General features: G+C 62.8%; 52 protein-coding genes, 2 pseudogenes and 2 riboswitches (1 of these 56 running past the window's edge). Of the genes and pseudogenes, 15 read left to right on the plus strand and 39 right to left on the minus strand.

Features of this window, described 5'->3' with window-relative positions; all coding sequences use genetic code 11:
• A pseudogene (gene glmU, locus ACQ4MM_RS00005) lies at window positions 1-1,274 on the plus strand (bifunctional UDP-N-acetylglucosamine diphosphorylase/glucosamine-1-phosphate N-acetyltransferase GlmU); the annotation flags it as partial.
• Window positions 1,275-1,286: 12 nt separating this feature from the next.
• On the opposite strand, the gene ACQ4MM_RS00010 reads toward glmU, so the two are convergent.
• From ACQ4MM_RS00010 to ACQ4MM_RS00020, 3 genes and pseudogenes are all read right to left on the minus strand, one after another.
• The gene (locus ACQ4MM_RS00010; protein ID WP_431475430.1) at window positions 1,287-1,727 is read right to left on the minus strand and encodes an ACP phosphodiesterase; all 441 of its coding nucleotides are present in this window, start codon (window positions 1,725-1,727) and stop codon (window positions 1,287-1,289) included.
• Window positions 1,691-2,068 (minus strand): ACP phosphodiesterase, encoded by a 378-nt coding sequence (locus ACQ4MM_RS00015; RefSeq protein ID WP_431475431.1) that lies wholly within the window; start codon window positions 2,066-2,068, stop codon window positions 1,691-1,693. Before ACQ4MM_RS00015 ends, ACQ4MM_RS00010 begins: the two co-directional genes overlap by 37 nt.
• Before the next feature lie 207 nt (window positions 2,069-2,275).
• Window positions 2,276-2,733, minus strand: a pseudogene (locus ACQ4MM_RS00020) (Lrp/AsnC family transcriptional regulator).
• A 129-nt stretch (window positions 2,734-2,862) separates the two neighbouring features.
• Between ACQ4MM_RS00020 and glmS the strand changes: the two are divergent.
• The gene (glmS, locus tag ACQ4MM_RS00025) at window positions 2,863-4,692 is read left to right on the plus strand and encodes a glutamine--fructose-6-phosphate transaminase (isomerizing) (RefSeq protein ID WP_431475432.1); all 1,830 of its coding nucleotides are present in this window, start codon (window positions 2,863-2,865) and stop codon (window positions 4,690-4,692) included.
• Window positions 4,693-5,073: 381 nt separating this feature from the next.
• Here glmS and ACQ4MM_RS00030 read toward each other — a convergent pair whose 3' ends face one another.
• The 6 genes from ACQ4MM_RS00030 to ACQ4MM_RS00055 form a co-directional block, all read right to left on the minus strand.
• A complete protein-coding gene (locus ACQ4MM_RS00030) occupies window positions 5,074-5,472 on the minus strand; it encodes a hypothetical protein (protein ID WP_431475433.1) in 399 nt (132 codons plus the stop codon).
• A 50-nt stretch (window positions 5,473-5,522) separates the two neighbouring features.
• Entirely contained in the window at window positions 5,523-5,798 is a 276-nt protein-coding gene (locus ACQ4MM_RS00035) for a DUF6881 domain-containing protein (RefSeq protein WP_431475434.1), read from the minus strand.
• Between the two features lie 416 nt (window positions 5,799-6,214).
• Window positions 6,215-7,777 carry an IS66 family transposase gene (gene tnpC / locus ACQ4MM_RS00040; RefSeq protein WP_431475435.1) on the minus strand — a complete coding sequence of 521 codons (1,563 nt, stop codon included), beginning with the start codon at window positions 7,775-7,777 and terminating at the stop codon, window positions 6,215-6,217.
• A gap of 30 nt (window positions 7,778-7,807) precedes the next feature.
• Complete coding sequence (gene tnpB, locus ACQ4MM_RS00045; protein ID WP_055936366.1) at window positions 7,808-8,155, minus strand: IS66 family insertion sequence element accessory protein TnpB; 348 nt, start codon at window positions 8,153-8,155, stop codon at window positions 7,808-7,810.
• Window positions 8,152-8,535, minus strand: a complete 384-nt coding sequence (gene tnpA, locus ACQ4MM_RS00050; RefSeq protein WP_431475436.1) for an IS66-like element accessory protein TnpA — start codon at window positions 8,533-8,535, stop codon at window positions 8,152-8,154. The genes tnpB and tnpA overlap by 4 nt, the downstream gene beginning before the upstream one ends.
• Window positions 8,536-9,130: 595 nt before the next feature.
• Window positions 9,131-10,003, minus strand: a complete 873-nt coding sequence (locus tag ACQ4MM_RS00055) for a LysR family transcriptional regulator (RefSeq protein ID WP_431475437.1) — start codon at window positions 10,001-10,003, stop codon at window positions 9,131-9,133.
• A gap of 104 nt (window positions 10,004-10,107) precedes the next feature.
• Here ACQ4MM_RS00055 and ACQ4MM_RS00060 point away from each other — a divergent pair, with 104 nt between their 5' ends.
• Window positions 10,108-10,893 carry an SDR family NAD(P)-dependent oxidoreductase gene (locus tag ACQ4MM_RS00060; protein WP_431475438.1) on the plus strand — a complete coding sequence of 262 codons (786 nt, stop codon included), beginning with the start codon at window positions 10,108-10,110 and terminating at the stop codon, window positions 10,891-10,893.
• Here the strand turns inward: ACQ4MM_RS00060 and ACQ4MM_RS00065 are convergent.
• On the minus strand, window positions 10,890-11,555 hold the full coding sequence (locus ACQ4MM_RS00065; RefSeq protein WP_431475439.1) for an O-methyltransferase: 666 nt from the start codon (window positions 11,553-11,555) through the stop codon (window positions 10,890-10,892). The two genes, ACQ4MM_RS00060 and ACQ4MM_RS00065, sit on opposite strands and share 4 nt — an antisense overlap.
• An 81-nt stretch (window positions 11,556-11,636) precedes the next feature.
• Between ACQ4MM_RS00065 and ACQ4MM_RS00070 the strand changes: the two genes are divergently transcribed.
• Window positions 11,637-12,314 (plus strand): TetR family transcriptional regulator, encoded by a 678-nt coding sequence (locus tag ACQ4MM_RS00070; RefSeq protein WP_431475672.1) that lies wholly within the window; start codon window positions 11,637-11,639, stop codon window positions 12,312-12,314.
• Here ACQ4MM_RS00070 and ACQ4MM_RS00075 read toward each other — a convergent pair.
• From ACQ4MM_RS00075 to ACQ4MM_RS00150, 16 genes are all read right to left on the minus strand, one after another.
• Complete coding sequence (locus tag ACQ4MM_RS00075) at window positions 12,263-14,287, minus strand: TonB-dependent receptor (protein WP_431475673.1); 2,025 nt, start codon at window positions 14,285-14,287, stop codon at window positions 12,263-12,265. The genes ACQ4MM_RS00070 and ACQ4MM_RS00075 overlap by 52 nt on opposite strands.
• A 94-nt stretch (window positions 14,288-14,381) precedes the next feature.
• A riboswitch (cobalamin riboswitch) is annotated at window positions 14,382-14,608 on the minus strand.
• Between the two features lie 2 nt (window positions 14,609-14,610).
• Window positions 14,611-15,264, minus strand: a complete 654-nt coding sequence (bluB, locus tag ACQ4MM_RS00080) for a 5,6-dimethylbenzimidazole synthase (protein ID WP_431475440.1) — start codon at window positions 15,262-15,264, stop codon at window positions 14,611-14,613.
• Window positions 15,265-15,272: 8 nt separating this feature from the next.
• Window positions 15,273-15,605 carry a (2Fe-2S) ferredoxin domain-containing protein gene (locus tag ACQ4MM_RS00085; protein WP_431475441.1) on the minus strand — a complete coding sequence of 111 codons (333 nt, stop codon included), beginning with the start codon at window positions 15,603-15,605 and terminating at the stop codon, window positions 15,273-15,275.
• Window positions 15,602-16,603: a precorrin-3B C(17)-methyltransferase gene (cobJ, locus tag ACQ4MM_RS00090; protein ID WP_431475442.1), complete on the minus strand. Its 1,002-nt coding sequence runs from the start codon at window positions 16,601-16,603 to the stop codon at window positions 15,602-15,604. The genes ACQ4MM_RS00085 and cobJ overlap by 4 nt, the downstream gene beginning before the upstream one ends.
• On the minus strand, window positions 16,603-17,004 hold the full coding sequence (locus tag ACQ4MM_RS00095; RefSeq protein WP_431475443.1) for a cobalamin biosynthesis protein: 402 nt from the start codon (window positions 17,002-17,004) through the stop codon (window positions 16,603-16,605). Before ACQ4MM_RS00095 ends, cobJ begins: the two co-directional genes overlap by 1 nt.
• A complete protein-coding gene (locus tag ACQ4MM_RS00100) occupies window positions 17,001-17,765 on the minus strand; it encodes a cobalamin biosynthesis central domain-containing protein (RefSeq protein ID WP_431475444.1) in 765 nt (254 codons plus the stop codon). Before ACQ4MM_RS00100 ends, ACQ4MM_RS00095 begins: the two co-directional genes overlap by 4 nt.
• On the minus strand, window positions 17,762-18,553 hold the full coding sequence (cobI, locus tag ACQ4MM_RS00105) for a precorrin-2 C(20)-methyltransferase (protein ID WP_431475445.1): 792 nt from the start codon (window positions 18,551-18,553) through the stop codon (window positions 17,762-17,764). The genes ACQ4MM_RS00100 and cobI overlap by 4 nt, the downstream gene beginning before the upstream one ends.
• Window positions 18,550-19,866 (minus strand): precorrin-6y C5,15-methyltransferase (decarboxylating) subunit CbiE, encoded by a 1,317-nt coding sequence (gene cbiE, locus ACQ4MM_RS00110; RefSeq protein ID WP_431475446.1) that lies wholly within the window; start codon window positions 19,864-19,866, stop codon window positions 18,550-18,552. The genes cobI and cbiE overlap by 4 nt, the downstream gene beginning before the upstream one ends.
• 4 nt (window positions 19,867-19,870) lie before the next feature.
• Window positions 19,871-21,082, minus strand: coding sequence for a cobalt-precorrin-5B (C(1))-methyltransferase (locus ACQ4MM_RS00115; RefSeq protein ID WP_431475447.1), 1,212 nt, complete (start codon window positions 21,080-21,082; stop codon window positions 19,871-19,873).
• On the minus strand, window positions 21,079-21,759 hold the full coding sequence (locus tag ACQ4MM_RS00120; protein WP_431475448.1) for a precorrin-8X methylmutase: 681 nt from the start codon (window positions 21,757-21,759) through the stop codon (window positions 21,079-21,081). Before ACQ4MM_RS00120 ends, ACQ4MM_RS00115 begins: the two co-directional genes overlap by 4 nt.
• Window positions 21,756-22,670, minus strand: coding sequence for a sirohydrochlorin chelatase (locus ACQ4MM_RS00125; RefSeq protein WP_431475449.1), 915 nt, complete (start codon window positions 22,668-22,670; stop codon window positions 21,756-21,758). The genes ACQ4MM_RS00120 and ACQ4MM_RS00125 overlap by 4 nt, the downstream gene beginning before the upstream one ends.
• Window positions 22,667-23,458 (minus strand): precorrin-4 C(11)-methyltransferase, encoded by a 792-nt coding sequence (gene cobM, locus ACQ4MM_RS00130; protein ID WP_431475450.1) that lies wholly within the window; start codon window positions 23,456-23,458, stop codon window positions 22,667-22,669. Before cobM ends, ACQ4MM_RS00125 begins: the two co-directional genes overlap by 4 nt.
• On the minus strand, window positions 23,455-24,327 hold the full coding sequence (locus ACQ4MM_RS00135) for an energy-coupling factor ABC transporter ATP-binding protein (protein WP_431475451.1): 873 nt from the start codon (window positions 24,325-24,327) through the stop codon (window positions 23,455-23,457). Before ACQ4MM_RS00135 ends, cobM begins: the two co-directional genes overlap by 4 nt.
• On the minus strand, window positions 24,324-25,058 hold the full coding sequence (gene cbiQ, locus ACQ4MM_RS00140; protein WP_431475452.1) for a cobalt ECF transporter T component CbiQ: 735 nt from the start codon (window positions 25,056-25,058) through the stop codon (window positions 24,324-24,326). The genes ACQ4MM_RS00135 and cbiQ overlap by 4 nt, the downstream gene beginning before the upstream one ends.
• Window positions 25,048-25,395, minus strand: a complete 348-nt coding sequence (locus ACQ4MM_RS00145) for an energy-coupling factor ABC transporter substrate-binding protein (protein ID WP_431475453.1) — start codon at window positions 25,393-25,395, stop codon at window positions 25,048-25,050. Before ACQ4MM_RS00145 ends, cbiQ begins: the two co-directional genes overlap by 11 nt.
• Window positions 25,392-26,072 (minus strand): energy-coupling factor ABC transporter permease, encoded by a 681-nt coding sequence (locus tag ACQ4MM_RS00150; protein ID WP_431475454.1) that lies wholly within the window; start codon window positions 26,070-26,072, stop codon window positions 25,392-25,394. Before ACQ4MM_RS00150 ends, ACQ4MM_RS00145 begins: the two co-directional genes overlap by 4 nt.
• Window positions 26,073-26,196: 124 nt before the next feature.
• Window positions 26,197-26,403: riboswitch (cobalamin riboswitch) on the minus strand.
• Between the two features lie 185 nt (window positions 26,404-26,588).
• Here ACQ4MM_RS00150 and ACQ4MM_RS00155 point away from each other — a divergent pair.
• The 3 genes from ACQ4MM_RS00155 to ACQ4MM_RS00165 all read left to right on the plus strand — a co-directional run bounded on the left by ACQ4MM_RS00155 (window position 26,589) and on the right by ACQ4MM_RS00165 (window position 30,146).
• Window positions 26,589-28,226: a DUF1800 domain-containing protein gene (locus ACQ4MM_RS00155; protein WP_431475455.1), complete on the plus strand. Its 1,638-nt coding sequence runs from the start codon at window positions 26,589-26,591 to the stop codon at window positions 28,224-28,226.
• Between the two features lie 10 nt (window positions 28,227-28,236).
• The gene (locus tag ACQ4MM_RS00160) at window positions 28,237-29,619 is read left to right on the plus strand and encodes a DUF1501 domain-containing protein (protein ID WP_431475456.1); all 1,383 of its coding nucleotides are present in this window, start codon (window positions 28,237-28,239) and stop codon (window positions 29,617-29,619) included.
• Window positions 29,620-29,687: 68 nt separating this feature from the next.
• The gene (locus tag ACQ4MM_RS00165) at window positions 29,688-30,146 is read left to right on the plus strand and encodes a MarR family winged helix-turn-helix transcriptional regulator (RefSeq protein ID WP_431475457.1); all 459 of its coding nucleotides are present in this window, start codon (window positions 29,688-29,690) and stop codon (window positions 30,144-30,146) included.
• A 5-nt stretch (window positions 30,147-30,151) separates the two neighbouring features.
• Here ACQ4MM_RS00165 and ACQ4MM_RS00170 read toward each other — a convergent pair whose 3' ends face one another.
• The 3 genes from ACQ4MM_RS00170 to ACQ4MM_RS00180 form a co-directional block, all read right to left on the minus strand.
• Complete coding sequence (locus ACQ4MM_RS00170; protein ID WP_431475458.1) at window positions 30,152-31,237, minus strand: agmatine deiminase family protein; 1,086 nt, start codon at window positions 31,235-31,237, stop codon at window positions 30,152-30,154.
• Between the two features lie 50 nt (window positions 31,238-31,287).
• Window positions 31,288-32,427, minus strand: a complete 1,140-nt coding sequence (locus ACQ4MM_RS00175) for an agmatine deiminase family protein (protein WP_431475459.1) — start codon at window positions 32,425-32,427, stop codon at window positions 31,288-31,290.
• 79 nt (window positions 32,428-32,506) lie between these two features.
• Window positions 32,507-33,391: a LysR family transcriptional regulator gene (locus ACQ4MM_RS00180; protein WP_431475460.1), complete on the minus strand. Its 885-nt coding sequence runs from the start codon at window positions 33,389-33,391 to the stop codon at window positions 32,507-32,509.
• Window positions 33,392-33,577: 186 nt separating this feature from the next.
• On the opposite strand from ACQ4MM_RS00180, the gene ACQ4MM_RS00185 reads away from it, so the two are divergent.
• Window positions 33,578-34,033 carry an Ohr family peroxiredoxin gene (locus tag ACQ4MM_RS00185; RefSeq protein WP_431475461.1) on the plus strand — a complete coding sequence of 152 codons (456 nt, stop codon included), beginning with the start codon at window positions 33,578-33,580 and terminating at the stop codon, window positions 34,031-34,033.
• Window positions 34,034-34,115: 82 nt separating this feature from the next.
• Window positions 34,116-35,834 carry a vWA domain-containing protein gene (locus tag ACQ4MM_RS00190; RefSeq protein WP_431475462.1) on the plus strand — a complete coding sequence of 573 codons (1,719 nt, stop codon included), beginning with the start codon at window positions 34,116-34,118 and terminating at the stop codon, window positions 35,832-35,834.
• Between the two features lie 6 nt (window positions 35,835-35,840).
• Here the strand turns inward: ACQ4MM_RS00190 and ACQ4MM_RS00195 are convergent, their stop codons facing one another.
• The 7 genes from ACQ4MM_RS00195 to ACQ4MM_RS00225 all read right to left on the minus strand — a co-directional run bounded on the left by ACQ4MM_RS00195 (window position 35,841) and on the right by ACQ4MM_RS00225 (window position 44,746).
• A complete protein-coding gene (locus ACQ4MM_RS00195) occupies window positions 35,841-37,250 on the minus strand; it encodes a glycoside hydrolase family 19 protein (RefSeq protein ID WP_431475463.1) in 1,410 nt (469 codons plus the stop codon).
• A 14-nt stretch (window positions 37,251-37,264) separates the two neighbouring features.
• Window positions 37,265-39,856, minus strand: a complete 2,592-nt coding sequence (locus ACQ4MM_RS00200) for a chitinase C-terminal domain-containing protein (protein WP_431475464.1) — start codon at window positions 39,854-39,856, stop codon at window positions 37,265-37,267.
• 14 nt (window positions 39,857-39,870) lie between these two features.
• The gene (locus tag ACQ4MM_RS00205; protein WP_431475465.1) at window positions 39,871-40,887 is read right to left on the minus strand and encodes a cupin-like domain-containing protein; all 1,017 of its coding nucleotides are present in this window, start codon (window positions 40,885-40,887) and stop codon (window positions 39,871-39,873) included.
• 61 nt (window positions 40,888-40,948) lie between these two features.
• Window positions 40,949-42,841: a glycosyl hydrolase family 18 protein gene (locus ACQ4MM_RS00210; RefSeq protein WP_431475466.1), complete on the minus strand. Its 1,893-nt coding sequence runs from the start codon at window positions 42,839-42,841 to the stop codon at window positions 40,949-40,951.
• A 231-nt stretch (window positions 42,842-43,072) separates the two neighbouring features.
• Window positions 43,073-43,780 (minus strand): substrate-binding periplasmic protein, encoded by a 708-nt coding sequence (locus ACQ4MM_RS00215; RefSeq protein ID WP_431475467.1) that lies wholly within the window; start codon window positions 43,778-43,780, stop codon window positions 43,073-43,075.
• A 40-nt stretch (window positions 43,781-43,820) separates the two neighbouring features.
• Window positions 43,821-44,174 carry a carboxymuconolactone decarboxylase family protein gene (locus ACQ4MM_RS00220; protein WP_431475468.1) on the minus strand — a complete coding sequence of 118 codons (354 nt, stop codon included), beginning with the start codon at window positions 44,172-44,174 and terminating at the stop codon, window positions 43,821-43,823.
• Window positions 44,175-44,218: 44 nt separating this feature from the next.
• A complete protein-coding gene (locus ACQ4MM_RS00225) occupies window positions 44,219-44,746 on the minus strand; it encodes a PadR family transcriptional regulator (RefSeq protein WP_431475469.1) in 528 nt (175 codons plus the stop codon).
• Between the two features lie 138 nt (window positions 44,747-44,884).
• On the opposite strand from ACQ4MM_RS00225, the gene ACQ4MM_RS00230 reads away from it, so the two are divergent.
• Together ACQ4MM_RS00230 and ACQ4MM_RS00235 are read left to right on the plus strand one after the other, a co-directional pair.
• Window positions 44,885-46,906 carry an FAD-dependent oxidoreductase gene (locus tag ACQ4MM_RS00230; RefSeq protein ID WP_431475470.1) on the plus strand — a complete coding sequence of 674 codons (2,022 nt, stop codon included), beginning with the start codon at window positions 44,885-44,887 and terminating at the stop codon, window positions 46,904-46,906.
• 11 nt (window positions 46,907-46,917) lie between these two features.
• Entirely contained in the window at window positions 46,918-47,343 is a 426-nt protein-coding gene (locus ACQ4MM_RS00235; protein WP_431475471.1) for a nuclear transport factor 2 family protein, read from the plus strand.
• Here the strand turns inward: ACQ4MM_RS00235 and ACQ4MM_RS00240 are convergent.
• Window positions 47,327-47,770 (minus strand): MarR family winged helix-turn-helix transcriptional regulator, encoded by a 444-nt coding sequence (locus ACQ4MM_RS00240; protein WP_431475674.1) that lies wholly within the window; start codon window positions 47,768-47,770, stop codon window positions 47,327-47,329. The two genes, ACQ4MM_RS00235 and ACQ4MM_RS00240, sit on opposite strands and share 17 nt — an antisense overlap.
• 147 nt (window positions 47,771-47,917) lie before the next feature.
• On the opposite strand from ACQ4MM_RS00240, the gene ACQ4MM_RS00245 reads away from it, so the two are divergent.
• On the plus strand, window positions 47,918-48,781 hold the full coding sequence (locus ACQ4MM_RS00245) for an EamA family transporter (RefSeq protein ID WP_431475472.1): 864 nt from the start codon (window positions 47,918-47,920) through the stop codon (window positions 48,779-48,781).
• Window positions 48,781-49,398, plus strand: a complete 618-nt coding sequence (locus ACQ4MM_RS00250; protein WP_431475473.1) for a nitroreductase family protein — start codon at window positions 48,781-48,783, stop codon at window positions 49,396-49,398. Before ACQ4MM_RS00245 ends, ACQ4MM_RS00250 begins: the two co-directional genes overlap by 1 nt.
• Here ACQ4MM_RS00250 and ACQ4MM_RS00255 read toward each other — a convergent pair whose 3' ends face one another.
• Entirely contained in the window at window positions 49,399-50,271 is an 873-nt protein-coding gene (locus tag ACQ4MM_RS00255; protein ID WP_431475474.1) for a DMT family transporter, read from the minus strand. It abuts the gene before it with no gap.
• A gap of 90 nt (window positions 50,272-50,361) precedes the next feature.
• On the opposite strand from ACQ4MM_RS00255, the gene ACQ4MM_RS00260 reads away from it, so the two are divergent.
• A complete protein-coding gene (locus ACQ4MM_RS00260) occupies window positions 50,362-51,240 on the plus strand; it encodes a LysR family transcriptional regulator (RefSeq protein WP_431475475.1) in 879 nt (292 codons plus the stop codon).
• A complete protein-coding gene (locus ACQ4MM_RS00265) occupies window positions 51,237-51,824 on the plus strand; it encodes a YdeI/OmpD-associated family protein (RefSeq protein ID WP_431475476.1) in 588 nt (195 codons plus the stop codon). The genes ACQ4MM_RS00260 and ACQ4MM_RS00265 overlap by 4 nt, the downstream gene beginning before the upstream one ends.
• On the opposite strand, the gene ACQ4MM_RS00270 is transcribed toward ACQ4MM_RS00265, so the two are convergent.
• Window positions 51,821-54,782: the 3' portion of a response regulator gene (locus tag ACQ4MM_RS00270; RefSeq protein ID WP_431475477.1), read on the minus strand. 155 nt of this gene lie beyond the right edge of the window; only the last 2,962 of its 3,117 coding nucleotides appear in the window; the start codon falls outside the window, past its right edge — the gene reads right to left on this strand; its stop codon occupies window positions 51,821-51,823. The genes ACQ4MM_RS00265 and ACQ4MM_RS00270 overlap by 4 nt on opposite strands.

Here is a 54,782-nt window from a genome sequence, read left to right on the forward strand (position 1 = left end):
GTCGGCGCTGCCAAAAGTTTTGCATCCCGTAGCTGGCAAGTCCCTGTTGTCTCACGTTATTGACACCGCGCGCAGCATGTCTCCGGCTAAATTGTGCGTCATTTACGGTCACGGCGGCGCAGCGGTGCTGGCTTCGCTCGACAAGCACAAGGCCGTTCCCGGTACCCGAGATCCTCGGCCGCATTGCAGGAGCCGCAACTGGGCACCGGCCACGCCGTCCAGCAAGGCCTGGAGCACCTCGATGACGACCAGCCAACCCTGGTGCTGTACGGCGACGTGCCGCTGACTTCCGCCGCGTCGCTGAAACGCCTGGCCGATGCCGCTGGCAAGGACAAGCTGGCATCCTGACCGTGGTGCAGGACAACCCGTTTGGCCTGGGCCCGCATCGTCCGGGTGGGCGGCGCATTCAGCGCATCGTTGAAGAGAAGGATGCCACAGAAGCCGAGCGCATGATCAAGGAGATCAATTCCGGCATCATGGTGATCCCGACCGCCAAGCTGAAACAGTGGCTGGGCAAGCTAAAAAAACGAAAACGCCCAGGGCGAGTACTACCTGACCGATATCGTCGCCATGGCGGTGGAGAAGGCGTGCAAGTCGTATCGGCCCACCCTGCCGCACCGTGGGAAGTGCTGGGCGTGAACAGCAAAGCCCAACTGGCCGAACTGGAACGCATCTACCAGCGCAACGGTCGCCAACTGCCTGTTGGACAAAGGCGTCACCCTGGCCGACCCGGCGCGCATCGACGTGCGCGGCGAACTGACTTGCGGCCGCGACGTGACCATCGACGTGGCTGCGTCTTTGAAGGCAAGGTTGAAATCGTGTGAAGGCGCGACTATCGGTCCGAACTGCGATGCTGATTAATGCGCGTATCGGCGCCGGCGCCAACATCAAGGCATTCACCACATATTGAAGAAGCGGTGGTGGGCGACAAGAACCAGATCGGCCCATACGCCCGCCTGCGTCCGGGCACCGAACTCGGTGAAGACGTCCCATGTGGGTAACTTCGTCGAGATCAAGAATAGCCAGGTTGCCGCGCACTCGAAGGCTAACCACCTGGCCTATGTGGGCGATGCTACCGTCGGTTCCCGCGTCAACATCGGCGCCGGTACCATTACCTGCAACTACGATGGCGCGAACAAGTTCCGCACTGTGATCGAAGACGACGCCTTTATCGGCAGCGACAGCCAGCTGGTGGCCCCGGTGACCGTGGGCGCGGGGGAGCGACAATCGGCGCCGGCACGACGCTGACCAAGGATGCGCCAGCCGCAAGCTGACCATCTCGCGTCCTAAGCAGTTTGACCGTCGAGGGCTGGAAGCGCCCAGTGAAGGTACAGAAAACCTAAGCAATCGAAAACTGGCGGCGGCGCTGGTAAGTAAATTTCACCCAGTTCGGGGAAGAAGCGATCGAATCCATCCGCGATCGCTTCGTAGTGCTGCTGCACTTCCCCAATGCCCTCGCGCAGCAGGTGGCCATTGCGGCTTAACCTGTCCGACATGCGGGTCAGCGCCAGCTCGACCCCGCTGAACTCTCCATAAGCACCCAGCCAGTCCTGCTTGATCAGCTTGGGGCAGGATCTCGCGCAGCCGCTCCGGCAATTGCCCCTCGTGCGCCCGCCAGGGCGCCGTAAAAGCGTTTCAATCAGCTCTTGGCGCGGCTCTTCGCAGTACTCGTCCCAGCGCTGGCTCAGGATTATGGTCGTAAAACACGTCCAGCACGATACCGGCATAAACGCCGCCGGCCTTCGGTGAACAAGCTCTTGGCCTCGGTCACCACCGGGTGGCTATCTCGTGAACGAGTCGATGAATCGGTGCAGCGCGATCTCGTTCGCAATCTCCGGCGCATAGTGAATCCCCGCCGTTCATCTTGACGAAATCGCCCAGCATGGCCACCGACCATTGCTGCGTCGCTGTGGCGCGCCAGGTAGATATGTGCGAGGTAGTTCATGCCCCATTCTAGCGCTGTGGATAAAGATGTGTAAAAGCTGGTGCAATTCCGCCTGAAAACGCCGGGATAGCCTTTGGATAAGCGGCCAATTGGTATGCCCAAATTATCCACATCGCGCCTCATTGCGCCGGTTCTGTGGAAAAGCCTGGGGAATACCAGCTAACAACCCTGGATAACTCAAAACTGTGGATAAAGATGTGGGAAACCCTGCGGGACAACGCGAGATATGCGGTGCATATCGCTGGATAACTGTGCCGGGCTCGCACGCCATTGTGGAAAACGATGTGCATAAGCCCGTGCTTAACCTGGTATAAGCCGGGATAACCCCCCTCAGACCGGAATACTGGTTTCAAACTTGCTGCGGAAAGTGGAAAAATAGGCCTTCACATTGCGCACATTGGCCTGTCCAGCGAACAAACGGTGCGCCAGCGCATGATAGGCCGGCATATCCGTCACCTGCACAATCAGCACAAAATCCGGGCCGGGCGAGACACGGTAGCACTGCAGAACCGCAGGCTCCGGCGCCACCAGCGCCTCGAACTCAGTCATGCGTTCAGCGGCTTGGATATCTAAGGAGATTTCCACAACCGCCGTCAGATGCGAACCCACCTTATCGGCCGCCACCAGGGCGACTTCGCGCTCAATGACGCCGGAATCACGCAAATGCTTGACCCGACGCAGGCAGGTAGGCGCTGAAACGTGTACGGCGGCGGCCAATTCGGCGTTCGTTTGGAGGCATCCTTCTGCAAAGCGTTCAGGATACGGCGATCAATTTCATCAAAATCCATAATTTGAAATAATATTTCGTGTGAGATGCAATGCGAAATATTCTTTCACAGTATATGGAAATGAGAAAGCAAATTTCTTCATACCTGCTCTAGCATGCACTCATTAACTTTTAACGAACGAGGTCGCGTATGTGCGGTATTGTCGGCGCTGTAGCCCAGCGCAATATCACCCCAATTCTGGTTGAAGGCCTGAAGCGTCTGGAATACCGCGGCTACGACTCCTGCGGCGTCGCCCTGCACCTGGACGGCAAGTTGCAGCGCTCCCGCAGCACCTCCCGCGTGGCCGACCTCGAAAAGCAGATCAATGAAGGTGGCCTGAACGGCTTCACCGGCATCGCCCACACCCGCTGGGCCACCCACGGCGCCCCGGCCTCGCACAACGCCCATCCGCACTTCTCCCCAAGCGAAGCGGCCGCCCGTATCGCCCTGGTCCACAACGGCATCATCGAGAACCACGACGAACTGCGCGCTGAACTGACCGCCCTGGGTTATGTCTTCACCAGCCAGACCGACACCGAAGTGATCGCCCACCTGGTCGACCACATGTATAACGGCGACTTGTTCGACACCGTGCAGCATGCCGTCAAGCGCCTGCACGGCGCCTACGCCATCGCCGTGTTCTGCCGCGAAGAGCCGCATCGCGTGGTCGCCGCGCGCCAAGGCTCGCCACTGATCGTTGGCATCGGCCAAGGTGAGAATTTCGTGGCCTCCGACGCCATGGCGCTGGCCGGTACCACTGACCAGATCATCTACCTGGAAGAAGGCGACGTAGTCGACCTGCAACTGGGCCGCGTGTGGATCGTCGACGTCGACGGCAAACAAGTGAATCGTGAAGTGAAGACCGTGCACGCCCACACCGGCGCCGCGGAACTGGGCCCATACCGCCACTTCATGCAGAAGGAAATCTTCGAGCAGCCACGCGTGGTCGGCGATACGCTGGAAGGCGTGACCGGCGTCATGCCGGAGTTGTTCGGCGACGGCGCCTACAAAGTGTTCAAGGAAATCGACCGCGTGCTGATCCTGGCTTGCGGCACCAGCTACTACGCCGGTTTGACCGCAAAGTACTGGATCGAATCCATCGCCAAGGTACCGGTCAGCGTGGAAATCGCCTCCGAATACCGCTACCGCGACAGCGTGCCGAATCCTAAGACCCTGGTCGTGACCATTTCCCAGTCCGGCGAAACTGCCGACACCATCGCCGCGCTGAAGCACGCACGCAGCCTGGGCATGGAGCACACCCTTACCATCTGCAACGTGTCGACCAGCGCCATGGTGCGCGAGTGCAAACTGGCCTACATCACCCGCGCCGGCGTGGAAGTCGGCGTGGCCTCGACCAAAGCCTTCACCACCCAGCTCTCGGCCCTGTTCCTGCTGACCCTCAGCCTGGCGCAAGTGAACGGCCTGCTGACCGAAGAGCAGGAATCCGCGCACCTGAAAGCCATGCGGCACCTGCCATCCGCCATCGCCGCCGTGCTGGCGCTGGAACCGCAGATCATCGCCTGGGCCGAAGAATTCGCGCGCAAGGAGAACGCCCTGTTCCTGGGCCGCGGCATGCACTACCCGATCGCCCTGGAAGGCGCGCTGAAGCTGAAAGAGATTTCCTACATCCACGCGGAAGCCTATCCAGCCGGTGAACTGAAACACGGCCCGCTGGCGCTGGTGACCGACGAAATGCCGGTGGTGACCATTGCCCCGAACGACGCGTTGCTGGAAAAGCTGAAGTCGAACATGCAGGAAGTCCGCGCCCGCGGCGGCCAGCTCTACGTCTTCGCCGACGTCGACTCCCGCATCACCTCCGGCGACGGCCTGCACGTGATCCGCCTGCCGGAACACTACGGCCAGCTGTCCCCGATCCTGCACGTGGTCGCCCTGCAGCTGCTAGCCTACCACACCGCCCTGGCCCGCGGCACTGACGTCGACAAGCCTCGCAATTTGGCAAAATCAGTGACTGTCGAATAATTGTCACGGCTTATTCAGCTTGCTGTCGACAAATAATAGATTTTGACAAAGCGTAGCGGCGACCGCCCGCGAGGAATGTGGCGGCGCTGCTGCGATGGACTTAACGATTCCAAGTTGGCTGATTTCAGCGAAACAGGCCATTTCAGCATTTGCTGAAATGGCCTGTTTCGTTGAAATTTCGGCTCGCTGACGAGAGCAAATGAAGGTGGTCTGGCTCGTATGAAGTTTGTCGAGACAGTGTGGTCGAAAAAGGACTCGGCCTACGACCTTTCAATCATCTGTACTAACTCCGACGTAACCTGATAGGTTGCGTCGACCGGTTGAATCCGCACCCCTTTGCGGACTGTCGCGGTTCTACACAGCAGTCTTTCAGCGTATCGATTAACAAGCGCGCGTCAGCGCGTCCGCGTTGAATAAATTGTTAGGCAACCATTCACGCTTTCGAGCTTCCTTTCGCATTTGTCTGGGGTAGCCGGAGTAGTCAGCGAGGACGCTATCGGAAATCCGTTCCACCAGATAGTCGAGATCAATTTGACTTTTCCTTAATTCTCTTTCGCCGTTGAGTAGGTTAGCCCGAGCACGGCTGTGAAGTGCGCAAAATGTAGCCCATACGGCAAGCTGATGCCAGTTCGACCAAGTTGAGGCTAGTTCTTCGGCAATGTCCCAGCACCTCGACAGCTGTGGGAAATAGCCGCCCTCGTCCATGATTTTGCCGTCCGATATGTCGATGGATTCCGGCCAAAATCTTAGAGTTTCACGTATAGCTCGTTCAAATTTCATGTGGTAAGCGAATGTCAGTTTCTGGCAGGTAACGGCGCGCTACAGAGTGACTACTCTACAACGGCAGTCCATAGTGCATCGAAGTCGGCCTGAGATAGTTCCTTGCCCTCGAAGTCTTCGAAGCCGGCTATTTCACTAATCGACGGAACCGGAACAGTGCCTAGCTCGACGCCAAGTTGAGATGCGGTCGCACACGCAAAGCCTACACTGCCATCTTGGAAAAACTCCAGCTTCCGTATCTCATAGTTATCAGAATCGATTTCTGATACTAGGCGGATCGGGTATTCCGGGTCGTGGTGCCACCACATTACGTCGATGTATCGCATCGTTGACTTCCTTTGGATCGGCAGCTCTTGGCCGATTGTACGCGCTCACCTAGCCGAAGCATCCGCCCCATAGGAGACCTTGGAAATATCAACGCAGAGGCCAATGTTAAATTAATCTACGGCGCGCTTTTTGGGCCCACGATTCTGATGGCCGAGTTGTAGACCTTTCGTGGGCCCAATAGATAGTTCGACATTGTGTCCTTCAATCTTAAAATGGGCAGCCTCTGCAGGCAAGACGTAATCTCGATTACCGCTCTTGGAAATGATTGCAAAGCCACCTGCGGATTTTTCGACCCGTCCTCGATTAGCTCCGCCGCGAGTTTCGATTAGTTGAGAGGTAAGCGTCAAGGCAGCGCCGTCTTGAGCGCTGCGCTACTTTGATCGAAGATGTTCCCAACACCGCTGGGAAGCGGAGTTCAAGCGCTGGGGAGTTTGTCGGCGCAGTTCCAGGGCAGGAAGTCGTCCACCCGATTCACAGGATGGTCGGCGATATGGGCCAGCACGTAGCGCAACCAAGCCTCGGGGTCGACACCGTTAAGCTTGGCCGTTCCGATCAGCCCATACATGGCGGCAGCGCGTTCGCCGCCACTGTCCGCACCTGCAAACAGGAAGTTGCGACGACCCAGGGCCACGCCGCGCAAGGCTCGCTCGGCGGCGGAGTTGTCGATCTCGATGCGGCCGTCATCGCAGTAGCGTGTCAGCGCCGGCCAGAGTTTGAGCGAGTAAAGAATGGCGGCCGCCGTATCGGACTTGCGCGACAAAGTAGCGAGCGTGGCGTGGAGCCATCGTTCGAGGTCGTCGAGCAGTGGTCTGGCATATCGCTGGCGAGCAGTGCACCGCTCGTCTGGCGGTTTGCCGCGTATGCTGTCCTCGATGACATATAGCTCGCCGATCCGGCGTAGCGCTTCGGTCGTTACGGCCGATGGCCGCGCTGCGTGCAAGTCGTAGAATTTGCGGCGAGCATGAGCCCAGCATGCGGCTTCGCTCACTTTGCCGGTCTCGTAGATGGCATTGAAGCCGGCATACGCATCTGCCTGCAAGATGCCGCTGAAGTTGGCCAAGTGCGCTTGCGGGTGCTCGCCTTTGCGGTCGGGAGTATAGGCAAACCATACCGCTGGCGGCGTGCTGTCGCCGCTGGCGCGGTCGTCGCGCACATAGGTCCAAAGGCGCGCCGTGCGCGTCTTGCCATTGCCTGGCGCCAGTACCGGCAGCGGCGTGTCGTCGGCGTGCAGCTTGGTCGCCGCCAGCACATGCCGGCGCAACGCATCGACCAGTGGGCGCAGCAGCGCTCCGGCGGCGCCGACCCAGTTGGCAAGCAAGGCGCGCTCCAGTTCCACGCCTTCGCGCGCATACATAGTGCTTTGGCGGTACAAGGGAATGTGGTCGGCGAATTTGGCCACCAGCACATGCGCCAGCAGGCCGGGGCCGGCCAGACCGCGCTCAATTGGGCGGCTGGCGGCCGGGGCCTGTACGATGGCATCGCAGCAGGCGCAGGCCAGCTTCGGGCGCACATGGCGAATCACACGGAAGCTGGCCGGGACATATTCCAGCTGCTCCGACACGCTTTCGCCCAGTACCTTCAATTTTCCGCCGCAGTCCGGGCATGCTTCACTGGCTGGCATCTGCACTCGCTCCTCGCGTGGCAAGTGGGCTGGCAGAGGCTTGCGTTCGGCCTTCTTGCGAGGTGCCACTTCCACAGGTGCCAATGCTTCGGCCACCGCTGCTTCGGCTTCCAGGTCTTCCAGTTGCAGCTCCAGCTGCTCGATCTGCTGGTCCAGCTTTTCCGAGCGGCGGCCGAACTGCATGCGCTTCAGCTTCGCCAACACCAGCTTAAGATGTTCGATTTCGGCGGTGCGCGTAGATAGTTCGGCGCTCAGGTGTGCCACCTTCGCTTCGCTCGCCAACAACGCTGCATCGCGCGCCAGCAGCATGGCTTTAAGCGCTTCGATATCGTTGGGCAGATTGGCGGCGTTGAGCATGCGTCCAAGTTTACGCAAATCGTGCCATGTTTACAAGGCCGATTGCGGTCGCCAGGTGCGTTCTGGTCGGCGCCAGTCGATCCCTTCCAGCAGCATCGACAACTGTGCTTGTGTCAGCGCCACGCTGCCACTACTGGCCTGCGGCCAGATAAAGCGGCCACGCTCCAGGCGCTTGGCCAGCAAGCATAAGCCGTCGCCGGTCCACCACAGCAGCTTGATTAAGTCACCGCGCCGGCCACGGAATACAAACACGTGGCCACTGAACGGATCTTCTTCCAACGCGGTTTGCACTTTCGCTGCCAGGCCATTGAAACCGCTGCGCATGTCGGTGGTGCCTGCGGCCAGCCAGACTTTCGTACCTGCCGGCAGGCCGATCATCGCAGCACGCGATCCAACACTTGTGCCAACGTGGCGGCATTGGCCTGGCCTTCGATACGTAGCCGCACACGCCCAATTTCCAGCGTGATGATTCCGGCAGGGGCAGGTTCAGCCTCAGGCTGCTGTGCCGGCGTCGTCACCACCACTGGCAGCAACTCACTCCCCGGCGCCGCTGCGCCGCCTACAAGCTGCCCTGCCTCGTATAGCTTGCGCCAGCTAAACACCTGGTTTGCATTGACGCCGTGCTCGCGCGCGAGGCGCGCTACAGAAACTCCGGGCTGCATGGCCATTTCCACGAGCGTTCGCTTGAACTCCAGGGAATGCTGGCGGTACTTGCCACGCGGTCTGCGTTCAATGACTGGTTGAAAATTTGTGTCCATAATTGAATTTGTGGGCACAACTGCTGTGCCAAAATTCGATCATGGCTGGGGGCGGTTTCTCCGTCCAGACGGTGCTGGCTTTACGCTTACGTTGAGAGTCACAGTTGGGGCAAAGAAAGCGAAGATTTTTTGGCCTATTGTCGGTGTTGACTCCATTCCGATGCTCCAAAATTAGTTCTAGAGCGTTCCCATTCCAAAGTAATGGCTCGGAATGAAATCTGCATTCTGGATTGTCACAGCGCTTAGGTAGCGGAGGATCTTGCTCACTACGCCATATCTCATACTGCTTACGTACATTGCTCCCTCGGCGCTTGCCGTCGCGATATACAAGAGAATTAAATCGATCTTGTTTGCTCATGTTGGACCCCACACATAAAAAAGTCCGCTCGTGGCTGATTTCCGCCTGGGTTATGATATTCGTAGCTGCATCTTAGCGCTGGAAAAATACCGAATCTTTGCGTCCGCGATTTCAGCTGTCAGTTCTTGACGTAGCAAAATCCCGCCGTTATCTAATCTATCAACTTCCAATAGGTCCGAAAAATTTCGGACGACTTGGTCAAATTCAAGAACTTGCTCAGAAAATTGCGCGCGTCACTCACCAATGCCGGACAGCGTCCAACAACTGCTGCCGGCACAGTTCCACGCGCCCACCGTTTGCCGCGCCCTTGGCCTGGGCCAGATAAAGTGTGAATTGTGGGGCGCGTTTCGGCTGGGGTACCGCAATGAGCCGGCCAGCGGATAACGCGTGGCGGCACAGGCATTCCGGCAAAACCGCCAGCCCCGCACCGGCTTGGGCGGCTTCCAATGCGGCGTTGAAGTCTGGGGCAACGATGACTGGTTTGTCGGCGGCTTCGCCGTACACATCCCGCCAATAAGCCTGCAGTGGCGGCACTGGTCCTTGCAGGTCAATCAAAGGCTGTCCTTTAGGGGCGCTCGATTTCGGCAAGCGGTCGCGCCAGGACGGCGCGCAGACCAACAGGCGTGGGCCTTCGTAAAGCAGCGTGTATTCGATCCCGGCGTGCGGGATGCGTGCGAGGCTGATTGCCAGGTCAAGTTCCTTTTCGCTCAATGCGGCCAACAACGCAGGCGGCGTCAGCGAGCGCACGTCGAGGCGCAATCCACGTGCGGTCACTGGACTTAGGGCTGCCAGCACCAAGCTGGTGAAACCACTACTGGTCCCCACATGTACAACGCCGTCCAAGGTGCCGGGCAGAGGCGCGCTCGATCCCACCAAGGCCTCCAGCGCGTCGAGGTGCGGTGCGGCTTGTCGCTCGAGTTCGGCGGCAGCGGGTGTCGCTGACAGGCCTCGAGGCAAGCGCACGAATAGCGGCGTTTTCAGGTGCGTTTCGAGGATCTTGATGTGGTGCGAAACGGCGGGCTGGGTCAACTGTAGTTGAGTGGCCGCGCGCGAAATCGAGTTGTGCCGGAAGACTGCGAGAAAGGAGCGGAGGTGAGGTAAGTAGGACATATCAAGCCATCAAAAAATTTATAGGTAGGCCGAAAATTGATGATTTGAATATAGCCTGAAAGCGCTCTACGCTGCATGCAAGATTCATCACATGGAGAGCAAGCATGCCTACTGAAGTTTCCCTGATATCCAAATACTCCGACCTGGAAGGCAAAGTTGCCCTCGTCACGGGCGGCTCCCGCGGGATAGGTGCTGCCACTTGCATGGCGTTGGCGCGCAATGGCGCTAAGGTTGCCGTCAATGGGCGCGATGAGGCGGCAATCGATGCCGTTGTTGCCAGCATCAAGGCACAAGGCGGCACGGCGTTCGCCGCCCCGGCGGATTGCGCAGACCTGGCGGCAGTGCAGGCCATGCAGCGAAAAGTGGCGGATGCGTTGGGCGCACCAGAACTGCTGCTCCCATTTGCCGGTGGCGGCAGCAGCAAACCGATGCCCTTTTGCGACATCAGCGAACAGGATTGGCGCTCCAGCCTTGACCAGAACCTGACTTCGACTTTCTTCGTGCTGAAGACATTTTTGCCGGCTATGTTGGCGCGAGGCAGTGGCGCGATCGTGACCATGGCGTCGGCTGGCGGCCGCGTTGCGGCGGGAGCGCCGGCTGATTACGGTGCGGCAAAGGCCGGCATCATCATGCTCACCCGCCATCTGGCCGCTGAGACAGGGGCCAGCGGCATAAGGGTCAACTGCATCTCCCCTTCTGCGATTATGACGGAGCGGACTGCGGCCCGCATTCCGCCCGAACGGCAGCAGCAAATGCGGGCCGCGTTTCCTTTGGGCCGGCTGGGACAAGCGGAAGACGTGGCGGCTGCCGCGCTGTTCCTGCTGTCCTCTGCCTCCGCATGGATCACGGGGGCGACGCTGGATGTAGCCGGCGGCCGCGTAATGTCTTAGCTGCGCTTCATGCTCAGTTCAACATCGCCGGGCAGCGACAGGGACAGGTAGTCGCCTTCCGGGTCGCGCACTTTCGACATGTACTCAGGGCAGTAGTCGGCATTGTCGGCGATGATCAGGGCTCCGGGACGCAGGCGGTGCTCCACCAGGCGCAGGATGTCGAAGTACAGGCCTTTGGCGCCATCCAGAAGCAACAGGTCGATCTGTTCCGGCAAGCCGTGACGCAGGGTTTCCAGGGCATCGCCTTCGCGAATTTCCACCAGATCGAGCAAGCCGCCCGTTTCCAGGTTTTCGCGGGCGCGCTGCACTTTGGACGCTTCGAACTCCGTGGTGACCAGCAGGCCGCCGCCGTTGTCGCGCAGGGCCGCGGCAAGGTGCAGGGTCGAGATGCCGAACGAGGTTCCGAACTCGACGATCACGTTCGCCTTGGCGTTGCGAGCCAACATGTACAGCAGCAGCCCGATTTCGCGCGAAACCGGGATTGCGGCGTCTTTCAAGTCCGCGTAGATGTCGCGATAGCCGGTCTTGCTGCTCATGATGCGCACGCGCTCTTCCGCCGGCAGTGCACCGAAGGCGGCGATAGCCGGCACCCTCGTGTTTTCAGCTTCGTCAAACAGGCGGTTCAACAGGGGCGCGACGGGGGCGGATGTCAGGGTAATCATGGGGGTATTCCTTTCTTGTGTAAGAGCAGGAATAATATGAACAATCCTTCACGTTTCATATTCGCATTCCCGACGCCCGCCATGACCGATAACAAAAGCTCCCGTGTTTCCTCGAGAAGAAGGCCAAAACAGGCCCGCTCCAACGACCTTGTCGATGCGATCCTGCAGGCAGCTATTCAGGTTTTAGCGAAAGAAGGCGCGCGCCGCTTCACTACGACGCGGGTGGCGGAGCGTGCAGGCGTGAGTGTGGGGTCGATTTACCAGTACTTCCCCAACAAGGCCTCGATCCTGTTCCGCCTCCAAAGTGACGAGTGGCAGCAGACGTCGACGATGCTGACAGAAATCCTGCAGGATGCTTCGAAGCCGCCGCTGGAACGCTTGCGGGAATTGGTCCATGCCTTTGTGCGTTCGGAATGCGAAGAGGCGGCTGTGCGCACCGCCCTTAACGATGCGGCGCCGCTTTACCGCGACGCGCCGGAGGCAATTGAGACCAAAGCCGCCGGCGACCAGATGTTCCGGGTCTTCATCGACGAGGCGCTGCCCAACGCCAGCGACGCTGGGCGCACATTGGTCAGCGACCTGGTGATGGATACGCTTAGCGCCGTCGGCCAGCAGTTCTCACAAGAACCGCGTACCGACGAAGAAATTACGGCCTATGCAGGCGCCCTGGCCGATATGCTGTGCGCATACCTGGCCGGGCTGGCGGATCAGAACGCTGCGCGCAAGGTCAAACGCACCGTGCGCGGTTCGCCGGGGTGAAAGTGGATGTCGGATACACCCTCCGCCGGCTCGCCGGCAAGGCGTGAGGCGTAGTAGTAGTCCACATCGCTTGCCTTGCGGTCAAACAGGTTGAACACGTCGGCCGTCAACTGCCAGCGGCGGTCGAAGCGATAGGTGGTGCGCAGGTAGGCAAGCGCCGTGCTGGCTGAGCGAACGCTGTTGTCTTCCACCAGCGGACGCGGACCGAAATAGCGCAGCTGGAACGCACCCGACCACGGGCCAACGTCGTTCAGTGTCGCGCCAAATGACACCACCTTTTCCACCGCACCCGGCACGCGGTCGCCGGCCGGATCGAACTCCGTGTAGCGGGCACGCGAATAGGCCAGGTCGAAATCCAGCAGCAGATGCTTGGTGGCGGCATAGTGGTTGTTCCACTCGATGCCGGAACGTTTGCTGGCGCGGCTCGGCGCAGTGTCGCCGGCATCGCCGGAGAACACCAGCTCGGACCCCGAACGCAGGCGCCACAGCGCCATCGAGCTTTGCAGGCCCGAAATGATCTCGCTGCGTGCGCCGATCTCGGCGCCGCGCGTCTTCACCAGCGGGGTGACGGGATCGACAGGCTCGCGCTCGCGTGGCGACAGCCGCGCCGTAGTGCCGCGCGCGTCGTTGCTGTGGAAGCCTTCACCATAGTTCACGAAGAACTCCGTCTTGCTCCAAGGACCCAGGATCAGCGAGAGCTTCGGTGAAGCGATATGGTCGTTCACCTTCCCGGAGTTTGCCGAAATAGAGCTGGCGACATCAAAGTTGTAGCGGTCGTAGCGCACGCCGGTAATGGAGCGTAGCCAGGGCGTCCATTGCATCGTGTTCTGGAACCAGGCCGCCACGCTACCTTCCGTCACGCGCGACTCGGCGATCGGGTGCAGCACGCGCTGCTGCGTGGTGGCATACAGCCCGACTGGCGCGATGCGGTCGAAGCGGCCCTGCACGCCGATGCTGTTTTCCATCGACCGTTCACCGAATTGACCGAACCAGGTCTGGGTCAGGTCGAAGCCGGTCATCTTGCGGCGTTCGGTTTGCTGAACCTGGTCGCCGTTGACCGGGTCGTCGAGGAAGTAGGTGACGTCGTTGTACAGGGAAAGGTCGTTGCGAACCAGGTAGGCGTGGGCTTCCGTCAGCGAATCGCCAACACGCTTGCGCCATTCCCCGGAAAGACTGTAGCGCGCCGTGCGGCCGCCGTCGCTTGGGTCGGCCGCGCCGAACTCGTCGAGACGGCCATCCTGCACCGCGCGCAACGGGATCTGGCTGGTGGCGTGCCAGCCTGCCTTGTATGCCATGCCGGTAATGCTGAAACGCTCGGCGCTGGTGCCCGAGCTGTAACGCAGCACGCCAATCGACTTGTGGAATTTTTCCGGCATCTGCCATGGGCCGTCGTTGTGACCCAGATCCAGTGCGTACAGCAGGTTGCCGTTGCCAACTTCGGTGGAATTTGCCACCACGCCGCGGCGATAGGCATGCGCGCCTGCGGTCAACGATGCGAAGCCTTCGTCCAGCTTGTCGGCCAGGCCCATATGCGCCGCACCGGCCGAGGCGAAGTCGCCTTCGTCGGCGTAATAAGGGCCCTTGCGGTAGCGGATCTTGCTTACCAATTCCGGGATCAGGAAGTTGAGGTCCGTGTAGCCTTGGCCGTGGCCGTGCGTGCGCATATTGACCGGCATGCCGTCGACGAAGGTGGCGAAGTCGGTACCGTGGTCCAGGTTGAAGCCGCGCAGGTAGTACTGGTTCGCTTTGCCGTCGCCGCTGTGCTGGGTGACGATCATGCCTGGAACGAATTCCAGGATCTCTCCGGGCCGCAAGGCGGGACGGTTGGCGATCAGTGCTGCGGTGATGGTTCCTTCGCTGGCCGCGTCGGATGTGCGAATGCCGTTGTCGTAGTGGTGGCCAACAACGTACACCCGTGCTGGTGTCTCCTGCTCTTGTGCCTGCGCGACAGCGCACAACGCCCCCGCGATCATGGGGATCAATGACTTTTTCATTATGGATGTTTAAATCGGCAATCCCGCCCACCTCCCCGTGAGCGCGACCGAACAGCGCGCGCATCTTACCGATGCGTGCACCACCTGTCTGGCCGGTATCCGGGCTGGCAAGGCGGACCGTCTTGCCTTCCCATGCTTGCGCACAGTGGCTTGAGAGACGACCTGTCGTTGAAGAACGACGCTTGCTTACCGTTGCGGGGGCAGCACACCTTGGCTTGCTGGCTGAAGCAGCATGGCCATGTGTTTCCCGTTTAACTGCGCGCTTGAACGCGCGCGAGGCACCAAACGGCGGCGATTATACGCTATGCACAGTTGTTATCCTGCCACCTGTCGGTAAACACCAGGTCGGCCAGCTTGCCTCGCGCTGCCCATCCTTCGAGTTCCAGCATCGGCTTGGGATAGAAGCCGGCGACGTGGCCCAGGCAGATGATGGCGACCGGCTTGCCACCCTCCGGTATGCCCAGCAAGGCCGCCAGCTTCGCCGGATCAAATAGCGACACCCAGCCCATGCCCAGGCCTTCCGCGCGCGCGGCCAGCCACATGTTCTGGATGGCGCAGGCGACCGAGGCCAGGTCCATCTCCGGCAAGGTGCGGCGGCCAAAGACGTGCTTTTCGCGCTGGTCCATCAGGGCAGCAACGAGCACTTCGCCGCATTCGCGAATGCCCTCGACTTTCAGGCGCATGAACTCCTCGTTGCGGTCACCCAAGGCTGTGGCGGTCGCCTGGCGTTCTTCATCGACGAGCTGGTACATCTGCTCGCGCAATGCGGGCTTCTGGATGCGGATGAAGCGCCATGGCTGCATCAGGCCAACGCTGGGAGCCTGGTGCGCGGCGGCCAGCAGGCGCATGAGCAGGTCTTCATCAACTGCGCCGGGCACGAAATGACGCACGTCGCGCCGCTCGGCAATTACACGATAAACGGCATCAATCGCTGCCTGGTCAAAACTGCTTTGCACTTCAATTCTCACTGTTGATGGAACACGATCTCCTCAACGGCCTGTCCATTGCACAGGTGTTGCTCGATGATGCGGTCCATATTCTCGGGGGTGACATTGTAGTACCAGGTGCCATCGGGCTGGACGCAGGCGATCGGTCCGCCCTTGCAGGCGGCAAAGCAGCTAACCCGACTGCGCTTCACGCGCAGCTCGCCTTCGTTCAGGCCGGCGGCTTTGAACTTGTCGCCCAGGCTATCGAACAAGGCTTGCGACTGGCCTTCGGCGGCGCAGCGCGGGCCGGTGCAGATCAGCAGGTGACGGTGGTAGCTGCCGATCTTTGGCTTTACCGGAATGTCGCTCATGCTTCGCTCCCCTCAGCTTCGGCGCCTGTTTCGGCTTCCCACGGTTCGTCCAGCGTGGCGCGGATGTAGTCGGCCGGCAGGCGATACTGCGTTGCCAGCGTTTCGATGCTGGCGCCGGCTTCGTGTTCGGCGCGCAGCGTGTCCAGCCATCCCAGCAAACCGGTTGACAGCGAGCGGCCGGCGCGTTCGCCTTCGCGTGTTGCGCCGCCCTCCTGCATGTCGTATTTGTTGGCGTAGCCGCGCGGGGTGACCATCAGGCCGTTGCGCACGAAGGTGTTGCTATTGCCGATCAGGACGGTGCTGAGCATGCCGATATCCGCGTCGCCCATGCGGTCCAGGGTGGTGAACACGATGTTTTCGCGGCGCCGGTAGGCGCTCTTGACGATCGCAACCGGCGTGTCGGGACGGCGGTGGCGCAGGAACAGGCGTTGCGCTTCGACGATCTGGCGCGTGCGGCGGCCGCTCTTCGGGTTGTACAGTGCCACCACGAAGTCCGCCATTGCCACCGCGTCCAGGCGGCGGGCGATGGTCGGCCATGGCGTCAGCAGGTCGGACAGCGAGATCGCGCAGAAGTCGTGGGTCAGCGGTGCGCCAACCAGGGCGGCGCAGCTATTCAGCGCCGAAGCGCCGGGGATGATTTCCACCTGCACCGGGTCTTCCGGCGTCCAGCCGGACTGGAACAGTACCTCGTAGGTCGGGCCGGCCATGCCGTATACACCGGCGTCGCCTGAAGAAATCAGCGCAACCTTTTTGCCGGCGCGCGCCGCTTCCAACGCGCTGACGGCGCGGTCCAGTTCTTCCGTCATCGACTTGCGGATGATTTCCTTGCCTTCAATGAGGTCCGCCACCAGCTTGATGTAGGTGACGTAGCCGATCACCACGTCGGCTTCGGCGATCGCGTCGCGAGCGCGCTGCGTCATGTGTTCCACGCTGCCGGGGCCGATCCCGACCAGCATGATCTTGCCCGCCGCGACGGGCTGTTCGAGTTGTGCATTCATCAGTTTTTCCTTGCGATGGAGACGGTGACGTTGCGGTTGTCCACGCCTCGCAGTTTGAGTTTTTCGACCACCAGCGCGGCCATTGGTGTGCCTGGACCGGCGGCCAGCAGCGCTGCGGCTTCGCTGACCGAGGGCGTGCCCGTGTAGCGGCGCACGGTTTCGGATGGATTCGGCACCGGCACGGCAGCCAGTTCTTCCGGAGCGTAAAAGTGCAGCGTCCAACCGGCTTCTTGCGCGAAGGCGAGCAATGCCTCTTCGTCGCGCTTCAGGGTAATGCTTGCGGCGGCGGCCACCTGCTCGGGTTGGGCGCCTGCTTCGCGCAGTGCTGCGTGCACGGCGTCGCGCACCGTTTGCAGCAAGGCGCCGCGGTCGCAGCCCAGGCCGATGGTGAACGTGCTCACGCTGCGCCTTCTAGCGGCGGGCGATAGACCACCAGGCGTTCGTGCAGGGCATTCCAACGCTCTTGCGGCACTTCGGCGTGGGTTACCCACAGCAGCGCGGTGTAACGCTCCAGCAGCACCTCGTCGAAGCGCGTGAAGAAATGGATGTTGTCCGGCAGCGGCGTCGGGCGGGTCCACCAATTCGGGCTGCCAGCCTCCTGCACGAAGGCGATCGGCTCGCCGTTCACGACGTGCGCTGAAACGCGCGTGATGTTGATCTTTGGCGCCTCGACCCGCCAGCCAAGATGGCGGCCCAGGATATCGACCGGAATGGTGCGGCCGACGTCCGATGCAGTGGTCAAAACGGGTGCGGCACCCAGCAGGTCGGCCACGCGCTCGCTCCATTCATTGGCGCCGCCAACGTGGCCGGACAGCACTGGAATCACGAACTGGCCGGCGTCGTCGACCACGATGATGCCGGGGTCCTCGTCCTTGCTGCGCAGGTGGGGGGCAATCAGGCGCACCACGGCGCCTAGCGATACGAAGAAAATGATCTGGTCGTAGCCTTCGAACAGCGGGCCGATCTCGTCGCGCAGCGCGCCGTCGTAAGCGCGCATCGCGTTCGGCAGGCCGCTGAACTGGGCTGCGAACTTGGCGGAAGTGCAGATGTCGGCGCCGGGCAGGTCGGCGGCCAGGCGTACTGCCTGCGCCGCGCCGTGTTTTGTGATGGCCACCAGGCATACGCGCGGGGTGGCCGTGTCGACAAGTGATAAGCTGCTCATGCAGTCTCCAGGGAGGTTGGTTGAGGGCCGGCCTTCTTGAGGCAGCCCTTGATTCGCTCGCCGCGAATGCGATGCGGGTGCTTGAGGATCAGCAGCGAGAGGTAGCTGACTTTGGTGCCGCGCAGCGCGAGGATTTCACGGGCGCTGAAGCGGCGTTCGTCCGGTGCGCCGACGCGTTCGATAAAGTGCGCCCCGGCCAGCAGGTCCTTGCGTTCCAGCCAGTCGATCAGCTCATCGAGCAGTGGCTTTACCTTCATCAGCACCAAGGTGTCGAAGTCGGGCAGCAGCCGGTCGACAGCGCTTACGCCATATGCGGCAGGGACAATCGCCACCGTGTCGTCCTGCTCTGCGAACGGCACCGTCACGTCGGCGCAGGCGGCGGTGAACGAGTTGACACCTGCGATAACCTGCACCGGCACCTGGTCGTCCAACGCGCGAACGGTGCGCGCCAGGTGGCCGAAAGTGGCGTAGGTGCTGGCGTCGCCTTCGACCAGGAACAGTACGTCGCGGCCTGCGCGCAGCCAGGGCAGCACGATCTCGGCAGCCTTCAGCCAGGCGCGCGCGAGCTTTTCGCCATCGTGCGTCATCGGGAACAGCAGCAGTTCATGCTCGGCCGGCGGCTCCAGGCCGGCACGCAGCACGATGTCCAGCGCGTAGCTCGGCGTCTTGCCGCTGCGGGCGGGATAGACCCAGATGGCATCGCGACGCTGCAGCGCTTCCCAGGCCGCGCGCGTGATCAGGCCTGGATCGCCGGGCCCAAGCGAAATTCCCCATAAGGTGCCGCTCATGCCTGCTCTCCCATCCGGCGCGCGCAGACGATCCACACCGGGTTCTCGGCCGCCATGCGGTGCATGTGCAGGATCGGCTTGCTGCGTGCGGCTTGCAGCTGCAAGACATCCCAGGACACGCCCTCGCTCTCCAGTGCCTGCAGTGCGGCGGTGGCGGTGGCCAGGTTCTCCAGCGTGACAAAGTTCATCACCAGGGCGCCATGCGGGCGCAGGCGGCGAAGCACACCGGTGATCAGCCCCGCCAATTCGCCGCCCGAACCGCCGATGAACACCGCGTCCGGATCGGGCCAGGTATCCAGGCCTTCCGGCGCCTTGGCGTGATTCAGGCTGTAGTTTGCAACACCGAAGGCAGCATGGTTACGGCCGGCGATGGCGCAATCCTCTTCGTTCTTTTCAACGGCGAACACGTGACCCTGCGGGCACAAGCGAGCTGCTTCCAGGCCAACCGAGCCGGAACCTGCGCCGATGTCCCACACCACGCTGTCGGCCCGGAGTTGCAGCCGCGCCAGGCTGACGGCGCGCACTTCCTGTTTGGTGATCAGGCCCTTCTCCGGTTGCCGTTGTTCGAACTCGGCGTCCGCCAGGCCAAAGCGCACAGGGCGCGGCATCGGTGTCACGCGCCACAGCAGCACTACATTGAGCGCCGCGAAGTGCATGCCTGCTGCCTCCTGCGGACTGAGCTCGGCCAGCACGCGCTCTTCCGGCTGCAGCAGGTTTTCAGCAACCGCCATGTGGAAATCGTCGCCCAGGCCTTCGGCAAGCAGCAGCCTGGCGATGCGGTCGGGGCTGTTGTCAGGACTGGTCAGCACCAGCAGGCGCGCATGCTGGCGCAGCGCCTGGGCCAGCGCGTACAGGCCGTGGCCTGGCGGACTGCCGCGCGACCATTCTCCGGCGTCGCGCGCGTGGACCGATACGATGCGCGCATCCTGCCAGGCCAGCCCGATGCGCGCGCAAGCCAGCTGCAACGTCGACAGGTTGGGCAGGATCTCCAGCGCCTGCACGCACAGGTGCTGCGCCAGGTAAGGCGCAATGCCGTGGCACAGCGGATCGCCGGTCGCCAGGACGACGCAGCACAGGTTGTCGGCCCGTGCGGCCCGCACCCATTCGGGCACGTCCTTCAGCCGGGCGGTCAGGTCGCGGCAGACGGCGCCTTCCTTGAATTCGTTTTTCAGCAGCGCCAGCGTGCGTGCCCCGCCGATGATCACGTCGGCATTGCGCAGCCAGGCCAGTGCGCTCGCGTTCAGGCTGGCCGCGCCGTCATCGAGAACGCCGATGACGCGGCAGGGATTGGGATCGGTTAAACAGGTATCCATTGGCTCACTCGGAAATTGGTTCGGGGTCGATATCGAGGATGTGTTCGATGCCAATGCGCCTGGCGTCGACCGGCCGCTCTTGCGACTGCGCGGGTGCGGACCACACATCGGCCACCTGGTTGCCGCTGAAGTCGCATACCAGCACGCGCAGCTGGAATGCGTGGCCATAGCGCTCGGGCGCAGTCAGGGTGTCGATGGCGGCTTGCGCCAGCGCGTGGTGGAAAGCGTCGCCCAGGCCGCGTTCGACCATCAGTTCGGCGCCAAAGCGCGCCGTTTCGGCTGCGGCGATGGCGGCGCAGTCTTCGGGGGCAGCGCCAATGCGGCGGGCGATCTCCGCCACCAGGTCGGTATCGACTTCGCTGCGGTTGGCGTGGGTGATGGTTTCGCCTTGGGCGATCTTGGTCAGCTTGCCGACCATGACCGCCAGTACCACCAGGCCAATGCGCTGCGATGCCGCTTCGTCCAGCGCGTAGCGCAGGAAGTCGCCCATCTGGACGAAGCAAGCGGAAGGCAGTTCGGGACGCTCGGCGCGCAGCGTGGCGATGGCGAAGGTCTCCGTGCGGCCGCCGGTGGTCAGCGCCACCACTTCGTGGCCGGTGGTCGCAGCGACCTGTACGCCCTGCACCACGCTGGCACGCCAGGCCGCAGTCGAATAAGGCTTGACGATACCGGTGGTGCCAAGGATGCTGATGCCGCCGAGGATGCCCAGGCGCGCATTGGTGGTCTTCTTGGCCATCACTTGCCCGTCCGGCACGCTGATGGTGACTTCGACACCATGCTCCTGCAACAAGGCCGGTGCGGCTTCGCGCAGGTTGTCCGCGATATTTCGGCGCGGTACAGGGTTGATTGCCGGCCCGCCTACTTCCAGCCCGAGGCCGGGCATGGTCACGGTGCCGACGCCATCGCCGGCCACATACTGCACATCGCCGGCCCGGCCAGGCAGCAGGCGCAGGTCGACCGTCAGGTGGGCGCCATCGGTGCAATCGGGATCGTCGCCGGCGAACTTGACCACCATGGCGTGCGCAGATTGGGCATCGCAGCCGCCGTCGTGCACGGCGAAGCGCACCCGGCTGCCGTTCGGCAGCAGGCTTTCGATCTCGCCTGGCACCTGGCCTGTCGCCAGGCCAAGCACCGCAGCGCGCGCCGCTGCAGCGGCACACGCTCCGGTGGTGAAACCGGTGCGCGTACCGCGTTCGGCGGCTGCCTTTTCTTTCATGCCTGTCCTGCTTTCTGCTGTGCCTCGGCCAGTGCCAGCAGCGCATGCAGGGCCGCCACCACCAGCGTCGAACCGCCTTTGCGGCCGCGAATGACGATCCACGGCACCTCGGCCACCTCCGCCATCAAGTCCTTGGACTCGGCGGCGGAGACGAAACCGACCGGCATGCCAACCACCAGCGCAGGGCGCAGGCCTTCTTCGCGGATCAGGCGCACCAGCTCGATCAGCGCAGTCGGTGCATTGCCGATGCCGACAATGGCGCCTTCCAGCAGGCCGAGTCGGTGCGCCTTGCGCATCGCTTGCACGGCGCGCGTGGTGTCCTCCGTCCTGGCGGCCTCGATCACGTCGGGATCGCTGATGAACTGGTGCGTCTTCATGCCGAAGTGCGCCAGGCGCGGTTGCGACAGGCCGGAACAGATCATTTCGACGTCCGCTACCACGGGCGTTCTGCCAGCCAGCATCGCAGCGATGCCGGCTCGCACCGCCGCCGAATGGAAGTCGGTCAGGCCATTGAAGTCGAAGTCCGCATTCGCATGGATCATGCGCCGCACGATTGGCCATTGCGATTCGGTATAGGTGTGCGAGCCGACTTCGGCATCGATGATGGCGAAGCTGTCATGCTCGATCACCTGGCCGGCGCGGGTCAGCTGCTCGGTAACGGTGTTGACGGTGCTCATGCCGGCTGCGCCTCCGTATGTGCATGGGCGTGGTCGTGCGTGTGCGAATGAGAGTGGCCGTGACCCAGGTCGTGTGCGATCTCGCGGTAGCTGCAACCGTCGCAAGGCAAGCGGCTATCAGGAACGCCGGCACGCAAGTCTTCCACGCGCTGGTCCATCAACTCGAAGATCTCGTCCTCGAAGCCGAAATGCTCGCTGCAGGCAAAGCGCACCTGCGGATACTGGCCGCGCAGGTGTTCGACCTGGCGATGGATGCGTTGCATCAGCGTGCCGGTGTAAAGGTAATAAGGCAACACTACGACCTGGCGCATGCCCAGCGTCACCTGGCGCTGCACTACTTTCTCCAGCCGCGGCCAGGTGATGCCGGTGAAGGCGAGATCCACCAGTTCGTGGTCGCCCTCTTCCAGCAGCCAGCGCGCCATCTTGGCCATCTCGCCGTTGGCGCCGCGGTCGGAAGAGCCGCGCCCCAGCACCACCACACCGGTCGTCGTCGGATCGGGCATGTCCAGCGCGCCCATGGCCTTGCGCAGGCGGCGCTTGAGTATTGCCAGCACCGGATCACAGGCAGTCAGGTGGGGCGCCAGCAGGAATTCCGTCTGCGGGAAGGCAATGCGCGCGCCTTCGATCGCTTCCGGGATTTCCATCTTGACGTGGCCTGCGGCATTCAGGATCAGCGGCACGACCAGTACCCGGGCCGAATTCGCGGCCACAGCTTGCAGGCAGGCATTCAGTTCGGGCGGCGCGAACTCGATGAAGCAAAGTTCGATACGCCAGCCTGGCCGGCGTGCGCGCCACATGTCCACAAATTCACGGATTTCCTGGTTGCCCGACTCCTCGCGGGAGCCATGGCCGACGACCAGGATGGTATCTCTCGCTGCTGCAATCGCTGGCATCATGATGGATTGGTTCATGCGCTGGCCTTTCTGAAACGGTGGGTAAAAGTTGGGTCGTACAATTTGGAGCGCACCAGGGTTTCCCAGTGAAGTGCACCCAGCGTGGGGCTGGCCACGATCATGGCCTGGCTTGCGACGCCGGCTTCGCGGCAGCGCTGCTTGATGTCGGCCAGGGTGCCGCGCAGGATCTTTTGCTCGCCCGGCCAACTGGCTTTATGCACCACCAGCATTGGCGCGTCTTCCGGCCAGCCTGCCGCGCGCAGCGCGGCTTCGACCTTGTACATCAGGGTGATCGACAGGAAGATGCACAGCGTGGTCCGGTGGGCTGCCAGGCCGGCCAGGTCTTCGCCCTCAGGCATCGGCGTGCGGCCCTCGACGCGCGTGAAGATCACGCTTTGCGTTACCTCGGGCAGGGTCATTGATTCGCCGGCGGCGGCCATCGAGGCCATGGCGGAAGAAACTCCCGGCACGACGGCCCATTCGATGCCTTCCGCGCTGAGCGGGCGCGCCATTTCGATCAGGGCGCCGTACAGGCCCGGGTCACCGGTTTGCAGCCGTACCACGGTGGCGTGGGCGCGTGTCTGTTCGATCAGCCATGCTGTCATTTCTTCCAGCGTCATGTCTTTTGAATCGCGGATCACGCAGCCGGGCGGCGCGTACAGCGTTGCGGCGCGGTCGACCAGCGAGCCGGCGAACAGCACGGCGCCGGCTTGCGCCAGCAGCTTCTGTCCTTTTACTGTGATCAGTTCGGGATCGCCGGGACCGGCGCCGACAAACCAGACTTTGCCTGTATGGGCGGATGTCATGCCTGTAGTTCTCCTGTTTGTCCTGTTTTTTGGTGGAGCGGCTGCGCTCGCAGGGCTGCCAGCACGGCGTCGACGCTGCGCGGCACGGCGCCAGCGGCAAGAAGGCCGCGTTTTTCCAGTTCGGCGTGCAATGCCAGCGCATGTGGCATGCGCTGGCCGGCGGCACGCAATGCCTCGCGCTGCGAAGCCAACTCCTGTGCCGGGGCGGAAGCAATGCAGCGGCCTTCAGCCATCATGTGGATTTCGTCGCCCCATCGGTAAGCAAAGTCGACGTCGTGGGTGGACAGCACGATCGTCACACCGCGTGCGGCCAGGCGGTCGAGCAATGCCTCAAGTTCGGCCTGCATCGGCGCGTCCAGGCCTGCCATTGGCTCGTCCAGCAGCAGCACTTCGGGCTCCATGGCCAGCACGCCGGCGATGCAGACGCGCTTCTTCTGGCCAAAGCTCAACTGGTGCACCGGACGGCGGCCGAAGCCGCCCAGGCCAACTGCATCAAGCGCTGCTGCGACACGTTCGCGCACCGTGGCCTCATCAAGGCCCAGGTTCAGCGGACCGAATGCCACGTCCTCCTCAACCAGGGCCGAGATCAGTTGGCGGTCCGGGTTCTGGAATACCAGGCCGACGCGGCTGCGCAGCGCGGTCAGACCGTTACGGCTGTAGTCGTAGATTCGGCCATGCCAGCGCAACCGGCCCACGCTGGGGCGAAGGAGGCCGTTCAGGTGCAGCAGTAACGTGGTCTTGCCGGCGCCGTTGGCGCCCAGCAGTGCATGACGGCGTCCTGGCGCCAGCGCAAGAGTGCAGCGGCGCAGGCCTGTACAGCCGTCGGCGAATGCGTGCTCCACCGCATCGACTTCGATCAAGGGCGTCATAGGCGGTCCTGCAAGGAAAGTGCCAGAAGCAGCGCGCTGGCTAGCAGCGACAGCGCAATCTGGCGTCGCGCATGGGGGAAGGACGCGCTCATGAAACGTAGTCCACCCTGAAACACGCGCGCGTCGGACGCCATCTGCAGCGCCGATGCGCGCTGCCACACTTGCACCGCCATCTGCCCTGCCAGCAGGCCGGTTGACCTCCATTGCTGGCGCAAGCCTCGATGCCCGAGGCGGGCGGCTTGCGCAGTGCTGCCTTCATCCCACGCCTGGCGCAGCACGAACAGCATGCGGTAGCACAGCGCCATCAGGTCCAGCAGCAGTTCCGGCGTGCGCAAGCGGCGCAGCAACGCCAGCAGGGCCGGCATCGGCGTGGTCAGGACCAACCCGAGCACGGCGGCCAGCGCCGCGACCGAGCGCAGGGCTGCCTGCATGACTGTCGGCAGCAGTTCCGGCGTCCATCGCCAGCTGCCATCGCCGGCGGCCGTGACCAGCATCGTCAGGCAGGACAGCACCAGGAAACCGAGCGGCGCCACCGCGACAGCGAAGTAGCTGCGTGGCGGCACGCGTGCGCCGGCCAGTGTGCCGAGCATGGACAGCAGCGCGAGCAGGGCCAGCGTGCCGGGGCTGCGGGCCAGCCAGGCGGAGGCGATTCCCGCCAGCGCGAACAAGCTTTTGGCGGCCGGGCTGACGTGCTGCCAGCGGCAGGCGTAGGCCGTAGCGTCAATCCGCATGGGCATCCTGTCCGGCAGCCGGCTGTGCGCAGCGCCGCTGCCGTTCACGCGCCACCGACATGCCGAGCCAGAATCCGATCACGCCAGCGCCAATAGCAGCCTGCAGCGCAAACAGCAGCGACGCAATCTCACCGCTCGGAGGTTCGAACAATGGCGCAAACCACGGCTTGTAGTTCGGTGCGATGATGCCGATCGCTTGCTGCGCACGAGAGTCCGCGCCGCTGAATGCCGCTGGCGCCTGCGCGCCCGGAACGGCTGGTGGCGCGGCCGCAAACCACAGCGGCAAGACGGTCAACAGCACGATGGCCGCCCAAAGCAAAGCGCTGCGTGCCTTCATGCTGCTTTCCTTTTTACCAAAGCCATGACCGGCAGCAGCCGCAGTTCATGCGCATTGAAGCGCGCCATCGCGTTCACCACCAACACGGTCAGCAAGCCTTCGCTGATGGCGATCGGCAGTTGCGTCAATGCGAAGATGCCGGCGAATTTGGCGAACGAAGCGCCAATCCCGCCGACCGGATCAGGAAAGGCCCACGCCAATTGCGCAGAGGTGGTCAGGTAAGTCGCCAGGTCACCAACGAAGGCGGCCAGGAACACTGCCCCGGCACGCGGAAGGCCCAGTGCGGCGACCGCGCGAAACACTCCGTAGGAAACGAACGGGCCCACGACCGCCATGGAAAAGACGTTGGCGCCGAGCGTGGTCAAGCCGCCATGCGCCAGCAGCAGGGCCTGGAACAGCAGCACGACAAAACCCACAGGCACCATCGCAGCGGGACCAAACAGCAGCGCCCCCAGTCCGACGCCGGTTGGATGCGAGCAGCTTCCCGTCACCGATGGCAGCTTCAGCGCCGACAGCAGGAATGCAAAGGCTGAAGCAACGCCCAACAGCATGCGCCGTTCGGGGTGCGCCTGCAGGCCGCGCGCCATGCTGCGCAAGCCCCAGCCCAGGAAAGGAATGGATACAGCTGCCCAGCCCAGCGCGTGCGCCGGCGGCAGGAAACCTTCCATGATGTGCATTCGAAACCTCCCGTCGAATGGTCAATTGGAGCACCACCAGGGGAGAGTAAGAGGACGGTCGACAGGGGGCAGCGGACAAGACGCAGGAAGCCGGTCGACAGCGGCTTCCCTTCACCCCGGAGAATAGTGCTGGTTGTATCGGGCCGGTATTCTGGCTCGCCTTCATCCTCGTTCGGGCCTTCCCGCGCAAAGCGCAGTGGCGTATTTCCGAAGTCGTCAGGCTTACAGCAGCGGGGGCTGCACCGGAATGGCTGCATATGGCAGCGTCACCGGTTTCCCGTTTAACGCGCATCCAGGACAGGACGCGCGCACCCAATTGCCGAATAGTACATTAAAGCACCAAGGCCTGGCAAACGCCAGCGCCTGGCCATCGGCATCAAGGCTTTCATTAAATAAGTCACTAATGACTATCGTTTTCGTAAGGTTGAGTAAAAAAGACAAACCCCGCGCACAATAGGTTTTGCCCGGCAATTTCTCGCTATACTGCACCCTCTAGGAAATTTCCAAGGGGCAACTATGGACGACACAATCGAATACAGCGAGGGCCTGCCAAAGCTGCCTGTGGCGCTGGCTGCGGCAACATTGCTGACGGCCTGCGGTGGCGGCGGTAGTGAGGGCGGCAGTGACAACGGCAGCACTTCCCCGACCGTGGTTGAATCGATTGCGACCGCCCAGGCTGCGCGCTTCCTGGCCCAGGCTTCGATGGGTGCTACGCACGAACTGATGACGCGGGTACAGACCGTTGGTTACAGCAAATGGCTGGACGAGCAGATGGCCATGCCGGCTACCCAATCGCGCTGGGACTGGCTGATGGCCAAAGGCTTCAACGCCATCGAGAATAAAAACGGCCAGGCCGGCATCGACGCCGCGCTCTGGTTCAAGCTTCTGAAGTCCCCCGATACCCTGCGCCAGCGCGTGACGCTGGCCCTGTCCGAAATCGTAGTCGCTTCGCTGGATGGCTTTACCGGTGCCTGGCGTGCCTTCACCGGCGCCGCCTATATGGACATCCTTGAGGCCAATGCCTTCGGCAACTACCGTACCTTGCTGCAGCAGGTCACCCTGTCGACCTCGATGGGCGAGTACCTGACCTATCGCGGCAACGCCAAGGCTAATCCGAAAACCGGCTCCATGCCGGACGAGAACTACGCTCGCGAGATCCTTCAGCTGTTCACCATCGGCTTGCTGAAGCTGAACCCGGACGGCACGGCAAGCGAGCAGGAAACCTATACCCAAGCCGATATTTCCGGCCTGGCCCGCGTGTTCACGGGCTGGGACTCCGACCTCGCCGGCGGCACCAGCGATACACCGGACTATCGCAAGCGCCCGATGGTCCAGGTCGGAAACAAATATGAGCCGGGAGAGAAGACCTTCCTCGGCGCCACGATCGGCAGCGGCGTCGATGCCGCAACGGCCCTGGGCCAGGCACTCGACGCGATCTTCGCGCATCCTAACGTGGCGCCGTTCGTCGCGAAGCAACTGATCCAGCGCCTGGTCACCAGCAACCCGGCGAAAGAATATGTGGCGCGCGTGGCCGCGGTCTTCAATAACAATGGCAGCGGAGTCAAAGGCGACCTGAAAGCAGTGATCAAGGCGATCCTGCTGGACCAGGAAGCGCGCTCCGCCGCCACCCTCGCGAATCCCGGTTTCGGCAAGGTGCGCGAACCTGTCCTGCGCTTCACCGCCTGGGCGCGCGCTTACAACGTGACTTCGCCAAGCGATGCCTGGGCCATCGGCAATACCAGCGAACCCTCGTCCCGCCTCGGCCAAAGCCCGCTGCGTTCGCCGAGCGTGTTCAACTTCTTCCGCCCCGGCTATGTGCCGCCGGCGCTGGGCGTGGTCGCGCCGGAATTCCAGATCGTGAACGAAACCAGTGTGGTCGGCTACGCCAACTACATGCAAACGGCCATCAGCAAGGGCATCGGCGACGTCAAGGCCGACTATTCCTCGCTGCTGCCGCTGGCCGATAACGTGCCGGGCCTGGTCGACGAGATCAACCTGGTGCTGGTCGCTGGCCAGTTGAGTGCCGATACGCTCACCCTGATCCGCAACGCCGTCGCCAGCATGGCGACCGGCACCGACGCTGCGCGCGCCAACCGCGTATACGCTGCGCTCACGCTGGTAATGGCGTCCCCTGAATTCATCGTACAGAAATAAGGCCCTCACCATGACTAATCAAGCTTCGCGCCGCGCCTTCCTCAAGCGCGCATCGGCACTCGGCGTGGCAGGCGTGGCGGCGCCTTGGGCCATCAACCTGATGTCGATCGCCGAGGCGGCGGCAGCCACCGCAAGCGACTACAAGGCGCTGGTCTGCGTGTTCCTGTACGGCGGCAATGACTACGCGAATACCGTGGTGCCGTACGACAGCACCAACTACACGCTGTACCAGCAACTGCGCCCGACGATCGCCTATGCGCGCGACGCCCTGACTGCCACCGCGCTGGTGCCGTCCGTGCCGGTGCTGGATTCGACCGGCGCCACGCGCGAGTTCGCGCTGGCTCCTGCGCTGGCGCCGCTGGTTCCGATTTTCAACGCTGGGGCCCTGGGCGTCATGCTGAACGTGGGCCCGCTGATCCAGCCGACCACGAAAGCGCAGTACCAGGCCAAGTCGGTGCCGCTGCCGCCCAAGCTGTTCTCGCACAATGACCAGCAATCGATCTGGCAATCGTCGGCGCCGGAAGGCTCGCGTTCGGGATGGGGCGGCCGGCTGGGCGACCTGTTCGAATCAAGCAACGGCAATGCCACCTTCACCTGCGTCAACGTGTCCGGCAACGCGGTCTACATGGCAGGCAAGACCGCCGTGCAGTACCAGGTGTCGGCGAATGGTTCGATGCAGTTCAACGGCTTGAAGTCGCCGCTGTTCGGCTCCTCCAGCGCCACCGAAGCGCTGCACACCCTGATCACGCAGCCGCGCACGCACGCGCTGGAGAACGAGTACAACCGCGTTACGCGCCGCTCGGTGGATGCCAACGTAGCGCTCACCTCGGCCCTGGCCACCGCGCCCGCGCTGCAGACGGTGTTCCCTGCATCGAATTCGCTGGGCGACCAGCTGAAGATGGTGGCACGCATGATTTCCGCCAAGGATAGCCTGGGCGCCAAGCGCCAGGTGTTCTTCGTTTCGATGGGCGGCTTCGACACGCACGACAACCTGGCAACCGTCCATCCCGGCCTGATGGCCAAGTTGGGCGACGCCATGTCCGCTTTCTACCAGGCCACCGTGGAACTGGGCGTGGCCGACAAGGTAACCACCTTCACCGCCTCCGATTTCGGCCGCACCCTGGTAGCCAACAACGACGGCTCCGACCACGGCTGGGGCAGCATGCACTTCATGATGGGCGGCGCCGTCAAGGGCAAGCGCTTCTACGGCACCGCGCCGGTGGTCGCCAATAACGGCCCCGATGACGTCGGCCAGGGCCGTTTGCTGCCAAGCACTTCGGTCGACCAGTACGCGGCCACGCTGGGCAAATGGCTGGGAGCGAGCGACGGCGAACTGCTGGACCTGCTGCAGAACCTGGACAATTACAGCACGCGCGACCTCGGTTTCCTGTAATGCTGCTGATCCGATTGAATCGGATCACATGGTAAAGTAGTGACGTTCAACCAACGTCACTACTTATCATGAGCAATCCAAAGCCGGCACCGGACCCGAAAGACCTGAAGCTTGCGGACTTCCTGTGCTTCGCCATCTATTCGGCCAACCTCACGTTCGGCAAGGCCTATAAGCCGATCCTGGACGAGTTGGGGCTGACTTACACCCAGTACATCACCGTCGTCGCGCTGTATGAAGAATCCGGCCAGATGGTGAGCGAACTCGGGGCAAAGCTGTTCCTCGAGTCGAACACGCTGACGCCCATCCTGAAAAAGCTGGAAGCCATGGGTCATGTCACCCGCCAGCGCAGCGCCACCGACGAGCGCCAGGTGCTGGTGAGCCTGACCGATGCCGGGCGTGCACTGCGCGAGCGCGCTTTCAACGCAAGCCTGCGGGATGCCTGCGGCTTGACGGGCGACGAATTCGCCGAAACGCGCGATGCCGTCCTCAAGCTGCGTAACAACCTGGCCAACTCCCTGGACAAATAGCGGCCTTACAGGCGAGGCATCTGCTTCGTTACGCAGTGGATGCCGCCGCCACCTGCCGCGATCGGATCGATATCAAGTTGCACGATGTCGCGTCCCGGATAGAGCTTGGTGAGCAGCTCGCGGCAATGGCGGTCCGCCTCGGCATCGCCGAACTGCGGGGCGATGACAGCGCCATTGATCGGCAGGTAGTTGATGTAGCCGGCGGCGAAATCCGGATTGCCTTCCGTGAAGCGGTTGCTGCGCGGGTTGGCGGGCGGGGGCAGGATGTGGATCTCCAGTTTGCGGCCGTCGGCATCGGTGGCGTTCTTCAGGATGTCCAGGTGCTTGCGGGTCACCGCATAATCGTAGGATTGGGGATCGTCGTCGCGGTTCACCACCACCACGCCGGGGCGCACGAAGCGGGCGTAGAAGTCGACGTGGGCGTCGGTGATGTCCTTGTCGCGGATGCCGGGCAGCCAGATGATCTTGCGCAGTCCAAGGCGCTGTTTCAGCTCAGCCTCGATCTGGCTCTTGCTCATGCGCGGGTTGCGGTTGGCGTTGACCCAGCAGCTTTCCGTCATGATGCCGGTGCCGTGGCCATCCACCTCGATGCCGCCGCCCTCGCCGACCAGCGAGCTGACAAAGTATTCCGCTTCCAGGTCTGCGCTCAGGGCTTTGGCGACGCGGGTGTCGCTGCCGGCCCGCTGCTTGCCACCCCAGCCGTTGAAGTTGAAGTCGACCAAACCAAGGTTGCCGGCTGCGTCGACCACAAAGCAGCCGCCATAGTCGCGCACCCAGATATCGTCCAGCGCCAGCGGGAAGTAATCGATATTCGTCAAGCCGCAATCGCGCTGTGCCTGCGCCAGTTGGGCGGGGCGACAGAACACCGTCACCGGCTGGTAGCGTGCAATGGCCTGGGCCAGGCGCGCCACGGCGGCATTGACCGGCGCGGCCCAATCCTTCCACACGGTGCTGGATGCGGCGTACGAAACGAATACGCGTTCTTGCGGCAAATGTTCGTCGGGCATGAACCAGCTGCTGGCGGCGACGCCGCGTGCGCTGGCTGCGCCCGCGGTCAAGCCGAGTAAGCTACCTGCTGCGATTTGCTGCATGAATGTTCTGCGGGTCGGCATTTTGTCTCCTGTGGTGGCCGGTTGATAAGTCAAACGGGTTCCTGCTGTGTGGTGCAGTGGATGCCGCCACCACCGGCGGCAATGGCGTCGATATTCAGCTGGACGATCTGGTGGCCCGGCAGCTGGGCCGCCAGTGCATTGCGGGCGGCAGCGTCGGCAACGGCATCGCCGAATTCGGGCAGGAACAGGGCTTTGTCGGTCAGCAGGAAGTTCACATAGCCCGCTGCGAAGTCTTTGCCTGCGTAAGCTGGACGCACTTGCCTTGGCGTTTCCAGCGTGATGATCTGCAGTGGACGGCCCCACGCATCGCTTGCCGTGCGCAGCAAATCGAGGTGGCGTCGAGTTACAGTGTAGTCAAAGGAATTGCTGTCGTTGTCCAGTGCCGCCGCCACCACGCCCGGCTTGATGAAGCGGGCGTAGAAGTCGGTATGGCCATCGGTGATGTCGCGCCCTGCGATACCCGGCAGCCAGATGATCTTTTCCAGGCCGAGCAGGCGTTTCAATTCCAGCTCAGCATCGGTCCTGCTCACACCAGGGTTGCGGTTTGTGTTCAGCACGCAGCTTTCAGTGATGATTGCCGTGCCTTGGCCGTCGACTTCGATGCCGCCGCCTTCCAATACCAGCTTGCCGCGCACCAGGGGAACGTTGCTGAGTGCGGCCATGCGCGCTGCGACGGTGGCGTCGCGTGTATGCGCCTGCTTGTTGCCCCAACCGTTGAAATTGAAGCTGAGTGCGGCCCGCTCGCCGCGCGCATTGCGCACGAAGACGCAGCCAGTATCGCGCATCCACAGGTCGTCGATGGCATGCTCGATCAGTTGCACATTGGCGCTGCACAGCTGGCGCGCTGTGGCGAGGTCTTCCGGGTTCACCAGCATCTTCAGCGGATGGTGGGCGGCGATGGCGTTGGAGATGCGGGCCAGTGCTTGTTGTACCGGCAACCGCAATTGGGCGCCCCAGATCGACTCCTGCGCAACGAAGGCCATCCACACCGCGCGCTGGGGGCTGCCTTCATCCGGCATCTGCCAGTTCGCCGTGTCGGGTTTTGGCTGGGGAGTGACGGTGGTGCCGTCACCGCCCGCAGCGCCTTCAGCGCCGCCCCCGCAAGCGCTGATGAGTCCACCCGCCAGCCCGATGCCGCCCAGGCGCAAGAAAGTACGTCGATTGGTCATATTGAGTGTTGGTTGTGATTCGAAAGTTCGAATTCTACGAACCGTCACTCATGCGAACAATTGATGTTTTTTGCCCTGATTAATCGACGTTGCTCATGATAGGTGGGTCTGCCTGGGCGAATTGCAGCAGGCTGTCGAACATTTCCTGGATCAGGGGGATGCGGGTATCGCCTGCCACGCGGGCTATCCATACCGTGCCCAGCGGCAGGCTCGGGTAGCCCGGCAGAATCTGCAACCGGCCACTGCGCAGGGCGTCGTCGGCCAGCAGGCGCGAAACCAGCGCCATGCCGCGGCCGCGCACGGCAGCATCGAGTGCCAGGCGCGGATCGTCATAAATCGCGACTTTGCGGCGGTCGCCGAAATGGCGCCGGATGAAGGGGCCGATCCAGTCGCTGGTCAGGTCGCCCTCGATGCAGGCCATGCCGAGGTCCGCTTTCGCAACCTGGGCCGGTGCACAGACAGCCACCAGTTCGTCCGTCATCAGCGGCACCTCATGCAGGCCCGGCTGCTTCAGCGGCTCGGTCGTAATGCAGATATCCACATCCAGTTCGTCGATATAGCGTGCCGTGACATCGACCGAAATGATCGGGCACAGGGCCGGGTGCGCTGCGCACAGGCGGTCCACCCGTGCTTGCAGCCAGCCGCTGGCGATATGGGGCGGGCACACGATCGTGGCCAGGCTGCCATCCATATACGTCTCGATGCGGTTGAGGCCGTTCCGAATCTGCTCCAGCGACTTGGCCACGCTGTCCAGCAGCAGACGCCCCGCCACCGTCAACTCGACGCCGCGTCCTTTGCGGCGGAACAGCGGTTGCCCGAGTTGTTGCTCCAGCTGGGCGATCTGGTGGCTGATGGCAGATTGCGAAATACATAACTCGTCCGCCGCACGCGAGTAATTGCCCAGCCGTGCGGCTGCCTCAAAGCCGATCAGGAACTTGAATGAGGGCAGTCTGGAGTTCGACATATGAGCGCACTTGATGGATGTGCCTGGTATTGTCCCGCTGTGATCGATTCGGCTCAAGTCAATTAAATATCGCATCCGATGCAATCGAATCCGCTTGACATCGCAAAACGCCCGGCTATACTCCTGTTCATCGAATGCGACTGCATCGTATGCGATTCAAATCAACCGAGCTATATGGAGCTACACATGAGCAAGATCACCAAAGTCCTCGTCACCGGCAAAACCACCACCACCCCTGTCGACTCCGCCATCTTTTCCGGCAATCCTGAAGGACTCCTGGATATCCACCTGACCACGCCCGGCAACCCAGCCGGCCGCGTGATCGACATCCAGGCGACCCAGCCGCACCCCCTCGCGGAACAGTTGTTTGCCGGCGCATGGTCGGCCTGCTACTCGGGCGCTGTCGGCCTGGCGGCCAAGGAAAAGAAAGTCGTCCTGCCGGCCGGTACCCACGTGGAGGTTGAGGTCGACCTGGGCCAGGGCACCGGTGGCTACTTCCTGCAGGCGCGCCTGACCGTGTTCGCTCCCGGCGCCGACCACGCAGCCGTCACCGAGGTGGCGCATTTCGCCGACGTGATCTGCCCATACTCGAAAGCCGTGCGCGGGAACATCGATGTGGCGATCAATGTCGTCACCGCATAAGCGATACAAGATGTAACCTTCGTTGCAACGGACGTACCTCTGGAGCATCTTGGTAAGACAACAATTCCAGAGGACGTCCACCATGAAAAAGAAAATAGGATTTGCCCCGGTCGTGGCCGTGGGCATGCTCGCGCTCGCTGCCTGCAGCACCCTGCAGCAAGGGCAGGAGCCCTATCCGGTTAGCGCGGCACCGATGCCGGCACCGCCCGCCGCTCCCGTGCCGATGGCTGAACAGCGTGCCGCCGCCAGCGCCATCATGGGCCGGACGCGCGAACTGGCTGCCAAGTCCGCGCCGATGATGAATTACTCGGCCGGTATGCCCGCACCGATGCCGCACATCGCGCGACTGCCGGAATCCGCAGACAAGTTCCCCGACAAGGACGGCAACAAGTCCGTCCTGGTGAGCGAGCAGCCTGTTTCGACTTTCAGCGTCGACGTCGACACTGCCTCCTACTCCTTTGTGCGCCGCATGCTGTCCGATGGCCGCATGCCGCCGTTGCAAGCGGTGCGGGTGGAAGAAATGGTCAACTACTTCCCTTACAACTACGCTACTCCGGCCAACGCCAGCCAGCCATTCGCCGTGACGACCGAAGTGATGCCGAGCCCCTGGCAGCAAGGTAACCAGCTGGTCCACGTCGCGCTCAAAGGCTACGACATCAAGACAGCTGCCCGTCCGCGTGCCAACGTAGTGCTGCTGGTGGACATTTCCGGCTCGATGGGACCGCGCGACCGCCTGCCGCTGTTGCAGCAAGGCTTCCGCCTGTTTGCCGAGCAGTTGCGCGACGACGATATGGTCTCCATCGTTACCTATGCCAACGGCACCGCGGTCGCCCTCGAGCCGACCAGCGGCAAGGACAAGCAGAAGATCATCGACGTGATCGGCAACCTGCACGCGTCGGGCGGTACCGCCGGCGGCGATGGCTTACAGCGCGCCTACGCCCAGGCCGAGCGCAACTTCGATCCGAAGGCGGTGAACCGCGTGATCCTGGCCACCGACGGCGACTTCAATATCGGCATCACCGATCCCAAGCAGCTTGAAAAGTTCATTGTCGACAAGCGCAAGTCCGGCGTCTACCTGTCGGTCTTCGGGGTCGGACTGGGCAACCTGAACGACGCCCTGATCCAGCGCCTGACCCAATCCGGCAATGGCAATGCCGCCTACATCGACACCCTGCTGGAAGCGCGCAAGGCACTGGCGCAGGAATTGGGTTCGACCATGTTCCCGATTGCGAATGACGTGAAAGTTCAGGTCGAGTTCAATCCGGCGCAAGTTGCAGCCTACCGCCTGGTTGGCTACGAGACGCGCATGTTGAACCGCCAGGATTTCAAGGATGACAAGGTGGATGCAGGCGATATGGGCGCTGGGCATACCGTGACTGCCATCTACGAAATTACGCCGGCCGCCAACGCGGGCAAACTGGTTGATCCGCTCCGTTACGAACAGCCGGGCAAAAAGAAGTCCGACGCATCGGGCAAGAATGATGAATTGTGCTTCGTGAAAGTACGCTACAAACTGCCTGGCCAGTCGGCCAGCAAGCAGGTCGACCATGTCGTGCATGCCGAAAGTGCGCGCAATTCGCTCGACGCAGCGCCGGATGACCAGCGCTTTGCCGTCGCCGTTGCAGCCTTCGGCCAGCGCCTGCGCGGCGAACAGCCGGTCGCGGACTTCAGCTACGGCGACATCGCCAAGCTGGCGGAAGGTGCACGCGGCGCCGACCGTGACGGGTATCGCGCCGAATTCGTGAAAATGGTACGAATGGCGGAATCCCTCGGCACGGTCGGCGCTACGGCGCAGCGTTGATCCGGCTTACTTAAGCGTGACGTTCCAGTTGCGCTCAACGCACTTCACGTAATTGCCGGCGATAAGTGCGTTGTAAGGCGTCTGGTAATTCACCAGCTGGCATTGGTAATCGCCGCCGCTGTTCCAGTTCTTCTCCCAATAGATGTTGTAGGCAGCGGAACTGGAAGGGCCAAAGCGCTGCATGCTTGCGCACGACAGCTGTTCGCCCGCCACGTTCCACCCGAGATCAGCCGCGAACTGCCTGTAATAATCGATGCGGTTCTGCGCCGCCGGCTTTTCGCTGCCGGTGCCGCATTCCGCATTGATGATCATGATCGTGGTGGCAAAGTTATTCCCCGCGCCGGCGGCGGCATCGCTGGCGTTGGGAACCCAGCTACCGTCGATCACATGCAGCATCGATGGCTTGGGCGGCTGCGGGTAGACGAAGAAGAACGTCGCCGATGCCAGGTTCAGCCAGGTTGACGCCACCTGGTCGGGATTCTTCAGCAGCACCGACTGGTCGCCGTTGAACATCACCTGAGAAAACGGCCCATAGTTGTAGTTGTACGAGAGCTGTTTGGCGCCGCGCCCGAAGTACTTCTTGTAGCTGCCATCTGCGTTCTTGCCGCAGGTCCAGACCGTGTTGAACACCGGGTCCGCACATTCGGTGTTGTAGCCGCAGCCCGGACCATCCTCGCTGCATCCCAGCTCGCGCAAGTACTTCAAGCCCTGGCGCCATTGCGGCAACGGCAGGCTGGCATTGTGCTCGCCGGTCTCCTGCGCAAAGTGGGCGAACATCGTGGCCAGCGAATGGCGGCAGATGTTGTCCGCATTGCGGCCGTCGGAATAGTCGCCGCATACCGCCGGGAACTTCGCTACCGCCTGCAAGAAGCGCCGGTACTCATAACTCGCTTCGCGCAGGGAGAAGTAGTAGTCCCATTTCGCCGATGACAGCAAACGTTCGACCCGCTTCACGTTGGCAGGATTGCCGGCCGCGCCGGGCGCCACGGCTTCCACCGCCGCGTTGTCAAGAGTCCTGATCGACGCTTTGACGCTGCGGAAGAAGTCGTTGTTGGTCAGCGCCTGTTCGCGCGTCTCGGCCTGCGCCTTGGTCGGCACACCGCCGGGCTGTGTTGGCGGATCGCCAGGGTCGGTAGGCGGATCGGTCGCATCCCCGATGTACTTCCACGGGCCCCAGGTATCGGCCTGGCTCGGTGCATTCCCTTGGGTCCACCATTTCGCCTCGTATTGCTTGCTTTGGTAGATGGCGCACATGCCGGCGGTATACACCTGGCCCGCGCTCCACGCCGGGCAGGATGCCGTGGCGCTGGCTACGACACCCTGCGCCAGCGTGCGCGCAGGCGCAGTCCCCTCGGTGCCGCCGCCTCCGCAGGCGGACAGCAGCAGTGCAAGTAAAGCGTAAGTGAGAGTTCTCATGTCAGTTCCCTCGCTTACTTGAGCGCCACCGGAAGTTCCGGATACTCTTCGCTCAGCGCGTAGCGCACGCCGTTCACCGTGATCGTGTAGGCGGAAGGCCCGCTGATCGGCAAAGTGTAATTCAGCGTCAGCGAAATCGATGCACCCGGCGCCAGCGATTGCCATGCCGGTATCGTGAATTTGGCGCGGTTGAAGTTGGCCTTGAAGCCGCCGATATTATTCGGCCCGGTATAGCCAGCCTTGATGACGGTCAGGCCATAACCCGACTGGTCGCTCATATTGGCCGGCGCCGAGACCGGATAGTCGAACTCCACGGCCGATCCGCCCGGAATCGTGGTGGCGGTATTGTTCGTCACCGTCATCACAGGATTGATCGGGTAATTGCTGTCGCCCAGCTTCCAGCCGCCGAAGGAGATGCTGACCTTCGCGCTGCTGGCCGGCATAGCCGTCTCGGCACGCGTCGCACCATACGGAGCGGCGCTGCGGAAGGCTGCGGCGATGTTGTTGGTCAACGTGTAGCCCATGAAGTATTCGCCCGCCCCGCCGTTGCGTGCTGCATTCCATGCGTAGTCGCCGGCCAGCTCCCAGATCATGATGCCGCCGATGCCGTTGTTCACGACGTAGCTGGTCTTGGCAGCGATGGATTGCGCCGTTTCGGTGGAAAGGAAGACCTGGCGCGTTGCATTCCACAGCCACGGCGCTGCCAACGTTGCGCTGTACTGCGGGCTGTAGGTGCCGGTGATGGTCTTCTCGGTCACGCCATAGGCATCGAGGTAGGACGGCACAATGGCATTCTGCAGGTTGAGCGCGTGCCACAGCGGGTTGCCGCCGCCTGGTACCGGCTTGCCGTTGGTGTCCAGGTCGTACCAGACGTTGTCGATGCCGGTAGCGCCCTTGCCGCAGCTCTTCACGCCGGCGCACACGACCGGGTCGCTGACGACCGGGCTGGTGCCCCACAGGCCATTGTTGCCGCCGGTGACTTCCTTCCAGCCGCGCGTGTAGTACGGCACGCCGATGTTGATGCGGCCGGCCTGCAGCGCGCCGCGATAGTAACGGTAAGCCCAGTCGACGTTCAGGTAGCCGATGCCGCCATACTGGTAGGCATTCCCGGCTCTTAGTTCGCCGTCATTGCCGTCGTCGAACAGGGCGGCGTTGGGGCCGACGTACTGGTTCCATCCGCCGTGCAGGTCGTAGCTCATCAAGCTGGCGTAGTCGAGGTACTTCAGGCCGGACAGGTTCTCCTCGCCGCGCAGCACCCAGCCGGATGCGGAGCCGGCGATCGTCAGCATGTAGTACTTGTTGTCCGCCGCTGCGGCCGCGTCGAGCTTCTCACGTACGGTTTTCAGCAGTACGTTGTAGCTTTTCATCAGCCCTGCAAGGCGTGGTTTGGAGATCGGGAAGTCGAGCGGGTTGCCCGCTTCGTTGTTGGTGGTGGGGTGCTCGTAGTCGATGTCCATCCCGTCGAAGAAGGTGTACTGGCGCAGGAAGCTGACCATCGAATCGGCCAGGGTGTTGATGCCTGCCGTGTTGATGCTGCCGTCCGCATTGGTGGTGGCGGTGTAGAAGCCGCCGCTGCCCGCCCAGCCGCCGACCGACAGCATGATCTTCACGCCCGGGTATTTCTTCTTGTGCTGCGCCAGCAGGTTGAAGTGGCCCTTGTACGGCAGGGCCGGGTCCATCGCTGCGGCGGGAATGTTTGGCCAGGTGATGCCGGTTTCGGGGCTGTTGGCACCGCTGCCAATGAGTACCTTATTGTCTGTGCCGACGCTGGCGAAGGCGTAGTTGATGTGGGTGACGTTCTGCCAAGGGATGTCGTTGACCAGGTAGGACGGCTGGCCGTTGGCGCCGGTGCGCCAGCTCGTGAAGTAACCGACGATGCGGCGGTTCAGGCCATTTGCCAGTTTCTCGCGGCCATTGGCGTCGTACACGCTGCAGTACGGGACGTTCGGCACCGGCGAGGTCAGGCCGTCAGGACGGCAGGCCACCGGGGTCGGCGTTGGAGTCGGTGTCGGCGTCGGTGTCGGCGTCGGCGTTGGGGTTGGCGTTGGCGTAGGAGTCGGCGTCGGAGTGGGAGTCGGGGTAGGAGTCGGTGTCGGGGTAGGTGTTGGTGTTGGCGTGGAGGTCTGCAGCTCCCACGGGCCGTTCACTTCAGTGCCTGGTACATTGTTTTGCGTCCACCATTTTGCCTTGTACACGGAACCGCTATACGTAACGCACATGCCGCCGGTATAGACCGCGCTGGCGCTCCAAGCCGGGCAATCCGGGGTTGGTGTCGGCGTTGGAGTGGGAGTAGGTGTTGGCGTAGGAGTCGGAGTCGGAGTCGGCGTCGGCGTAGTCGCCTGCACTTCCCAAGGCCCATACTGTTCGGCGCCAGGGACGTTATTCTGCGTCCACCACTTGGCCTTGTACACAGTGCCGTTATAGGTAACGCACATGCCCGCGGTATAGGTCGCACTAGCGCTCCATGCCGGGCAGGATTCGGAAGCCGTCGCGGAAGCAAGGGTGCGTGTAGCCTGTGGCGCTTGGCCGCTGTCGGTTCCACCGCCGCAGCCGGCGATGGCGCTGCCGACCAGCGCCAGCATCAGGTAATTCGGTCGAAAATTCATTGCTGTCTCCGTTATTAGAAATCGTGGTTATTCGGATAACTGCTGAAGAAATCGTTATCCCAGCGGAAGTGCGTCGCCGAGATGGTTAATGAGATGTCGAGCCCCTCGACGAAGTGCCACCAGCCCACCGGCAGGAACAGGATTTCGCCAGGCGCCAGTTCAACGTCCAGCACTGGCACGCCGGCCATCGAAGGGAAGCGCTGCAGGTCGATGTCGCGGCCATCGACAGGGGTAAAGCAATGGCGCTGGTTTTGCAGCCTTGGCGTCTCGCACGGCGCAATCAGCCGTACGCGTTTGCGCCCCATCACCTGGATCATGAAATTGTTGGTCAGGTCATGATGGAACGGCGTAATAGTGCCCGCCGGACCAAGCCAGAAGAAGCCTTTGCGCTCGCCATCCAGGTATTCCGGCAGCAGCGGCATGTCCAGCCACAACTCGTCCAGTGCCTGGCGGTTACGGCTGTCGTTATTCGCCGTCATGTAGAAATCGTTGGTGCTGGCGCTGCTGCGCACCCTTTCCACATACTCGCCGAACGGCATGTGGCGCTTGTGCGCGATGCTGTTCATCTCGTAATCGGCATCGGCATTGCGGCCGAACTGTACTTCCACTTCGCGTTCGCCGAATTGCGCTGCAAGCCAGTCCAGCGTCCATTTGCCGCGCCCGGGCCAGTCGTCCAGCATGCCGGTAATGATGACCGGACGGTTGCACAGGTAATGCTCGTGCAGGAAGGCCTCTGTCGACAGGCGCTCGCGGCGCGGCACGTCTTGTGGCGCCATACGGTTCAGGCGTGCCTGGATGTTAAGCAGCCAGTCGCGCTTGGCCAGCCGGTTATGCAGGCGTTGTACACCGTGCAGGTATGGGCTGTTCATCGCAGCCGTGATTTCGGTCTGCGCCAGTTGCGAAGGAATGCCGGATTTGCCAAGGATGCCGGCCAGGGTTGCAGGAGAATGGCCCAGCATCAGGTTTTCGGCGATCCAGCGCCGCCATTCGTCGCTGATGCCAATGGAATGCACCGTCGCACGACGTTTCATATTCGTCTCCAAATAGGAAAAGCCGGCGGCGTGGGGAGCGCCGCCGGCAGGGGATGGACGATTAACGTCCTTTCCAGACTTCGCTGGTCAGCGCTCCGCTGGCATCGCCGTCCAGTTCCCACGAGAAGGCGCCGCGCAGGCCCTGGTCGCGGACGTATTGCATCTTCGTGCCGATCACAGTCGGATCGTCATAGCTCCACCACTCGCCGGTGCTGGTGTACAGGTACAACTGTTTGGTCACCGGGTGGTACCAGCGCTGGCCGGTCTTGTTGCGCAGGACCTTGTAGTCGTCGATACCGCCTTCATACGTACCGCCGGCACCGCCGGTAGCGGCCTGGTACAAGCCATTGCCGTTCGGGCCTGCAGTGACACCCTTCCAGCCTCGCCCATAGAACGGAATCCCTAGCAGGATCTTGTTCTTCGGCATACCGGCTGCGGTCAGCGCGGCGATCGCGTCGTTGGCGTTGTACTTGACCAGGTTGCCGGTCGCTGGATCGGCCGGATCGCGGTACAGCGGCGAATGGAAGTTGGTGCTCGATTCCCATGCGCCGTGGAAGTCGTAGGTCATCACATTCACCCAATCCATGTACTGTCCGTACAGGTTCGGTTCCGTATTGGCGATCTTGTCGACGCCGGCGCCGATGGCTGCGGTCAGTGCATAGCGCTTGTTGTCGGTGGCGCCCTGCGCATCAAGCTGCGCACGGAATTCCGCCATCAGCAGCGTGAAGTTGTGCTTGTCGTTGACCGCGTCGTAGGTGTTGTACGGCTGGCCGCCGCCGCCCGGGTATTCCCAGTCGATGTCGATGCCGTCGAACACGCCCTTGCCTGCACCGGGGCCCCCGCGTCCGTCCTGTACCGGCAGGTCGCCGGCAATGAACATCTTCACGCAGGACTTGGCGAGCTGCTTGCGCAGCGCGTCGGTCTTGGATGCGGCCGAGAAGAACTTCGACCACGACCAGCCGCCCAGCGAGATGAAGACTTTCAGGTTCGGGTGCTGTTGCTTGAGCAGTTTCAGTTGCAGGAAGTTGCCGGACAGCGGAGCATCCCACGGCACGGACTGGCCGTTGACGGTGCGGCGCGGCTGGCGCTGGTAGTCGGCGTAAGAGTCGCCGCCGGTACCGGCATCCGGCGACGATGGGTTGTCGTTGCCGACTTCAGCCTTCGTCACCATATCGCACTCGTAGCCGCCGTTCTTCTGGTATACGTTGCCGAAGGCGTAGTTGATGAAGGTGAGCTGGTCGGCGACGCTGGTCTGTACGCCGTTCACCGGCGTTTTCGTGGTGTGGATGTCCGCCACCTCGTAATCGCGGCCGTACACGCCCCACTGCGCGAAGTAGGAACCGATCTCGCGGCCGTTTGGAGTCGGTGTGGGCGTTGGTGTTGGGGTGGGTGTAGGCGTCGGCGTTGGAGTAGGCGTTGGGGTTGGTGTGGGAGTTGGGGTTGGAGTCGGCGTAGGTGTTGGGGTAGGCGTCGGCGTCGGCGTGGTCGACTGCAGTTCCCAAGGTCCGTTTGCTTCCGTGCCTGGAACATTATTCTGCGTCCACCACTTCGCCTTGTACACGGAGCCGTTATAGGTCACGCACATGCCGCCGGTGTAGATCGCACTGGAACTCCATGACGGACAATCAGGCGTTGGGGTTGGCGTCGGAGTAGGCGTTGGTGTAGGAGTCGGCGTCGTCGCCTGCGCCTCCCAAGGCCCGTACTGTTCGGAGCCCGGCACATTGTTTTGCGTCCACCACTTGGCCTTGTACACCGTGCCGTTGTAGGTGACGCACATGCCAGCGGTGTAGACCGCGCTGCTGCTCCAGGCCGGACAGGATTCCGACACGGTGGTTGCCGCAAGCGTCTTTGGCTGTTGTGTGGTCTGGCCATTGTCGCTGCCGCCACCACAGGCCGCCAGCACGCTGCCCGTCAAACCGGCGACCAGCAAACTTCTTGAAATCTTTCGTTCCATTGCTCCCCTCCTTCTTTGGTTGTGGTTGTCGGGCTAGGATGGGATTGGGACAATTGGTAGTCAAGTGGTTTTAATTAGTGCTGCCAATATAAGACCAGTTGCAAAAAGGCATGTGCCATAACAGGCCATTGAAAATGGCTGTTTGAGAATGAAGAGGGGGATGTCTCAAATGAGACATTCTGTTAAACGATGAATACCAGCATTCGGCTACTCGCCGAGTGGTATTGCCGGTCAGTTGCCCGGCATGGACTTTTGGATGCGTTCGATGGTCCGTTCGGCCTGCATTTGCTTCAGTACCCGGGTGAGCTCCGGCACTAGCGCTGCGTGCTTCTTGTTCAGGTAGTGATAGACCGGGAAGGAGGACAACGGCGGCTCCAGCACGGTGACGCCGTCCAGCTTCTGGCTGCGCACCACGGCCATGCCGGAGGCGCGATGTCCCAGCACCAGGTCGGTCCGCCCCATCATCAGCTTTTCGAAAGCCTGGTGCATGGTCGGCACCTGCTCTACCTTCATGCCCTTGGTATTTTCCTGTGCGATCTTATTCCCGCGCACAAAGCCAAGCGTATAGGGGCGCAGGCTTTCCCAGCCATTGACGATGAAGGAAGTCCCGCGCGAGAAAATCACCAGCTCGAAGGTGAGCAAGGGGACGGGAACGATGACGAGGTTGGGATAATCGCGATCCAGGCCAAGCTTGCGATACAGCTCGCCATCCATCTTGCCGTCATTGGCGTACATCAGCGAGCGCTCGCCAGGCAGCTGGTGCACGACCAGCGTACGGCCGATGCGGCGGTAGGCCTCGCGCAGCACGAGTTCGGAAACGGTGGCGGCGGGATCGTCGCCCACCAGGGTGGAGACCTTCATCACCGGCAAAGTTTGCGCCGCTACCCAGGCTGGCAGCAACCCAGACAGCGCGAAACCCAGCACGGCGCGACGACGCATTTCAGCTCCCGGCAATCCCTTACCTGGAGCATAACACTGCCTACACTTTTTGTAGTTCTGAAAACTCTTGGTAAGCGGCGACCGCATTCGCGGCATACATGGCCACCGGGCCGCCGCCCATATAAATCGCCACGCCCAGGGCCTCGTGCACTTCCTGGACGGTGGCGCCCAGGCGCACCAGCGCCTTGATGTGGAAGCCGATGCAGCCATCGCAGCGGGCGGCAACGCCCACCGCCAGTGCAATCAATTCCTTGGTCTTGGGATCCAGCGCACCACCTGCCATGGCGGCCTTGCCCATGTCGCCGAAGCCTTTCATCACGTCGGGCTGGGTCTTGCGCAGTTGCGCCAGGTTGGCGGAAATGTCCTGGGTCAGGTCTTTGTATTCGGTATTCATGCCCGGATGTTAGACGCCCTGCCTCTCCGGGAAAATGATCCAGGTCAGCTTTCCAGGATGCGCAAGGCTTCGCGCGCCATATTGATTGCCAGCTCCTCCTGCGCGATGCCGCCCTTTAGCAGAACGTACTGCAGCTTCCGTTCTCGCGAGTCGGATTCGTTGGCCAGGTCGCGCTGCTCGAAGCTTTTGTACAGTGCCAGCTTCGCCTCATGCAGCGTCAGGTGGCGGCGCATTTCATCCGCCAGCCCCGCCGGGCCGATGGCCGCTTCGGCGCGGATGCGCACCATCAGCGCATCGCGCTGAGGACGGGGATCCTCCCCCTCGGCGACCCATCGCCGCAGTTCCGCGGTACCGGCCGGCAGCACCTGGTAGGCGCGTTTGCGGCCGCGGCCGGTTTCGGCGGGCAGGGATTCGATCCAGCCGGCTTGTTCCAGGCGCGCCAGTTCGCGGTAAATCTGCTGGTGGGTGGCGGCCCAGAAAAAGCCGATCGACTTATCGAAGCGCCGGGCCAGTTCCGAGCCGGAACCGGCTCGCTCGGACAGGGAAGTCAACAGCGCGTGGGGCAAAGACATGGCAGGAAACAATGAAAAAGATGCCACCATCTTGCCTGAGCAGCGCGAGGCGGACAAGCCACACTGTCTCTGCAACTAGTTGCAGAGACGCGTCAACCGGGCTATATTTATGCAACAAGTTGCATAATGAGGACGCCAATGAACCGCTACCCACACCTTCTCGCCCCGCTCGACCTGGGCTTCACCACCCTGAAAAACCGCGTGATCATGGGTTCCATGCACGTCGGCCTGGAAGAAGAAGCCGACGGCTTCGAACGCATGGCCGCCTTCTATGCCGAACGCGCGCGCGGCGAAGTAGGCCTGATCGTCACCGGCGGCATTGCGCCGAACGAGGCGGGACGTCCATGGAAGGCCGGCGCCAAGCTGACCAGCACCGAAGAAGTGGCGCAGCACCGCAAGGTGACGGCAGCGGTGCACGCGGAAGGCGGCAAAATCGCCATGCAGATCCTGCATTTCGGCCGCTACGCCTATCACCCGAAGCTGGTGGGCCCGAGCGCGATCAAGGCGCCGATCAACCAGTTCACCCCGCATGAATTGAGCACCGAAGAAGTGGCGGCCACCATCGAGGACTACGCACAGTGCGCCGTGCTGGCGCGCGAAGCAGGCTACGACGGCGTGGAAATCATGGGCTCCGAGGGTTACCTGATCAACGAATTCATCGCCGCCCGCACCAACCAGCGTACCGACGAATGGGGCGGCAGCTATGAGAACCGCATGCGCTTCCCGGTCGAAATCGTGCGCCGCGTGCGCGAGCGCGTGGGCCAGGACTTCATCATCATCTACCGCCTGTCCATGCTGGACCTGGTGGAAGGCGGCTCCTCGCTGGAGGAAGTGGTGCAACTGGCGCAAGCGGTCGAACAGGCTGGCGCCACCATCCTCAACACCGGCATCGGCTGGCACGAGGCGCGCATCCCGACTATCGCCACCAAGGTGCCGCGTGGCGGTTTCGCCTGGGTTACCAAGAACCTGATGGGCAAGGTCGGCATCCCGCTGGTGGCGACCAACCGTATCAACACGCCGGAAGTGGCCGAGGGCATCCTGGCCGACGGCGCCGCGAACATGGTTTCCATGGCGCGCCCCTTCCTGGCCGATGCGTTCTTCATGCAGAAGGCGCGCGAAGACCGCGGCGACGAGATCAACACCTGCATCGGCTGCAATCAGGCCTGCCTGGACCACACCTTCTCCGGCAAGATCACGTCCTGCCTGGTGAACCCGCGCGCCTGCCATGAAACGGAGCTGGTGATCGCCCCTGCGCAGCAAGCCAAGCGCATCGCCGTGGTCGGCGCCGGCCCTGCGGGCCTGAGCTTTGCCACCACCGCCGCTTCGCGCGGCCATGACGTCACCCTGTTCGACGCTGGCAGTGAAATCGGCGGCCAGTTCAACGTAGCGAAAAAGGTGCCGGGCAAGGAAGAATTCAACGAAACCCTGCGCTACTTCGGCCGCCAGATCGAGCTGACCGGGGTCAAGCTGCAACTGAACACCCGCGTGGATGCGGCCGGCCTGGCGGCAGGCGGCTTTGACGACGTGGTTCTGGCGACCGGCGTCATTCCGCGCACCCCGGCCATCGACGGTATCGACCATCCCAAAGCCTTGGGCTACCTGCAAGTGCTGCGCGACGGCGTCCCGGTGGGCAAGAACGTGGCCGTGATCGGCGCCGGCGGCATCGGCTTTGACGTGTCCGAATACCTGACCCACCAAGGCAAGAGCGCCAGCCTGGTGCCGGAGAAGTTCTACGCCGAGTGGGGCATCGACAACGGCTACAAGGACCGTGGCGGCCTGCGCGCTGCGGAAGTGGAAGCTTCGCCGCGCCAGGTTCACCTGTTGCAGCGCAAGACCAGCAAGGTTGGCGATGGACTGGGCAAGACCACCGGCTGGATCCACCGCACCGGCCTGAAAGCCAAGCGCGTCAACATGCAATCGGGCGTCAGCTACGATCGCATCGACGACGCCGGCCTGCACGTCACCGTGGAAGGCCAGCAGCACGTGCTGCCTGTGGATAACGTTGTTGTTTGCGCCGGCCAGGAGCCGCTGCGCGAACTGCAGCAAGGCCTGCTCGACGCTGGCTGCAAAGTACACTTGATCGGCGGCGCCGACGTGGCTGCCGAACTGGATGCGAAACGCGCTATCAACCAAGGCACCCGACTGGCTGCCGCCATTTAAGGAGTAAGCCCATGCTGCTTCAACCGGCCGTTGCGGAATCGCTCGAGCGCTGGCACAAGATGGTCGCCAGCGGCGATTTGTCCACCCTGCCCTCCATTGTCGATGCGGACGCGGTATTCCGCTCGCCGATTGCAAACAAGCCTTACGCCAGCCGGCAGGCGGTGGTGCTGGTGCTGAATACCGCTTACCAGGTGTTCGAGAACTTTGCCTATCACCGCCAGCTGGCAAGCGACGATGGCTTGAGCGTGGTGTTGGAATTCAGCGCCAACGTCGGCGACAAGCAGCTCAAAGGCATCGACTTTGTCCGCTTCAACGACGCGGGCAAGATCGTCGACTTTGAGGTGATGGTGCGCCCGTTGAGTGGACTGCAGGCGCTGGGCGAGGCCATGGGCGCGCGCATCGGCGCCCAGGTTGGCGCCTTTAAGGCTCCAGCATAGCGAGCAGCTTGCGCAGCTGCGCATCCAGCGCGGCTGTGCCGTCGGCCCCGAGCGGGGCCATGATGTTCTTTTCGTTCTCCACGTGCGCAGCGACTGCGCGCTCGATCAGCTCAAGCCCTGCGGGGCTGAGCTGGACCAGCAGGCTGCGGGCATCGGCCGGATTCGGCGCGCGGCTTACCCAGCCCTGAGCCTCCAGCCTTTGCAGGCGGTGCGTCATCGTCCCCGAAGTCACCATCAGTTGGGAAAACAGGGCGGTTGGTGCCAGCTGGTGCGGCGCGCCCGAGCGGCGCAAGGTCGCCAGCACGTCGAACTCCCAGTTACTGAGCCCAAATTCCTCGAACTTCGCATCCAGCCGGCGCCGCATCAGCGCCGCGCAGCGGTTCAGGCGCCCGATCACGCCCATCGGTCCTACGTCCAGGGCGGGCATCTCGCGTGCCCATTGCTCCAGGATTAAATCCACTTTATCCACAGCCGTCTCCAGGTTAGCTATCGGGACGATTATAACAATTTATCTCGATTTCAAGATAATTTGCTATACTTCGATTTATCTCGACTTCAAGATAATTTGGCAGCCATGAAAAAATTCCCCCTCGCCGATACCGCGATCACCGCGCTGGCCCCCGTCATCTGGGGCTCGACCTATATCGTCGCCACTGAAATCCTGCCCGCCGGGCGCCCATTCACCGCCGCCGCCGTGCGCGCCCTGCCGGCCGGCTTGCTGCTGGTGCTGTTTGCCGGCCGCATGCTGGCCCGCCACCTGTGGTGGCGCGTGGCCGTGCTGGCGGCATTGAATATCGGCGCCTTCCAGGCCTTGCTGTTCGTGGCCGCTTACCGCCTGCCGGGCGGCCTGGCCGCGGTGCTGGGCGCCATCCAGCCAATCGTGATCATGGGCCTGGCCTGGGGCTGGGACGGCCGCCGGCCGCAGTGGGCGGCACTCGGCGCTGCGGCGGTTGGCGTGGCCGGCATGGGCGCACTGCTGCTGTCGCCCTCCGCCCGCTGGGATGCGCTGGGCGTCGGCGCAGCGCTGGCTGGCGCTCTCAGCATGGCCGTCGGCACCTGGCTGGCGCGCCGCTGGAAAACCGGGCTGCCGGTGGTCGAACTGGCCGGCTGGCAGTTGCTGCTGGGTGGCCTGATGCTGGCGCCGCTGGCGCTGCTGGCCGACCCGCCGCTGCCTGCCTCGCTGGCCACCAGCGAAATTCTTGGCTACAGCTACCTGACTTTGGTGGGAGCCCTGGTGGCCTACCTGCTGTGGTTCCGTGGCCTGAGCCGCCTGTCGCCGGTCGCCGTGTCCTCGCTTGGCTTGCTGAGCCCCGCCACCGCCGTGATCCTGGGCTGGGCCTTGCTTGGCCAAAAGCTGGGCGGCACCGCAATGATCGGCCTGGCCGTGGTGCTTGGCAGCGTACTGACACTTCAACTCAAACTGCAGGAGGCAAAATAATGAACAAGGCAATCAAGGACCTGATCGAATCCCGCGTTTCGGCCAACTATTTCGACCCGGCGGCGCCGGTCAGCGATGCACAGGTAGCAGAGCTGGCGCGGCTGGCGACGCTGGCGCCATCCGCCTACAACGTCCAGAACTGGCAGTTCGTCGCCGTTCGCTCGCAAGAGGCGCGTGAAAAATTGCGCGACCTGTCCTTCGGCCAGCAGAAAGTTGTGGATGCGCCGGTGACCTTCATCATCAGTGGCACCCTGAAGGCGCATGACCAGGTCGCCGCTGCGCTGAAACCGGCTGTGGATAAAGGCATACTTATCCAACCGGTTGTTGATAGCTGGACCCGCATGGCGCAGGGCTCGATGAACGGCGACGAACGCGCCCAGCGCGACGAAGCCTTGCGCTCCGCCTCTCTGGCAGGGATGACCATGATTCTCGCCGCCGAGGGCATGGGCCTGTCGAGCTGCGCCATGACCGGCTTCGATGCGGAAGCCGTGCATGCCGCCTTCGGCCTGGGCGCGGACGAAGTACCGGTAATGCTGGTCGCCGTCGGCCACGCGGCCCAGGGCAACTGGCCGCAAAAGCCACGCCGCCCGCTGGACGACGTGCTGCGCTACGCTTGACTACCGGTTGGTGATCGTCACGCCGGTGGCCACCAGCAGGCCGCCGGCAATCATCGATGCCATCACCTGCTCGCCCAGCATCAGCGCGGCGAGCGACACACCGAAGACCGGCACCAGGTTGTTGAACACCGCCGTGCGTGCCGGGCCAAGCGCTTTCACGCCCTCATACCACCAGACGAACGCCACCACGGTGCCGAAGGCGCCCAGGTAGGTGACGGAAACCCATACCTGCCAGCCCAGCGAAGCCCAGGCCACGTCCGGCAGTTCGCGCGAGGCGGTGATCAGCAGGAAACCCAGGCCCCACAGCGAGGCGTAAGTGGTGGCAGCAATCGGCGACAGGCCTTTCAGTGCGGCGCGACCGACCAGGGTGTAGGCGGCCCAGCACGAGGCGGCACCCAGCATCATCAATTCACCGACGCCGATCGACTGGCCGATGTCATGCAGGGCGGCCATTGGCTCGCCGCGGGTAATCAGCACTGTTACGCCGACGAAGGCAATCCCGATGCCCGCCCATTTTTGCCAGTTCAGGCGTTCGCGCAGCACAGCGGCCGCGGCCAGCGCCGTGACGATGGGATTCATCGCGATAAACAGTGCCGAGCGGCTGGCTTCCATCTTGCCCAGCGCGGAAAAGAAGAAGAAGTTGTACAGGAAAATACCGGTCAAGCCCAGCGCCGCCGTGGCGCCGAACTGTTGCAGCGACAGTTTCGGCAGGCCGCCTTCGCGCTTCCAGGCCAGCACCAGCAGCAGCGCCGCCGCAATCGAGAACCGGATGGAGGCTGCCACCAGGGGCGGCAGTGCATTCGAGACAATATGGCCGGCGATAAAGGTGCCGCCCCAGATCAGGGTGCAGGCGATCAGTTTCAGGTAGATCATGGCAGTGGGCCTTGCGTGTCAGTGAAGGAGGTTATACATTAATGCTAATCCTTGCTCATAGAAAAATGAGGAAAAGCTCATGAGGCATTTATGACATTCACCCAACTGGAAATCTTTGCCCTGGTGGCGGAATTGCGCGGCTTTACCGCCGCAGCGCTGCGCCTCGGGGTAAGCCAGTCCGCCATTTCGCACGCCATCAAGTCGCTGGAACAGGAACTGGGCGTGCAATTGATCGAGCGCCAGGGCGCCACGGCCGACGTGACGGAGCTGGGCAAGCGCCTGCTAGTGCGCGCCCGCGAAATCCTCGGCCTGGCCGAATCGATGCGGCAGGAAGTCGCAGCGGCCAGCGGCTTGAACCTGGGCTTGCTGCGCATCGGCTCTTTCGGCCCCACTTCGTCGCTCAAGCTGATTCCCGCCATCCTCGATGTCTTCCAGAAGCGTTACCCGGGCATCGAAGTGCGCATCGACGAAGGCACCGACGACGATACGCTGCAATGGATTCTCGACCGCCGCGTCGATATCGGCTTTATCCAGCAGCCCGACGAGCGCTTCGATACCGTCGACCTGGTGGAAGACCAGATGGTGGCGTTGCTGCCGGCCGGCCATCGGCTGGCGGCCAAGAAATCCGTCAGCGCGCACGACCTGGCAAACGAACCGTTTATCATGCCCGATGCCGGCTGCTCTACCTTGATCGAGCCGCTGTTCGCCGCGCAGGGCCTGTGCCCGCAGGTGCGTTATCGCATGTCGCAGGTGCTGACCGTGCTGGGCATGGTGGCGCGTGGCAATGGCGTGTCCGGCATGGCGGAACTGGCGCTGCCGGCCGACCTGGCCGCCAGCCATCCGAATATCGCGGTGCGGCCGTTTTCGCCGCCGGTGCGGCGCCGCGTCGGACTGGCACTGCGTAACCTGGCGCAGGCATCGCCGGCCGCCAAGGCATTTGTCGAAGTCGCACGAAAGGTCAAGTTATGAGTGGAAAACCCGAACTGGAACAGCTCATGTTCGCTACTGGTAAAACATGGTGGACATGGCTGCAGAAGCAGCACGCCGCTTCGCCCGGCGTGTGGATGAAGATCGCCAAGAAGGGCGCGCCCGAATCGTCGGTGCAGTACCCGGAAGCGCTGGATGCGGCACTGTGCTTCGGCTGGATCGATGGGCAGAAGAAGAGCATTGACCAGCAATACTGGCTGCAAAAGTTCACGCCGCGCGCAAAGCGCAGCATCTGGTCCAAGATCAACCGCGATAAAGTGGCCGCGCTGGTCGAGCAGGGACTCATGCAGCCAGCCGGGCTGGCGGAAGTCGAGCGGGCGAAGCAGGATGGCCGCTGGGAGGCGGCGTACGATTCGTGGAGCGCGGCGCAAGTGCCGGCCGACCTGCAGGTGGCGCTGGATGCCAGCCCAAAGGCGGCCGCCAGGTTTGCAACCCTCAGCTCGCAAAACCGCTATGCGATCCTGTTCCGCACGCACCAGGCCAAGCGTGCCGAGACGCGAGCCAGGCGGATCGGCGAATTCGTGGCCATGCTGGAACGCGGCGAAACCATCTACCCGCAGGCCTAGCGGTCCTCCTGCTCCAGCCAGCGGCGCCCGTGCGTCAGCACTTGTTCCAGCTCGTAGCGCACGGCAGCCAGCATGCCGGGCATGTTATCCGGATTGCCGATCCGGATCGCCGACTCGGCATCCAGCGTGGCCTTCACCAGCCGCTTCGCCCCCAGCACGCCGACCGCACCGCGCAGGCTATGCAGGATGCGCGCCGCCTCGCCGGGACGTCCCGCGCGCATGGCGGCATCGGCATCGTCCATCGGCTGCAGTCCGCCTTCCAGCGCACCGCGCACCATCTTGAACATCACCGCCCGGCCCTTCTGGTCCTTGCCCATCACGCGCATCAGGCTGTCCATGCTGAACACCTGCTCCGACGGCGCCTGCTCAGGGACTGCCGTTGAAGCGTCATTCGCCGCCTGCGAGCGCCCCGGAACCCTGCGCAAGTTGTGCTCGATCACTTCCATCATCTCCTCGATCACCACCGGCTTGGCAATGAAATCGGTGATACCGGCCTCGGTACAGCGGTGCCGTTCCGAAGCCAATACACCCGCGGTCATGGCAATCACCGGCAGGTCCAGTTTCAATTCATCGCGGATCATGCGCGTGGCGCTGAAACCATCCAGCACCGGCATCTGCATGTCCATCAGCACAATGTCGTATTGGCTGGCGTTGGCGCGCAGGATATCCACAGCCTGCTGGCCATCGCCCACCACGTCGAGCGTTGCACCGGCCAGTTCCAGGATGCCGCGCGCCACAGCCTGGTTCAGCAGGTTGTCTTCGACCAGCAGGAAATGCACGCCGCGCAGGCGATTGCCCAGCGAGGAGGCCGACGCCGAAGCATCCTCGCCGCCGCTGGTCGCAGCCAGCGCCTGGTGCATGGCATCGAACAGGCTCGATGCGGTGATCGGCTTGACCAGCACCACGTCCGCTTCCGGCGTGCTGGCGATGTCGTCGACCTGGGCGCGCGCGAAGGCATTGATGGTGACCACGATGGGCTGGCGATGGCCCTCGGCAGCGCGCCGGATCTCACGGGCCGAGGCGTAGCCATCCGAACCTGGCATGTGCCAGTCGGTCAGCACCACATCGTAAGGATGCGCTCCGGCCAGTTGCTGGCGGAAGCGCTGCAGCGCCGCGTCGCCCGAATCCACTTCGTCCGCGTCCCAGCCCCAGGCGCGCAGCAGTTGGGCAATCATGGTGCGGCTGGTGCTGTTGTCGTCCGCCACCAGGACGTTCAGCGGGCCGATCGATGGCAGGCGCCGCACCTCGCTGCGCTCCGGCAGCATGCCGAACCACAGTTCGAACGAGAAGTGGCTGCCTTCGCCCGGGACGGTCTGGAGCTGCACCTGTCCGCCCATCAGTTCCACCAGGCGGCGCGTGATGGCGAGCCCCAGGCCGGTGCCGCCAAAGCGGCGTGTGATGCTCTCGTCGCCCTGCGAGAAGGCATTGAACAACTGCGTGGTCTGTTGCTCCGTCATGCCGATGCCGGTATCGCGCACCTCAAAGCACAACAGCACGCGATCGGCCACCCGCACCGCCGTCTTCACTGTGACCACCACCTCGCCCTGCTCGGTGAACTTGATCGCATTGCTGGCCAGGTTGGTCAGGATCTGTTGCAGCCGCAGCGCGTCGCCATGCAGCAGCTTCGGCACGTCGGGCGCCACCACGATGGCCAGTTCCAGCTCCTTGTCGCCGGCATTCATGGTCATGGTGGTGGCCAGGGTTGCCATTGCCTCGTCCAGGTCGAAGTCGATCGGCGCCAGCTCCATGCGGCGCGCCTCGATCTTGGAGAAGTCCAGCACGTCGTTCAGGATGCCGAGCAAAGACTGGCCCGAAGTACGGATCATGGTCAGGTACTTGCGCTGCTGCGCGCTGAGCGAGGTATTCCCCAACAAATACACCATGCCCAGCACCGCATTCATCGGCGTGCGGATCTCATGGCTCATATTGGCCACGAAGTCGCTCTTGGCGCGGTTGGCCGCTTCGGCGCGGTCGCGTTCCTGCTCCAGCTCCGCAGCGCGCAGGTCGGCTTCCGCCATCAGGGTTTGCGAGTGGCTTTCGGCCGCCTGCCGCTCCTGCATCAGGCTATTGAAGGCCTCGGTCAGCTCGCCGATTTCATCCTTGCGGGTGACGGGAATCGGGGTGAACGCGCCGGGCGTTGCGCGCAGGTCCTGGATGGCATTTCGCAGCCTGGCCACAGGCGCCAGCAGATACAGCGTGATCCAGCCGATCAGCAGCGCGGCAATCACCGAGGCGGCTACGCCCCAGGCCAGAAGATGCAGCCGCACGCCCTCAAACGGCTCGAACGCCTCATGCACCGGCAAAATGGAGGCAAGCACCCAATCGGTCGATTTCAGCCGCCGATAGCTGCTAACGCCTGGCACCCCGGCAGAATTGGTACTGAGGACCGTGCCTTCGAAGCCTTCCCGCATGGCTCGGGTAGTCGCGGGGTTGGCATTCGCTGCCCGCGGCTGCAGTATGCGGCTGGCGTCGGGATGCACCACGTAGATCGAAGGTTCGCCGAGCGTCACGGCGAAGTAGTAGCCGGTCTTGCCTACCTTGGCGGTGCGCAGGTGGCCCAGCATATTGTCCTTGTACAGCCGCAGCACGCCGGCCAGCACGCCAACCACCTTGCCACGGTCGTCCAGGATAGGCGCCACCATCTGCACAATGGGCTGTCCGCTGACGCGGCTCTTGATCGGCCCTGCAATCAGCGGTTTGCGGGTATCGAGCACCTTCTTGAAGTACTCGCGGTCGGCCACGGAGACCTGTTCCCTGCCCATGATCCGCGGCACGTCGGCCACCACCGTGCCGGCGCCATCGATCACGATGACGTCGTCGAACATCGACAGCATGGCACGCTCCTCGTACCAGTTGCGCAGGGCGGCGGGATCGTTCATCAGGCTGCGCGGCTGTTTGCGCGCCGACTGGGCGATCACGTCCAGCAGGGCGGTCAGCTTGTCGTCCAGGTCTTCTGCC

The organism is Massilia eburnea, from assembly GCF_050709955.1.
GTDB lineage: Bacteria > Pseudomonadota > Gammaproteobacteria > Burkholderiales > Burkholderiaceae_D > Rugamonas > Rugamonas eburnea_A.

Bases quoted from the DNA above. Each gene is read 5' to 3' on its own strand.
- ACQ4MM_RS00010 (WP_431475430.1), bottom strand. From the start codon at position 1,727: ATGCCGGTATCGTGCTGGACGTGTTTTACGACCATAATCCTGAGCCAG.
- ACQ4MM_RS00015 (WP_431475431.1), bottom strand. From the start codon at position 2,068: ATGAGGCGCGATGTGGATAATTTGGGCATACCAATTGGCCGCTTATCC.
- glmS (WP_431475432.1), top strand. From the start codon at position 2,863: ATGTGCGGTATTGTCGGCGCTGTAGCCCAGCGCAATATCACCCCAATT.
- ACQ4MM_RS00030 (WP_431475433.1), bottom strand. From the start codon at position 5,472: ATGAAATTTGAACGAGCTATACGTGAAACTCTAAGATTTTGGCCGGAA.
- ACQ4MM_RS00035 (WP_431475434.1), bottom strand. From the start codon at position 5,798: ATGCGATACATCGACGTAATGTGGTGGCACCACGACCCGGAATACCCG.
- tnpC (WP_431475435.1), bottom strand. From the start codon at position 7,777: ATGCTCAACGCCGCCAATCTGCCCAACGATATCGAAGCGCTTAAAGCC.
- tnpB (WP_055936366.1), bottom strand. From the start codon at position 8,155: ATGATCGGCCTGCCGGCAGGTACGAAAGTCTGGCTGGCCGCAGGCACC.
- tnpA (WP_431475436.1), bottom strand. From the start codon at position 8,535: ATGGACACAAATTTTCAACCAGTCATTGAACGCAGACCGCGTGGCAAG.
- ACQ4MM_RS00055 (WP_431475437.1), bottom strand. From the start codon at position 10,003: ATGTCCTACTTACCTCACCTCCGCTCCTTTCTCGCAGTCTTCCGGCAC.
- ACQ4MM_RS00060 (WP_431475438.1), top strand. From the start codon at position 10,108: ATGCCTACTGAAGTTTCCCTGATATCCAAATACTCCGACCTGGAAGGC.
- ACQ4MM_RS00065 (WP_431475439.1), bottom strand. From the start codon at position 11,555: ATGATTACCCTGACATCCGCCCCCGTCGCGCCCCTGTTGAACCGCCTG.
- ACQ4MM_RS00070 (WP_431475672.1), top strand. From the start codon at position 11,637: ATGACCGATAACAAAAGCTCCCGTGTTTCCTCGAGAAGAAGGCCAAAA.
- ACQ4MM_RS00075 (WP_431475673.1), bottom strand. From the start codon at position 14,287: ATGATCGCGGGGGCGTTGTGCGCTGTCGCGCAGGCACAAGAGCAGGAG.
- ACQ4MM_RS00085 (WP_431475441.1), bottom strand. From the start codon at position 15,605: ATGAGCGACATTCCGGTAAAGCCAAAGATCGGCAGCTACCACCGTCAC.
- cobJ (WP_431475442.1), bottom strand. From the start codon at position 16,603: ATGAATGCACAACTCGAACAGCCCGTCGCGGCGGGCAAGATCATGCTG.
- ACQ4MM_RS00100 (WP_431475444.1), bottom strand. From the start codon at position 17,765: ATGAGCAGCTTATCACTTGTCGACACGGCCACCCCGCGCGTATGCCTG.
- cobI (WP_431475445.1), bottom strand. From the start codon at position 18,553: ATGAGCGGCACCTTATGGGGAATTTCGCTTGGGCCCGGCGATCCAGGC.
- cbiE (WP_431475446.1), bottom strand. From the start codon at position 19,866: ATGGATACCTGTTTAACCGATCCCAATCCCTGCCGCGTCATCGGCGTT.
- ACQ4MM_RS00115 (WP_431475447.1), bottom strand. From the start codon at position 21,082: ATGAAAGAAAAGGCAGCCGCCGAACGCGGTACGCGCACCGGTTTCACC.
- ACQ4MM_RS00120 (WP_431475448.1), bottom strand. From the start codon at position 21,759: ATGAGCACCGTCAACACCGTTACCGAGCAGCTGACCCGCGCCGGCCAG.
- ACQ4MM_RS00125 (WP_431475449.1), bottom strand. From the start codon at position 22,670: ATGAACCAATCCATCATGATGCCAGCGATTGCAGCAGCGAGAGATACC.
- cobM (WP_431475450.1), bottom strand. From the start codon at position 23,458: ATGACATCCGCCCATACAGGCAAAGTCTGGTTTGTCGGCGCCGGTCCC.
- ACQ4MM_RS00135 (WP_431475451.1), bottom strand. From the start codon at position 24,327: ATGACGCCCTTGATCGAAGTCGATGCGGTGGAGCACGCATTCGCCGAC.
- cbiQ (WP_431475452.1), bottom strand. From the start codon at position 25,058: ATGCGGATTGACGCTACGGCCTACGCCTGCCGCTGGCAGCACGTCAGC.
- ACQ4MM_RS00145 (WP_431475453.1), bottom strand. From the start codon at position 25,395: ATGAAGGCACGCAGCGCTTTGCTTTGGGCGGCCATCGTGCTGTTGACC.
- ACQ4MM_RS00150 (WP_431475454.1), bottom strand. From the start codon at position 26,072: ATGCACATCATGGAAGGTTTCCTGCCGCCGGCGCACGCGCTGGGCTGG.
- ACQ4MM_RS00155 (WP_431475455.1), top strand. From the start codon at position 26,589: ATGGACGACACAATCGAATACAGCGAGGGCCTGCCAAAGCTGCCTGTG.
- ACQ4MM_RS00160 (WP_431475456.1), top strand. From the start codon at position 28,237: ATGACTAATCAAGCTTCGCGCCGCGCCTTCCTCAAGCGCGCATCGGCA.
- ACQ4MM_RS00165 (WP_431475457.1), top strand. From the start codon at position 29,688: ATGAGCAATCCAAAGCCGGCACCGGACCCGAAAGACCTGAAGCTTGCG.
- ACQ4MM_RS00170 (WP_431475458.1), bottom strand. From the start codon at position 31,237: ATGCAGCAAATCGCAGCAGGTAGCTTACTCGGCTTGACCGCGGGCGCA.
- ACQ4MM_RS00175 (WP_431475459.1), bottom strand. From the start codon at position 32,427: ATGACCAATCGACGTACTTTCTTGCGCCTGGGCGGCATCGGGCTGGCG.
- ACQ4MM_RS00180 (WP_431475460.1), bottom strand. From the start codon at position 33,391: ATGTCGAACTCCAGACTGCCCTCATTCAAGTTCCTGATCGGCTTTGAG.
- ACQ4MM_RS00185 (WP_431475461.1), top strand. From the start codon at position 33,578: ATGAGCAAGATCACCAAAGTCCTCGTCACCGGCAAAACCACCACCACC.
- ACQ4MM_RS00190 (WP_431475462.1), top strand. From the start codon at position 34,116: ATGAAAAAGAAAATAGGATTTGCCCCGGTCGTGGCCGTGGGCATGCTC.
- ACQ4MM_RS00195 (WP_431475463.1), bottom strand. From the start codon at position 37,250: ATGAGAACTCTCACTTACGCTTTACTTGCACTGCTGCTGTCCGCCTGC.
- ACQ4MM_RS00200 (WP_431475464.1), bottom strand. From the start codon at position 39,856: ATGAATTTTCGACCGAATTACCTGATGCTGGCGCTGGTCGGCAGCGCC.
- ACQ4MM_RS00205 (WP_431475465.1), bottom strand. From the start codon at position 40,887: ATGAAACGTCGTGCGACGGTGCATTCCATTGGCATCAGCGACGAATGG.
- ACQ4MM_RS00210 (WP_431475466.1), bottom strand. From the start codon at position 42,841: ATGGAACGAAAGATTTCAAGAAGTTTGCTGGTCGCCGGTTTGACGGGC.
- ACQ4MM_RS00215 (WP_431475467.1), bottom strand. From the start codon at position 43,780: ATGCGTCGTCGCGCCGTGCTGGGTTTCGCGCTGTCTGGGTTGCTGCCA.
- ACQ4MM_RS00220 (WP_431475468.1), bottom strand. From the start codon at position 44,174: ATGAATACCGAATACAAAGACCTGACCCAGGACATTTCCGCCAACCTG.
- ACQ4MM_RS00225 (WP_431475469.1), bottom strand. From the start codon at position 44,746: ATGTCTTTGCCCCACGCGCTGTTGACTTCCCTGTCCGAGCGAGCCGGT.
- ACQ4MM_RS00230 (WP_431475470.1), top strand. From the start codon at position 44,885: ATGAACCGCTACCCACACCTTCTCGCCCCGCTCGACCTGGGCTTCACC.
- ACQ4MM_RS00235 (WP_431475471.1), top strand. From the start codon at position 46,918: ATGCTGCTTCAACCGGCCGTTGCGGAATCGCTCGAGCGCTGGCACAAG.
- ACQ4MM_RS00240 (WP_431475674.1), bottom strand. From the start codon at position 47,770: ATGCCCGCCCTGGACGTAGGACCGATGGGCGTGATCGGGCGCCTGAAC.
- ACQ4MM_RS00245 (WP_431475472.1), top strand. From the start codon at position 47,918: ATGAAAAAATTCCCCCTCGCCGATACCGCGATCACCGCGCTGGCCCCC.
- ACQ4MM_RS00250 (WP_431475473.1), top strand. From the start codon at position 48,781: ATGAACAAGGCAATCAAGGACCTGATCGAATCCCGCGTTTCGGCCAAC.
- ACQ4MM_RS00255 (WP_431475474.1), bottom strand. From the start codon at position 50,271: ATGATCTACCTGAAACTGATCGCCTGCACCCTGATCTGGGGCGGCACC.
- ACQ4MM_RS00260 (WP_431475475.1), top strand. From the start codon at position 50,362: ATGACATTCACCCAACTGGAAATCTTTGCCCTGGTGGCGGAATTGCGC.
- ACQ4MM_RS00265 (WP_431475476.1), top strand. From the start codon at position 51,237: ATGAGTGGAAAACCCGAACTGGAACAGCTCATGTTCGCTACTGGTAAA.